Below are 44,767 nucleotides of genomic sequence, written 5' to 3' on the forward strand. Positions count from 1 at the left end.
CCTGCATGTGCTCGCGCATCGACTTGTCGAGTGCGCCGAGCGGTTCATCGAGCAACACCACATCGGGTTCGAACACGAGCGCGCGCGCAAGCGCAACGCGCTGCTGTTGGCCGCCGGAAAGCGCTGCGGGATGACGCGACGCATAGGCGCCAAGCCCTACCATCTCCAGCGCGGCTTTTACGCGACCTTGCTTCTCGGTCTTCGCGACGCCGCGCATGCGCAGCGGAAACGCGACGTTGTCGGCCACGCTCAGATGCGGAAACAGTGCGTAATTCTGGAACACCATGCCGATGTTGCGCGCATACGCAGGCACCTTGTCGATGGCACGTCCGGCGACTCGGATTGCGCCGGTTGTGGTGTGTTCGAAGCCAGCGATCATCATCAGCGTGGTGGTCTTACCCGAGCCCGACGGGCCGAGAAAGGACACGAACTCGCCGGGCTGGACGTCTAGCGATACGCAATCGACGGCACGATGCTGGCCATCGTAGGTCTTGCTGACCTGATCAAGTATGAGGGAGCGGGCTTGCATTGGAACCTCAGCGGAAAGAGGACAAACGGCTTTGAACCGGGTTACGACGATTACTGTCAGGAACGTGCGACGTTTGGCGTCACTGGCGCCGCGGGCAGGCGATGGCGCACCAGACGCACGGCGAGCGGCGCGAAGATCGTGGCGCATACGAGCGCGAGCATCAAAGACGACGCGGCGGAAATTACCGGATCGGCCTCCATGCGAAAGCTATTGAACATTTGACGGGGCAGCGTGCCGGTGTCGGGTCCCGCAAGAAACACGGCGATCACGGCTTCGTCGAAAGACTGGATAAACGAGAACAGCGTTGCGACCAGCACGGCGGGACGCAGCACGGGCAGCGTCACGAGAAAGAATGTGCGCGGCGGTCGAGCGCCGAGATTCATCGCCGCGCGTTCCAGATTGCGGTCGAACGACTTGATAGCGGCGGACAAAATAAGTGTGGCGACCGGCAGCGCCAGACACGCGTGCGCGACGATCAGCGCCGTGAAACTCTCGCTCATACGCAGTCGTCCAAAATAAGTGTAGTAACCGAGCGCCATGACGATCTGCGGCACAATCATGGGCATCATAAGCAACAGGTTAAATGCGCCGCGTCCGAAGAAGGTGTGGCGCACGAGGGCGAACGAGGCGGGAATCGCGAGCGCGAGTGCGATCAGCGCCGCCCACGAAGCGATGAACACGCTATGCCACAGCGAGCTCATCCAGTCAGGCGAGGCGAAGAAGCGCTCATAACTGGCCGCCGACCAGCCGGGCGGCGGAAATTCGAGCGAAGTCGCCGAGCTGAACGACATCAGCACGACAACCGCAAGCGGTGCGACCAGCACGAGCGCGATGAAGCAGGCGAGAATCTGAACGGTCTTTTTCATGAGGCTATTTCCAGAGCCGGTCGAGGCCGACAAAACGGTGATAGAGCGCGAACACGGCAAGCGTGAGCACAAGCAGGACGATCGACATCGCGGACGCCATGCCGAAATCCAGTACCTGTTCGATCTGGTCCCCCACCACGCCCGAAATCATCTGGTCGTGCGGACTGCCGAGCAGCGCGGGCATCACATAGAAACCCAGCGAAGTGATGAACACGAGCGTGCAACCGTTGACGACGCCCGGCGCGCTCAACGGCAACCACACTTGACGAAAGGCGCGCCAAGGCTGTGCACCGAGGCTTTCCGCGGCGCGCATAAGGCGCACATCTATGCGTTTCATGACTGCGTAGAGCGCCATCCCCATGAACGGCACAAGCGCATGCGTCATGGCAAGCGTCGAACTGAACGAGGTGAACAGCACGTGCGGCGCGGGTCGCCAGCCGAAGATTTCGAGCAGAACGGAGAGCGGGCCGCTCACGCCGAGAATCACCATCCACGCGTAGGTTTTGACGAGAAAGCTGGTCCAGAAACTAAGCGCGAGCACCGTAAGCACCAGCCGCGAAACGAATGCCGAACCCGTCGCCGCGACATAGGCAAGCGGATATGCGCAGACGAGCGCACACACCGTTACCAGCGCGGAGGTGAGAAACGTATGCGCGAGCACGCTGCGAAAATGCGCGGAGCGCAGCAGATCGACGAAATTTCCGAAGCTGAAAGTCGGCTCGCTCATGCTCATGTAGATCACGTAGCCGAGCGGCACGACGAAGAACACTGCGAGGAACACCAGCGCGGGCACGTAGAGCAGCCACGGATTGGGGCACCGCTCTGCGTGGTTGCGTTGCGTCTGGGCGAACGCGGCCTGCGCCGCTTCATCGACGATCGGCATGGTCGAAAGGGTCGGGTGAGCCAAGGTTGAACTCCTGGTTTTGAGGTACGCCCGCAACAGATGGCGCATGTGCAAGGAACGTCGAGAATCGATGACGGCGACTCAGAGCGTCATCCAGCGATCGAAACGCGACGCGATCTGATCGAGCTGCGGCAGCAACTTAACGCCATCGAGCATCACCGCCTGCTGCATGTGTTCCGAGGACGTCGGCGTGTTTTGCTTCGTCCCGGCGTCCATGTAGTCGAACGCCCTTGGATTGAGCGGGCCCGATCCATCGGTCGCACTGAAGTGCGCGAGGCCTGCCGGATTATTGGCGATATGCTGCACGAGCCGCCACGCGTTCCTCGCGCGTGGCGTACCCTTCGCCACCACCCAGCAGCCCTTGTCGACCACGGCCTGGTTCCAGACGATTTCGATTGGCGTCTTCGAAGTGTCCTTGACCGCTTTCGCGTATTCGTTCCAGATGGCGATGGCCTTTACCTCGCCGTCGCGCAGGAGTTGCTGCGACTGCGGACCTTCAGTCCACCACACGCGAATGGCTGGCTTGAGGCGGTCGAGCGCAAGAAATGCGCGGTCAAGATCGTAGGGAAAGAGGCGCTCGGGCGGTACACCGTCGGCGAGTAACGCGTAGGCCAGCACGCGCGCGGGATAGCGTTGCAGGCTGCGCGCGCCGGGGTATTGCTCGAGATTCCAGAAGTCGGTCCAGTTGCGGATCGCACCGCCGCCGAACGCATCCTTTCGATACGCGATCTGGTTCGCGAACGCATGCGTCGCGAGGCCGTTTTCGTAGATCGCGCCAGACCACAGCGCCTGCTCGTCAATATGGCCTTGCGCCGGCTCGATTAGATGCGCCGCGTTGGCTCGAGCGGTGTCGGTCACGCCCAGCGTCGTCACGTCGAATTGATACGTTCCGTTCCGCACCTGCGCGGCAAGCTTGGCGAAGGAGATCGGCGAGACTGTGCGGATCTGCACACCGGTATCCCTCGTAAACGGATCAAACAAGTACTTGCGCGCGGCGGCTTCCCAGTTACCGCCCCAAGTATTCACATAGAGCATATTGCCGTCGGCGGCCGCTGCGCGGCGCACCCAAGGAGGCGAGGCCAGCAGCGCCGTGCCTGCGGCGGAGGCGCGCAGAAAGGCGCGCCGTGAAACGGGCGGATCGAACGCATTATCGCCGTCGCTCTTCATGATGAAAGTCCTTACTTTGAAGGTGGGATCGCGACGCTTCAGCCGAACACGGACTGATAAAGACGCAGCCAGTTGCCGGCGGTTAGCTTGTGCACTTCCTCGGCGTTGAAACCGACGCGGCGCAGTCCGTCGTGCACTTTTTCCAGTTCGCCTGCGCTCTTGAGCCAGTCGGGCTTGGGCGTCTTCCCTGGATTCGCCGCCGACCCCGCCCCGTATTGCACCGAACGCGTCCAACGACCCTTGCGCATCCAGTCGAGATCAGGCTGGCCCGTGTTGTGGCTGAAATCGGTGCCGATGCCCACGCTGTCGATAGACGCGAGTTCGACCGTACGCGCTACCATCTGGCACCACGCGTCCACCGTCGTGCAGGCATCCTGAGGCGTGATGTTGCGATATGCGACGCAGCCGATCACCCCGCCGTTCTCCACTAATGCGCGCAACACGGCATCGCTCTTGTTGCGCTTGTGATCGAAAATCGCGCGGGCGTTGGCGTGCGTGATCGCCACCGGTTTTTCCGACCATTCGATAGCGTCGAGCGTAGTGCGATCGCCGACATGCGAACAGTCGATTACGACGCCGACGCGATTCATCTCGCGCACCACTTCGCGGCCGAAACGCGCCAGACCGCTGTCCCGAGCTTCGTAGCAACTGCCGCCCAACTCATTCTGGTTGTTGTAGGTGAGTTGAACGACGCGCACGCCCATATCGGCGAAGAGTTCGATATAAGAGAGGCGGTCCTCGAACAAATTGCTGTTCTGGTATCCGAGCAGCACCGCGAGCTTGCCATCTTCATCGGCACGGCGAATGTCGGCACTGTTGCGCGCAATGACGATAACGTCCCCGCATTCGCGCTCGAAATCTAGCCAGCGCCCGAGCGAGTCCATCGATTCGAGCGTACCTTCCCAAAAGCCGAGCGTCGGTGTGACGCAGGTAAAACCGCTGGTGCGCAGGTTTTCAAAGACTTCGCGCGTGAAGTGGCCACATTGCAGAGCATCGATCAGCATGAGATCTCCTTGTTTCCATGAGTTGGTGTCGCGTCGCTGCCAAGCTGCGTCGCGCCGGTGTAAAGCAACGAGAGATCGGTTTCATCTTCGTCCGTGCGGCCGATCACACGACCCTGGGCATCGACGATAACGGGTCCCGCGTGACGGCGCGATTCGTACGAGTCCCGCGCCAGCGCATCGTTGGCGCGATGAAAGAGCGCCCACCAGTACGCGCGCTCTACACGCAATCCTTCATGCACGATGCGCGCGATCATGTTCTGGCCCTTCGCTGAGGAAGCGTGAAACAGCACGCGATGTGCGTCGTCGCGCGCTTCCACGTTGGCTTCGAGACCGTATGGTTGCGCCAGCGCCACCACCACTCGCAATTCGTCCGCTTCGCTCGCGTCTTCTACGACGAAGCAGGCGTCGCGACCTTCATGGGCGGCGTCGACGGCCAGATCGACGAGCGTGAGCGCGACGATCCAGGCATGCTGGCCGGCGCAACGCATACGTGTCACCCCGTCATCGAGCGTATCGATCAAAACAGACGACGGCCGTTCCTGTGTAAGTTGTCCTAAGTGTTTGGTTAAATGAACAAAGCCGTCCGTGGATAGCGCGGTCGAAAGCAGCGCGCAATCGCGCAGCGCGGGCACAAGCCCTTCGTCGACACGCGCCAACTGCATGAGACGTTCAAGCACCTGACGGCTCTCGCGTAAGCTGACGGTGATGAGATCGGTTTTCTTCGTTTCAATATTCACGAGATCGCTCAAAGAATCGGTTCGGCGGGATAGAACCAGTGCGGATCGGCGCTACCGGATTGGAGGTCGTCGGGCGTCGGCGCCCCATGGAATAGTACGCCGCGCAGGTTGCGGTTAAGGAAATCACGGGTCTTGTCGATGCCGTGCACGCCCACATTCAGCAGACGGGTTATGTGGGCAGGAACGAACCCTTCGCTCATGATGTCGGCATGCGGCGAGTGAAAATGCGTGCCGTGCAGCGCCTGCACGCGCGTGACGATGGCGCGATGCCACGGTTGCCGGGCGAGAAACGCCGCCGTACTGGCCGATGCATCAAATTTTGCGAGTTCCGCGTGCAGATGCACGACCTGGCGCGGCACATCGAGCGCGAGGTTGATTGCATCGCCCGCTTCGTCGCGCAGGCCTCGGCGCGGCTCTTCCGCCGTCACCGACTTGTACCAGACGTAGCGCGCGCTTTCATCGTCGAGATCCATCGCGAAGGCCCAAGCGTAGTCGTGGCGCAGAATCTCGCGCAGGCGGCCCACGCGCATGGCGGGTTCAAGCTTCAGTTCCTCGTCGATTACGAGGGTTTGCGCGAGCGCATCCGCTTCGTCGGGCACAAGCTCGATAAGCAGGGAATGCAGCGTTTCCAATCCTTCCTGGTGCACACGTCCTGCCAGTGAAGCGCAGAGCTTGGCGAAAGGGGCTGCGCCCAGCGGTACGCTGGCGCGTGCGCGATCGAGCAAAGACTGCACGTCCGCGCGTATGATGACGAGTGCATCCGCGACCACGTCGCTCGATGCGACTTGCTCATAGGCGGCGCGATCTTCGCGGCGGAACTGGATTGCCCTATCAAGCAGGCGCAGCAGCGTTTCAGTCTGCGCGACATCCGGTTTGAAAACCCGCGCACGCGCCAGCGCCTCTTCGCGGATCCACAGCCAGCGGTCGATCAGTCGCGGATGGTTATTCACGAATAGCATGAGACCGAGCGCCGAACCATTGCCAACGCCCAAAAAGCGGCGCATCGGCGCGGCCAGTTCGACAGCCTGCGACGACGCGGCACGCGCCAGATGACCGAGCAAATCCTGAGCGAACACCCGCATCATGTAGGCGCACAACATTTGCGCAGATAGCGACGCGCGCAACGGATGGTCGGTCTCCAAGGAGAGGAACGAGCGCGTGCCGAAGGTGCCGTTGCCATCCAGCCCTGTGTTGCGCATGAGATAGCAAGTCTGCGCAAGTTCGGAGACATCGGGCTGACGGCCTGCTGCAAGTGCCTGCAACGCGTGATCGAAAAAGCGTCCACTGCGGTTGGAGCGACACCAAATTAACGTGCCGGGAGTCGCGCGCCCTTCATAGAGCCGGGGCATTTCCCGCTGCGTCTCGGCCAGCGCGGCGTCGCTCATCTCGCCCTCGACCAGCGCGCCCATCATGTCCCACGATCGGCCGATGATGCGGCCCGTGCGCCCTTCCGGCGACGGCTCTTTCGAGAACACCGGAAACGTGAAGCGCCAGCTGCCGATGTCGATGCGATAGCGCGCCACGCCGTTGCCGCGCCCATCGATATCAAAGCGCGTGCAGACGATCGACCAGCGTTCGCGCATCGCGCGGGTCATCAGCGAGCGCGATGCGCTCACGCGCGACGGCTGGATCGCGGCGAGCCGTTCGGGCAGCATCAGCTCGGCGGGTGCCCGCATCTGCCTGACGAGGTCTTGCAGCCCGGTCGGCGCGGGTGGGTTGAGCACGAGGCTCATTTTGCGTCTCCTTTCAAACGTGCATTGATGTTCTGCGCAGCGGCCTTGACGAGCGCGGCGCAGTTGTCCATTTCAAAACCGACGGTCGGGCCCGAAAGCGCTACCGTGGCAACACAATCGCCGCGCTCGTCGAACACGGGCGCCGCCACCGCCGACACGCTGCGCGGTCCGGTCATGCCGTTGATCGCATAGCCGTCGGCGCGGATCTTTTCCATCATCGAGTCGTCGGGCAACACCGTGCCCGCCTCCCGCCAGCGTTCGCGCTGCCCGGGCGACGCATAGGTCGCGAGAATGCGCCCCATCGCCGTCAACTCCAGATTCAAATGCGCGCCCACGCGCAGATCGGCGCGCAGCACGCCGCGGGATTCCACGCGGCGCACTATCACGGCCTCGGGGCCGTCGAGCACTGCGAGGGAGGCGGTCTCGTTGCTGTCGGACACGAGGTCCTGGAGCACATCAGCGACGCGCGCGCCCAGCTTGGCCTGCTCCATTGCTGCATTGGCGTAGCGAACCATCCGCAGCGTGAGGCGGTAACCACCAGCGTCGGTCTGTTCGACAAGGCCGCCCTCCGCGAGCGTGACGAGGCGTTGCAGAGTAGCGCCCCGCGCCTCGCCCAAGGCGCGCGCGATCTCGGATAACGCCATGGGGCTTGAAGCGGATGCAACCGCATCGAGCACGGCCAAAGACTTCAGCACCGACGACAAGGCACGCACTGCCATACTTGCTCCTCCTTTTTGTCTTCTATTAGAAGACGTTGTCTTCTATTAAATATAGCCTATGCTTGAAAAAAAGTCGTGTCAAAGCTTTCCGTTTCCGGGTTTACCTTTTGCGCTGAAACCAGTGAACGCCTGATGAACGAGGCGGGCGACGATCTCGTCGCCGCGCGTTGGGCCTTGCCCAAATGCCATGCTCAAGGGGCAAGCAATCTGACCGGCAATGTTTGTGGACGCTTGCCGATACAGTCGTCGGGACCTCGAACGAATCGTTCGCATCGTCGGCTGGTTGTTGACCTATTAACCTGCGACTTGACACAAAAAAACCGACGCGATTGCGTCGGCAAAGAGGCTCCGGGCGGAGCCTTGAGAGAGCGGTACGTCGTTCAATACTTCAGTACGACCTAAGGATCGCCGCTTTCGGCGTGCATACCGCTGAAGCGTATGCAGTCGCCCGCAAGTAGCGAATCGACCCGGTTATGACAGATTCACCGCATTCGATGGGTGCTGAAAGGCACACGCTAAAATCCGTAAAGCGCGGCTGGATTACTGGCGAGTATCTGCCTGCGAACTGATTCGTCAGGCGCCCAATGCGACAGTAACGCAAGCATCTCGGCATCGTTCGCTCGCGATTTGCGGCCCGGGTGTGGCCAGTTGCTTGCCCATAAACAGCGTTCGGGATTATGTTCTATCAAGGCACGGGCGAGCGTGCTGACATCATCGTATAGCGGCGGTCCAATCTTCGATGTTTCGTATGGCGCCGATACCTTCACCCACGTTCGCCCTGCATCGAGCAGATTCAAAAGGCTCCTGAAGCCTGAATGATCAGTCGCAACGGGCTCGAGAAACTTGCCGATATGATCGATCGTCAGCAAGCACGGCAGCGCACGCAAACGCGCTTCATATTGCGCTAACTCACGGCCATCGAGTTGAAGGTTGACCACCCAGCCAAATTCCGCAATGCGGCCCGCGATTTCTTCGAGGTCGTCCCACGCAAGTATGCCACCACTGCCTGGAATCATCATAAAGCGCACTCCACGCACACCTGCGTCGTGCATGGCTTGCAATTCGGCGGGTGACGTATCAGGCTTGATTACAACGATGCCGCGCGCCACACCGCCCGACATTTGCAATGCTTCGAGCAGGCATCGGTTATCGTAGGCGTAACCCGTCGGCTGCACGAGGATCGCTCGCGTGAGACCCAAGCGCTGAAGCACTTTCTCGTAGTCGCTCCACGACGCCTGCGGTGGTCCGTAAGTCGATGTGCTCGCGAGCTGGTATCGTTCAAGCTCGTAGATATGGACGTGACAGTCACACGCATTGTCGGGCATGTTGGCAAACGCGTCGTTCAAGACTGCTCTCCTTGCAAGACGCCGGAGAAACCCGGCAAACGGCCGAGTCGCGCGGCATACTCTGCGTTGACCGCATGATCGGGCATGACGCCGTTCAGCAGCGAGCGAACCTGACGCACGGTATCCATAGCCTGATGCTCGACTGCCGACGGGGTCAAGCCGCCCACATGCGGACTCGCTACGAGCTTTGGATGAACGGCGAGCGCCGGAGACGGCATCTGATCGGGCGCCCGTCCCACATCCACGGCGGCGCCAGCTATTACATTGGTATCAAGCGCGTGCAGCAATGAGTTGTCGTCAACGAGTTCGCCTCGCGACGCATTGATGAAAAACGCCTCCGGCCGCATACTTGCAAACGCCGCGCTATTAAAAAGGCCAGCGGTGGCCAGCGTGGCTGGAGCAAGACAGACGACATAGTCGCCATGTTTCAACACTTCTTCGAACGAAACCTGCTCTATGCCTTGCTCCTTGATCGTCACCATCGGGTCCGAGACGATCACGCGCATTCCCATCACCACCCCGAGTTCTGCAAGTCGCTTGCCGATAAACCCATATCCCACAATCCCAAGCACCGAACCACGCAATTCGCGTCCCATCGCAATGACAGGTGTATGTTTTTGCCAGTAAGCCGCTGCGGCCGCACTGATGCCGCGGCTCAGATCGATCATCACGCCGATCACCCACTCAGCAACGGAGGTATCGAAGCCCGGCGTTGCCTGGGTGACTAGTACCCCATGACGGCTCGCTGCGTCAACATCGATATTCCGGATATCCACCGCGACGCGGCAAAATGCGAGCACCTCTGGCAACTGATCGAATAACGCAGCGGGCGCTGCTGCATCGCGGCTTGCAATCACGATCTCATGACCCTGTGCTTCGCGAATGAGTTCGTCGAGCGATAAGGGCCGGCCAAGCGAATTAATTGTCACATCGCCAAGCGTCTTCAGTTTAGTCAACGCCCGCTCGCCGTAGTAGTTCTTGAGCGCGTCGGACGAGTGGGTTAGGTAGATTTTTGTCATTTGGGAGGTGCCGCCTTTTTGGCGCGCGCCGGCTTTGCGACCGACTGACGCGCAATTAACGTAGGTTGGAAAAGAAAGTCTGCAGCAGGAAGATCTGGCTGCGTGCAACGAGCGATCGCCCGCTCGACCATCGTGTTCGCCATCTCGGCAAGTGGCATGGCGACGGACGTCAGGCCGGGGTTCACGAACGCCGCCACGGATAAGCCATCCATGCCGACAACGGATACATCGTCGGGCACGCGCAAGCCGAGTTGCTGCAGGCCCGACATAAGGCCGATAGCCAGCATGTCGTTGACGGTGACAATGCCCGTCGGCATGCATCGCGTTGCGGCGACCTGACTCGCCATGGCGAAGCCGAGGTCCGCGAGTTCGGAGTCGCCAAACGCCTCGGATATCTGCCCCTCGATAACCCTCGCCGTACAGCGCTTACCTTCTCGCGACACACGTTCACGGAAGCCGTCAATCTTGTCCCCGCGGCTCATCGTCTTGCCGCCCGGCAACAGGAACGCTAGGCGCTTGTGGCCGTGATCAATCAGATGATCCGCCGCGAGATAACCCGCCTGGTAGTTGTCGGCGGACACATGATCGACTAGCGAGTGGCTGCCGTTGTTCGCGCTGCGGTCGTAACTCACGACCGCCAGTCCGCGTGAGACGGCTTCGTCTAGATGGCGCTCGTCGTCCAGGGAGGAAACAATGATCACCGCCCTTACGCCGAAAGACAGCAGGTCGTCGATCATGCGCGATTCCTGCTGCTTGTCGCGATGCGTATTACCAAGCAGCAGCCGGTAGTTGAATCGTGTCTGTGCCGCAGCTTCCACGTTGAGCGCGAACTGACCGTACATAGGGTTCGCGGTCGAAGGCACGAGCAGGCCGAGCATCGGCGTGTGCCCTGTCTTCAATTGCCGGGCAGCGCGATTTGGACGGAACGCGAGCGTACGGATTGCCTCTTCCACTCGCGAGTAAGTTTCCGCGCTGAGCTTCTCGGTACGCCCGTTGAGCACGTTTGATACAGAACTCGCCGATACCCCTGCAAGCGCTGCGACATCGTGAATCGTAGCCATGGGTTAACCGCTTCAGACCATGTTGAAATGCCGTGGCAGCCATAACGAAATGGACGGCACGAGGACCAGGAGAACGAGCATCACGACCAGCAAGGCAAGATACTTAAACATGCGCCGCGAGACATCCTCAATGCGCGTGCCTGTCATTGCGCACGTGGCGCATAGACCGAGACCGAACGGTGGGGAAAACAGACCGAGTCCCATCGCAGTGACGGCAATGGTCCCGAAATGCAGCGGGTTCACGCCAACGTGCACTGCAATGGGCACGAGCAACGGCCCGAAGATGATCAGCGCGGGCGCGCCTTCCAGGATGGCGCCAAACACGATCATGATCAGCACCGATACCGCTAGGAACGCCACGCTCCCGTAGTTGTGCGCGAGAGCAAGCATTCCGGCCGACAACATCGCCGGAATCTGCAGGATCGTCAGCGCGAACGCTACGCTGGACGCCGCGGCGATGATGAACAGGATGCCCGCGGCCATTGCAGCAGCACGTACGAACAACGCTGCAATGGCACCTGGCGTGAGCTCTCGGAACGTAAAGCCGCCTATTACGAGCGCATAGACCACGGCGAACGAGGACACTTCGGTCGATGTCGCGACGCCTGAGGTCACGCCTTTGCCGATCATGATGACCATCACGAGCGCGACCAGGGCGCCGCCCAGCAGCCTGCATATAGGCCTGCGGCTCTCAAACGCCGTCTTCGGTTCAATCTTCTTGCCGAAGATCACGACGAGCGTTGCGAGCGCGATCGCCATCACGACAGCGGGGACTATGCCCGCAAGAAACAGCCCACCAATCGAGATGTTCGCGACAAAGCCAATGATGATCATGTTGATGCAAGGCGGAATGGTCTCGGCCATCACGCCTGACGCCGCAAGTACCGCGGCGGTCTCGTTCGGGTCCTGCTTCGTGCGTCGTACTGCTGGCACGACAATACCTCCAACTGCCGCGATATCGGCAAGCTTCGATCCGGATACGCCCGAAAAAAAAGCCGTGGCGAGGATGGCGATTAGGTTCATCGATCCCCGTACGCGACCAAAGATGCGCACTAGCAATTCGATCAATCGCGACGACATGCCGTTCACTTCCATCACGAGGCCCGCTAGCACGAAGAACGGAATGGCGAGCAACACGAAGTGATCCATGCCAGCCATCACTTGCTGGGAGTAGACGATCATCGGCAGACTGGGGTCGCTGATGAAGTACAGCAAAGCCGAGAGCGCGAGCACAAACGCGATGGGCACGCCGACCATCAATCCGCCGACAAAGCCAGCCAGCAGCATCGCGCAGGGTGCAACCGCATACTGCTCGAATTCCGTGTTCCAGCCCCACAACGCAGCGGCAGCAATGCAGCAGGCAAGCAGAGTTAACCAGATGGTGCGCGGTGCACCGGCGATCGCGCTCGCGACAGCGACCACGGTCATCAGTAACGCGCCGAGCAATACGGGAAGCACGTTGAGCCACTGTGGCAAGCCCATCGGCGTGGTCACGTTTGCCGAGTCTTGGAGCAGCAGCCACGCGGAGTAAGCGAGGCCGCCCGCAGTTCCTGCGATGACCCAATAGCCAATCTGCAACGCAACTGCGCGCCAGGCGAGGGGCAACAGTGCACGAAAGAAATCGATGTTCACATGCTGCCTCCTCGCAAGCACTGTCGCTCCGCCAAGGAACACCATCATGATCATCAGGCCGCGTGCGACCTCTTCAGCCCAGTCAACCGGCTGGTGCACGAAGTATCGAAGTATGACCGAGACGAACACCACTAGCACATCCATGCCGAGCACCACCGCGCACAGACGTTCGATGAACGTGCACAGCGTGGCGAGCAAATGGCCGCCTGTGGACAGCGTACCGAAACCCCATGCGCTCGACGTAATCACGCGCCCTCCCACTTTAGCCGGCGCTTCCGCAATGTGCAGGTCCTGCGTGGCAATGTTGCTAAATAAATCGTTCATATCAGCTCCCCATCCTTAACACTCCAAGCGTGTGCAAACTCAGGCTCGCGCGGCGTCGATTGCGGCAAGCACGGGTGCTGTCACCGGATTGCTACGCGTGAACGGAACCCACAGCTTCTCGCGCATCAGCTTGCGGATGTTGGCGCGTTCGGCGTCCGCCATCGGATAAAAGGTCATGCCTGCTTTCTTGAGCGAGGCGATGGCGTCGGCGCCCTTGGTGGCCGCAGCCTGCCGCTGATAAAGGCTCGCTTCATGCGCGGCTTCACAGAATTGCGGCTTGATCGCATCGGGGATCTTCGAGAGGCCGCGCTTCCCGATCACCGTAATGCACGGGCTGAACAGGTGGTTCGTCTGCCAGCTGTTCTGCACGACTTCGTTGAGCTTGTTCGATAGCACACTTGCCGCGTCATGTTCGAAGCCTTCGACCACCCCCGTCTGCACCGCGGTGTACACCTCGTTGAAAGCGATCGGCGTCGGGATCGCGCCCATCAACTTGAACGTTTCGATAAAGGCCTGCGTCGGCAGCACGCGGAGCTTCACGTTCTTCAATTGCGCAATGTCTTTGATCGCAGGCTTCGTGTATACGCTGCGCGCGCTGAAGTGCGAACCCCATCCAACGACTGAGCAACCTGTTCGTGCTTGCAGCAGCTTGTCGTAGATATCCGCGACGCCATGGTCGACCGACTTGCCCACATGCGCCCAGTTATCGAAAAGAAATCCGAGATCGAGCAACGCGAATTCGGGGAGCGCCGTGGCCCAGATCGAACTGCCCGTGATCATCATGTCGATGGAACCAAGCCGCACTTGCTGAACGACATCCGCCTCCTTGCCCAGTTGCCCGTTTGGAAAGAAGTCGACGCGGATCTGGTCGCCCACGCTCTTCTTCAAGTTCTCCTGAAGACGTTGGTAGTAGATGTAGTGCGCGGAATTCTCGTCGGGGGTCATCGTCGATGAAAAGCGCAACTGAACCGGTGCCGCAGCTCGGCCGACTTGTGGCACCACCAATGTGGCGGCAGCCGCGCCGGCCGCATGCAAGAAGTGACGACGTGAAGCCTGCATGTCTTTGTCTCCGTCTGACTTGTGGTTGGTAGAACGATTTACTAAACCGTTGCTCCGATCATAGGGACAATTTTTTAAGGCTTCAATATCCAAGGGTTAACACTGTCTATAGGGGAATACCCCGCATGAATCGGGAAAATCTAAGTCGCGCCGCGAACCGATCTCGCCAGCATGATTGTGATGACAAGGCACATGCGTGCTGGCATGGATGACTTTCCACTATGGTTCGTTCGAACGTGCCATGGTTGACCATCGCGAAACCGCGATAAGACCAGAGAGGAAACTCGCACGTCGCCCACAAACGCGGCATCAAACTCCGGGTTGCGGGACCCGAACTTCGATGCGTCGCCGGCGATGATGCTCTGCTCGCCCTGCGGCAATTTCAAAACTTATGGGCAACCCAATCGACTGCTCCTCCGGAGTCGCGAATAGTAGAAATCAAGGCGACTAAGGCCAGAAAATTCGCGACGCTTCAGGTCATCCGAAGGACCTGACATTCCATTTAAGTTGCCCGAACAGGAGTCTGAGCCCTTCTTTCGTGCGTCGGAAATTGAAGGTACCGGTCTCGCGATCGTGAAAGAGAATCTGTGAGTTCATAAAGGTTCAGTTCGCCTGAGTAACCCACCCGACGGCGGCCTGGAAGTCGCGGTGACCTTGCCGCTGCGTGGCAGCGACTAGGTGTTCAGCTCACTGGACACCGGCATTCCGCGCAAAAAGTACCCCGGCGATGGTCCTTGACGCACGTTACTGCGAGGTGGCGCGATTCGGCCCACAACGGACCGAGCATTCACTCCGGCATCAAACGCTTCATGGCACAACCAGCGACGCGGCCATCGAGTAGATATGCTTGATTTGAGGTTGTCAGTATTCGACTGATCGCTGTCATTGCGATGCCTCCGTGCTTCATTGTCTACGATGATTCTGGCGACTCACCGGAGAGCCACCGTTCCCCGGATCGCGCCTCGGTAGCCCCAGCGACAAATGTACATTGGACCCGCCTTACCAGCGCGGGTCCAATGCTGACCGATACCAGGACCGATGCCTTGGCTGTTCTAAAACCGATGGCGGATGCCCGCAGATACGTTAATCTGGGTCTGCGTCGATGAGGTAGCGCTCAGCGTATTCAGATATGCATGAACTTCAGGATTGGAGCTCACATGCTGATACTGCCCGATCAGATAAAGGTCCGTTCGCTTGCTGAGGAGATAGTCCGCAAGGAGGCTGACCTGGTTGTAGTTCGGAGCCAGCCCTCCGCCAAGATTCGAGCGCGTATAGGTGTAAGCTCCAGAAAGCAGAACCGAAGGCGTCACGAAGTAGCGTATGTTCCCTTCGAAGTTCTGAAACCGGGCGCTGTCGCCAGCGAAAGAAATACCGGCGTGCGTTCCCGATTGCCCGGCTGAGACTCCGCCGCCGGCCGCGTTGCTGAGATTTGTCTGGCTGTACACGAAGCCGAGTATTGCTGAACCGAACGAATAGTTAATGCCACTACCAAAGGTCCGTTGCGTGCCCGCCTTGAATCCATATGTGCCCGTTGCTGTGCCAGGGCTGGTCACTGCGACAGCGAAGTTATTCACGTCGTTGTTAAGCTGGAGATAACCGGTTGCGACAGTCAATCCCCCGAATACGTATGACGCGCCGAAGCTGTACGCCCGGTTATTTGCGAACTCAGTCGAGTTCGAGAAACCATACATTCCGCCGAACTTGAAGCCACCGTAGTTAACGCTCGAATATTTGATCGTGTTGTTAAGGCGGATAGCGTTGTCGAGGTTGTCGTTGTCGTACGGGTGAGCGAAGAACGTTCCTCCGGAAGCGGTCCCGGTGAGCGACAACGGCGCAAGATAATCCACGACGCCATCGTACTGCCGGCCCATCGTGACGGAACCATACTGCGAGGATGACAGCCCAACAAATGCCTGCCGGCCAAATAGTCGCCCGTTTTGTCCCAATGTGCCGTTGCTGATGTTGTAACCGTTTTCCAACGTGAAAATGGCTTTGAAACCACTACCTAGTTCTTCCGAGCCGCGCAGGCCCCAACGACTGCCGTTTATATTGCCGCTGGAAATGGACCAGACGCTGTGGCCACCAACGTTGCTCGTGTAGCTGATACCTTCGTCCAACACACCGTACAAAGTCACACTGCTTTGTGCATGGGCAGCAGAGGCTGCGAGTCCAGCGACCGCCAATACGATCGTGTTCGTTCTTTTCATTTTAACTCCTCCAGATAAACACTACAATAATGTAGTAGGTAGAACTAAGTTTCTACCGCATCATTGAACGACTTGAGCAATCGCTCTTTGTCTTCTTTTCACAGCCCGTGATATCCAGATGGCTTTTTCCCAACAGGACGCGGTCGCTAAAGCAACGTCTCCTCCACAAATACCTGTGCGACCGCTCGCCCCGCTTTGTTTCTTATCCGTCTGTCAGGGAAGCATCCGCCTGCTTCCTGAAGTGACATCTTTACTGCTGCTCGATATCAAGTGGTGGTCGCCACTTCGCAAATCGATTTTCAATGACAGTCATGATGAATTCAGCAGTCAACGTGACTATCATTACGAGCACGATTGCGGCATACATACCCGATGCATCAAAGGTTCCCTTCGCGATGGAGATGAGCTGACCGATACCAAAGCGCGCACCAACGAACTCTCCGACGATGGCGCCGATGATGGCGAAACCAAAGCTGACGTGCAAACTGGCAAAGATCCAGCTCATCGCAGATGGAATGATCACGCTGCGGTTTAACTGCCTCTTGCTCGCCCCGAGAATTCTTGCGTTTGCGATGGTATTTTTGTCGGATTCCCTGACACCCTGGAAGGCGTTGGAAAAGACAATGAAGAACACCATCACGAATGCGAGCGCGACCTTGGAGGCAAGGCCCAATCCCATGATCATGATGAATATCGGCGCCAGCACAACCCGTGGAATGGAATTGATGGCCTTGATGTATATGGAGAAAACGTTGGCAAGAAACCGGCTTCTCCCAAGACCGATGCCAACAAAAACGCCAGCGATCGATCCGGTAAAGAAGCCGATAAGGGCCTCCTGCATGGTCACCCATAAGTTGTACCAGAGAGAGCCTTCAGCGGTTCCATCCACAATCCATCCGTACAAGCGTGTAACGATCGCACTCGGGCTCGAGTAAAAGAATGGATCGATCCAATTGAGATTTGAGGAAAGCTCCCAGAGACCGAGCGTGGACAACAGGACCGCTATCTGACAGATTAAGACGAGGTGCTTCTCCCGCTTTATCTTGCGCATGGCAGCCGCTTCGAACTCAAAATCTGTGTTTTTGCTGCGGTAGCGCGGAACAGCGGCAACGATCTTCTCAGTCATATCATCCTCAGGCGGCTTCTGTTGAACCGCGATAACTCGTTTCAACCTCTTGTCTAAGGTCCTCCCAGATCGTCTTGCAATACTTGATGAACTGGGGCTCGTAACGAATATCGGAAACTACACGCGGTCGCGGGATGTCAATGTGATAGACGGACTTGACTGTTGCCGGGCTCGCGGTTAACACGTAAATCTTGTCCGCCAGTGCCACCGCTTCCTCGAGGTCATGTGTGACAAAGATCACAGAAGCCTTGCGCTCCGCCCAGAGCTTAAGCAGTACCTCATGCATGACCGTCCGTGTCTGTACGTCTAGAGCCGAGAACGGCTCATCCATCAGAAGGATCTCCGGTCCGTTGATAAAGGTTTGAGCGAGCTGCACTCGCTTTCGCATGCCGCCGGAGAGTTGATGCTGATAATGGTGCTCATACTTCGAGAGGCCGACCCGGGCGAGCCATTCCCGGGCGAGAGTTGCGGCTTTCGCGTGGTCCATACCGCGGTACAGCGGCCCAGCCATGGTATTGGATAAGACGTTGCGCCAGGGAAATAGCGCGTCAGTCTGAAAGACAAACCCGACCCGCGGATCGATCCCCTTGATCGGTCCACCCATCAGCTTCACCTCCCCCGCACTGGGTTTGGCAAGCCCTGTGACAAGGTTAAGAGTCGTCGACTTTCCACAACCTGTGGGTCCGACTACAGCGACAAACTCGCCACGCTCCACACTCATGTTGAAGTCGCGCAAAACAGTCAGTGACTTTCCGGTTGGCGAAACGAACCGCCGGCTTACATTGATCAGCTCGATTGCGGGAGACTGATTTTTATGCTGTGTGTTCAAGATAGTTCTTCCCATCTCAATACGTTAGTATGACTAGCGGGATTTCTCGCCAGCTAGTCCCGAACAGATACTGTCAACCGGTAACCACTACTTGACCGACTTTACAAATTCAGTGGTGTACGTCTTATAAAGGTCGACGTTCTTGCCTTGAACGTTTTTGGAGAATTGGGACAGCACCGCATAAACCGTCCTAGGTCCGTCTGCCGGCATGACGCCATCCGCAGTGAACATTGCCTTGCTGATGGCTAGCGCCTTAACGTAGTCATCTTTGTCGCCGAGGTAGAAGTCCTTCGGCATCTTGTCGGCAATTTCGGCCGCGCTGTGCGTATCGACATATCGAAGCGTCTTTACGAACGCGTTTGCCAGCTTTTGAGCGACATCCTTGTGACTGTCGACCCAAGACGTCGCCATGTATAACGACGCACCAGGATACGTTCCGCCGAGGGCAGTGCGTGTGGATTCGGGCGTGCGCAAGTCAACGAGTACGCGGGCGCCGCCTTTCAGCACTTGAGAAACGGTCGGCTCTGTGCTGATCCCGGCTTGAATTTGGTCTTGCTGCATGGCCGCCATAAAGGTCGCGCCAGCGCCGACAGGGAGTCTGGACAGTTCGCCAGGCTTCAACCCCGCTTTGGAAGCGAGGTATAGAGTGAGGAAATCGGTCGATGAGCCAAGGCCCGTGACGCCGACCGTCTTGCCCTTGAGGTCCGCAAAGGTCCTGATTTCGGGGTGCTTTCCAGAGGCCATCTCTACGAGCCCTGGCGAAAGGCTAAATTGCACGACGGACTCGACAGATTTTCCCTTCGCCTGAAGATCAACGCAGTGGTCGTAAAAGCCGACCACGCCTTGAACGACGCCCGCTAACAACTGGTTTTCCGCATCCACGCCGGCCGGCTCATTGAGAAGCTCTACGTCCAGGCCTTCGGCCTTGAAGTAGCCAAGCGATTCCGTCAGCTTCGCAGGAAGATATGCCTGCTTTTCGTACCCCCCCACTATCAATGTGATCTTTTCCGCAGCCAGTGTTGTTTGCGTGCTTAGGCAAAAACATACAGCCGCGGCAAGCGCAACGACGCCCAGAAACCTCCGTTTCAATCGCATGTCATCTCCTCCATGTCCCGGTCGGTCACGTTTTGTTTATTACCGACCCGGGTCGCCTCGAACTTGGTCAACGCATAAGGTTTACGCAACTATCAGATGTGCCGCTCCTGCGAACCGGTGTACAACTGTCGCGGGCGCGCGATCTTTCGCTTCGGATCGTCGATCATCTCGTTCCACTGAGCGACCCATCCGACGGTACGAGCCACTGCAAAGAGCACGGTGAACATGTTGGTCGGGAAGCCAAGGGCTCGAAGAGTGATCCCTGAATAAAAGTCGATATTGGGATACAACCGCTTGCTGATGAAATACTCTTCGCTCAGTGCCCTGCGTTCCAGCTCCAGTGCAATCTCGAAAAGTGGATGATTGTGGATGCCTAGGTGATCGAGCACTTCATGACAGGTCTCTCGCATGATGTTGGCGCGCGGGTCATAGTTCTTATAGACGCGATGACCGAATCCCATCACCCTGAAAATGTCGTCCTTTTTCTTCGCACGCTCGATGAACGAGGGGATGTTATCGGGTGTCTCAATTGACTCCAGCATCTTCAGCACTGCCTCGTTCGCGCCACCGTGTGCAGGCCCCCACAAGCAGGCGATGCCTGCAGCAATGCAGGCGAACGGATTGGCGCCCGACGACCCTGCACTTCTCACAACAGATGTCGAGGCGTTTTGCTCGTGGTCGGCATGGAGCATGAATATGCGGTCGATCGCTCTGGCCAGAACAGGGTCCGATGCGTAGTCCTCAGACGGCACTGCGAAGCACATACGAAGGAAATTCGCCGAGTAGTCGAGATCATTTTTTGGAAAAACGAAGGGCTGTCCGACCGAATATTTGTAGGCCATTGCGGCCAAGGTCGGTACTTTTGCGATAAGTCGCATCGACGCAACCTGCCTCTGCTGCGGATCGGTGATGTCTGTCGAGTCGTGATAGAACGCTGAGAGCGCTCCTACCACGCCTGTCATGATCGCCATCGGATGCGCATCTCGCCGAAAGCCCCGGAAGAAATGCGACATCTGCTCGTGTACCAAGGTGTGGTAGGTTATATGGCTCTCGAACTCCTTGCTTTGTTCAAGTTCCGGCAGTTCCCCGTTCAGAAGCAGATAGCAGACATCGGTGTAAGAGCGCTGCTTGACCAACTGGTCGATGTTGTACCCTCTGTACCGAAGGACCCCCTCGTCACCGTCGATGAAGGTGACTGCCGATTCACACGACGCTGTTGATGTGAACCCGGGGTCGTACGCGAACATACCGGTTTTATCGTACAACGATCCAATATCGATGACATCGGGACCCTCACTACCGCTGCGGAGTTCGAAGGTCCAGCTTTTGTCTGCAACAGTGAGCTTGATTGTTTCTGCATCGGTGCGCATTCAACTGCTCCATCAGTCATTGCCAGTTATCAAATGACGTTCGCAGCGCGTAGGACGGCGATTTCTTCAACTGTGAGTCCCAGGCTCTGGTACACCTCTTCATTGCTTGCACCCAAAGCGGGGCCGAGGGACCTCACGAAACCTGGTGTCTCGCTCAATCTGGGCACGACATTCGGGATCGTGATCTCCCCAACCCTGTCATCCTGGACCTTGAGAAGATTGCCGCGCGCGTTGTATTGCGGGTCTTCAAAGATCTCGTCGATAGCGTAGATGGGACCGCACGGAACTTGTGCTTCCTCACAAGCCACGAGAATCTCGTCGCGTGTCCGCGACTTTGTCCAGGACACGGCGAACTCATTAACCGCCGCCTCGTCGGCTCGACGATCCGGGTATTTAGACCACTTGCCATCCGGACCCACTGCTTCTCCACGTCCAGCAGCCTTCGCAAAGCGTTCGAAGATCTTGTCATTCGTACAGGCGATGCTGACCCAGCGATTGTCTTTCGTCGGGAAATTGCTGTGTGGCACGGAGTGGTGCGACGCCGGCCCGCTACGCTCTCGAACTTTGCCATCCGCAGCGTAAGCGGGCGCCATTTCGTCGAGAATACGGAAGACGGACTCGTACAACCCGATGTCGATAAACTGCCCAACGCCGTGCAGATCGCGAGCACGAAGCGCGGTGAGCACGCCGTTTGCCGCGAAAAGCCCGGACAGATAGTCGGCGAGCGTTGCGGTGCCGGGGGACGTTGGCGGGCGATCCGGATATCCGGTGATGTAGCCTAACCCACCGAAAGCCACACCAATGCGGCCAAAGCCTGGGCGATTGCGAGCGGGGCCATCCTGACCAAACCCAGTAACGCGTGCCATCACCAGCTTTGAGTTGTGCTCCCTCAGATCTTCCCAACCAAGTCCCCAGCCCTCAAGGGTTCCCGGTTGAAAGTTTTCGATTACAACATCCACCTCTTTGACGAGACGCTTGACAAGATCGGCACCCTCTTCGCGCCTGAGATCCGCGGTGATTGACCGTTTGTTTCGCCCTTCCGAGAGGAACATGAGTGTTGCGTCTTCCGCCTCCGTTGGGGTGCCGTATCGACGGCAGGGATCCCCGACGTTGGGCATCTCCAGCTTGATTACATCTGCGCCGAATTCCGCAAGGAGTGTTCCGCAAAATGGCCCCGCGATGTACGTCGCCATCTCGAGCACACGGATCCCCGCGAGCGCTTGTTTAGTCGTTGACATAGTCCGAGTTCCAGTTGTAAGGTTGCTCAGCCGTTCTTTGCAGCTCGCCGACGCTCTATCGCGTCACGCTTTGCGAGAATCTTCCGAGCTTTCTCGGCAATGGGATAGTCGACAAAGACCTCGCCGACACGCATGGACGCAAGCCCGCCCTTCTCTGCCTCGGTGAACTCGTTAATGATCCGCTCGGCCCGGGCGATCTCTTCCGGCGAAGGTGAATAGACCTCGTTGACAATCTCAACCTGACTGGGATGGATAATGCGGCGCCCCTGGAATCCGATGCGGCAAGATTCTATGCACGAAGCCCGCAAACCATCGAGATTGTTAAGATCGAGATAGACCGTATCAAGCGGGGCGTCGAGTCCTGCTGCGTTCGAAGCCACGACGAGTTGTGCGCGGTAGGGGCGCGCTTCATTCTGGTCCGGACTCAGAATCAGATTCAGTTCGAGCGCCAGGTCACCAACGCCCAGTCCGGCTCGCTTGACCCGGCGTACACCCTTGAGAGATTCGGGTGCGTTGATGACGCCCAAGCCCGACTCCACGACAGGAAGCAGATCCACTTTATCAACATCAACGCCAAATCTACGTTCAAGTTGACTCATCAGCCAATCAATCGCGAATAGGTCGCGGGCGTTTTCGACCTTCGGCAAGGAGATGCCGTCTGCGCCTGCCGCGATCGCTGCTTCGATATCGTCGAGGCAAAATTCAGTAGCCATCGAATTGACGCGAACATAGGCCAAAGTTGGGCGCGGACCTGACAGCAACTCGCGAAGATTTGCGCGAGCCTCGGGCTTCTTGGAAATCGCCACGGCGTCTTCGAGGTCAAGAATTGCAGCGTCGGCGCCGGAATTCAATGCTTTCTCAACACGCCGGGGATTATCGGCGGGGACATAGAGCAATGAGCGAAGAAGCTGAACGGGCATGATTTACTTCCTTTAAGAGTAATTTGGCGACAACGAGTCCTTGAGGATTGTTGGATATCGCGCATGGATCCGTCGATCTGTGTCCGATATGACTATCAATAATTACGTAGGATAACTATTTATTTATGTGACGAATATTGTGTGATCGGTGACTCCCAAGTAAGCAGCGCCGTATACCGAAGGTCGCGTCGAAGACCGTAGCGGCGCTAATCGCAGCCAGCAAGACTCACACGCAAGAAGGCACGTTGCGACCGCTCACGGCCAACGCCGTGTGAAAACGCATGTCGAACCCGGTGTTCTATAGATTCGGCTCTTCAGATCACGCTGCAATGGTTTGGCGGCAGTTCGGGAAGGGTAAAGCGACGCCCTAAACCGAGTACTTTTATGTTTTCACACGACCTCTGCCGACGACGGCGAAGGATCCGTCCGACACAAGTAATTCACTATTTAGGATTCCAAATTACAAAGGACCGATAATTAGAGCGGTGCTTTGTCCGTGTAGCGTCTCCTAACTCAGAGCCGTCCTCCAGCCAGATAGCCAGCAATAGATATGAGCTTGGTACGCATCCCACACGTGGGGCTGCGTCCGGTAACTGAGTCTGCCGCCAAAGCATCTTGCTGTGAAATCATTATGTCTACAATCTGCCGGATTGTCTACATCAATTTGGGGACAATTTTTGGCGAGTCACGATTCTGCGGCGACTTGCTCTGGATGGCTGAGCGGCTACCCGAAACGGCGTCGGCTCGTGAATGAGACTGTTGTTGCGCCGCCGTTGATGACGCGGCATCGACTTGCTGAGGGTGGGGTTCGAGATGCGCTAGGAGGAATGAAGTCGCCCTGAAACCTCCGTGATCGGCGGCCTAACTCAGCGTGATGACGTACAAACGGGAGGTCCGGCGTGGTTCTTCATTAAACGGTGCAACGGCTTCGGTCCCTGTCACTCTAAAGCTTACGCGGCTGCAACGCGTGCCAAATGGAATGAACGCGCGCTTGCAGCCCACCTGCAGCGAGGGACTCCGTCAGCTTCAACAAGCTGGTCGAGGGATATCTGCCGAACACGAGAGACGGTCCCTTGGCCCAGCGCGGCGCAGCCGAAATTGTGCAGCGCCGCAAAATTGACCAAGCGCTGCAGGACTATGGCTGACTAACGAGCTTTTTCCGGGCTGAAGTGCCGTCGCGGAGCTGCTCGATCAAGGCGTCTCTGCCCAAGGCGATATGCCTACGCATTGCTGCTTCCGCACCTTCAGGATCTCGCTTCTCAATACGGTCTACGATCAGCTCATGTTCGCCGAACACTTCCTGAAAGCCCCGGCCCACGCTCACCGCTTGGAACCTGATTACGCGCAAAAGTGCATACAGATCGCGGCACAGGATGTCCTCAAGCCACTGATTGTGGCTACCCTTGGCAATCTGTACGTGAAAGTCATTGTCGTGGACGCCCTGTCGGAACGCCTGGTTCGAGCTTCCTAGTCGTCTCATTTCCAGCAGGCTGGCCTTCAAGGCATTGAGCTGCGGAAGCGACATATTTTCGGCCGCCTGCCGCGCAGACATGCCCTCTAGAGCCTCGCGAACAGACAGAACCTGTCCAATGTCTTCGACACTTAGATTAGCGACTCTCACCCCAGAATTCGGTGTACGGCGCACCAAGCGACGCCCTTCCAGTGTCCGAATAGCTTCCCTCAGAGGTCCCCGACTCACGCCGAGCTGCTGAGCAATCAAAACCTCCGATAGTTTCTCGCCAGGGAAGATTACCCCCTCCACGATCATTTCCTCGATCTGATCGGCGATTTCGTCAACGCGTGCCATTTATACTGTCCGATAGTTTCGCGGGGCGCGGTAAGAGAGCAGGTACTTTAGCATTATGATGCAACTGGTACCCCCTTGGCCACATCGGCACAGGTTCAGGCACACCATCCAGCCTATCCTGAAGCGACCGAAGCTAATGCACTTGGGCGGGAGGTCAAAGCGATGCCACGATAGACCGCTCGCGCGGTGACATCCATGTAGTTTAGGCCACCGACACGCACTGGCCGCAACGCATGAATCAAAGCAACCTACCTGCATTCGTCATCGAACGCCTTGCTGATCGACGGCCTTCCATTTCGTTTAGCCGTCGGACTTTACCTACCCGAGCTCGACGTCGGCAAGCACGTTTACGAGCCAGCACGCTTCTCGTAAGCATTAGGCCTACACCGTCGCGCGCGACAGGATCTGCCGCTAGCGAACGGGATCGATATGAGAGGCGGCACGCCGCAAAAAAGCGCGAATTTCCAGCGTTCATCTGTTATTGATTGGATCGCTTCCGACGCAAACGCCCGCCAGTGAGAACAAGAGGGTCCCGCAGCCCGCAAGGATGCATAGCAAATCCCCTAGCCGGCCACGACCGAACTCATTCTTAATCGCCTGCGCTATCAGCGGACGCCTTAAGAGTTTTTGCAAGAAGCATTTTGAGGGGCTGGTGTTGAAACGGAAAATCCTCGGCGGACGCGAGCGCGATTCGAACCAACGCAAATCCGACAATAGATCCTGCCAGCAGCATTGCGCGCTCGTTCCGATGGCGTCCGCTCAGAGCGCCTGCAATGGGCGCCACGAAGCGATCGCGCAAATGCCTACTGACAATTGGGCCGGCGGCCGTGCTTCCAATGGAATAAAGCAGCAAACGCAATGGGTCATACCCAGAAAACCAATCATGTTGATCCAGTTCACTTGTCAACATTTCAGCGGCGTCAGATGGCAACCCCTTTATACCGTGTTGCAATACGTCGTCGGTATCAAATGCGGTGGAAATGACCGCTTCAAATAAAGCTTCCTTCGAGCCGAAATAGCGTATAACTAGCGCCGCATCGACCTCTGCTGCCGTCGCAATCTCGCGTACGCCAACTCCGTCATAGGTACCTTGCGAGAACAGAACCTTAGCGGCGTCAAATATTCGTGCCCGAGTGCTCGCGGCGCTGCGCGCACCCGCCCTGCTGCGCTCGGTCATACCGGCGGATTTGTCGACTTTTCCCATGCCCCAATAATATCAACGACTGTTGACACAAGCAACTCTCCGCGCCTAATATCAACACTCGTTGACATTAGGGGTCCGGAAATGAGTTTGGCAGGGATGAGCGCAGTAGTAGTGGGCGGCAGTAGCGGAATTGGTCTTGAAGCAGCGCGGCTTTTTGTCGAGGAAGGCGCGAAGGTAGCGATCGTCGGAAGGCAACAGCATCGATTAGACAAAGCGACGGCAGCATTTACTGGGAACATCATCGCGGTCAGTGCGGATGTATCAAGACCCGACGAAATCAATCTGGCCATGCAGCAAATAGTTGACCGAACCGGCCCGATTGACGTGCTGTTCGTGAGCGCAGGAGTCTCCGACGCACCTCCATTCAGCCAGACGACAGAAGCCGCTTTTGATCACCTCATCGGCATCAACCTTAAAGGGACGTTCTTCGCCGTGTTGCACGCTCTTCCGCATTTGCGCGATGGGGCTTCCGTCATATTGACTGGATCGGTAGCGGGAAGGAAGGGCCGCCCCGGCGACCCTCTTTACGCCGCCAGCAAGGGCGCTGTGCGCAGCTTCGGCAGGACACTCGCGACTTCTGAGGAAATTCTCGCCCGACGCATCCGTGTGAATGTCCTCACACCGGGTCCAATAGTCACCCCGCTGACGGCAGAGGCAACTGAAATACCGGCAGTGCGCGACTTCATTGCTGAAATGGTTCCGCTGGGACGATGGGGCGAAGCACGCGAAGTTGCGCAAGTAGTTAAGTTTCTCGCGTCAGACGCATCAAGCTATATAACCGGTGCAGAGATCACTGTCGACGGCGGGCTAGCACATGTCTGATAATCTTCACCTGCCGCACAACCACCTGCTCCACGGGAAAACCGTAGCAATCGTAGGGGGCGGACCCGCCGGCCTCATGCTCGCACGCATGCTGCAGAAGAACGCCGTCCGCGCTCGCGTGTTTGAGCGCGCCCACTCATTCGATTCGAAGAACCAAGGCGGAAGTCTCGACCTTCACAAAGGCAGTGGCCAACTGGCGCTTAGGCGCGCGGGGCTGTTTTCCCGTTTTGTAACGCTCTCGCGATCCGATGCCCAGACAACGAAAATCCTGAGTTACGACGGTCGTGTCAGGGCCGTACTCGATGCTGATAGCACTACGGGTGCAAGACCTGAGATTGATCGCGGCGTTTTGCGAAAGATACTACTGGATGCCTTGGGCGGAACGACGGTAGAAACAGGGAAGTCACTGCTGGGCGTCGCTTCGACGGAGTCCGGCCGTTATCAATTACAGTTCGACAACGGCGGAAGTGTTGTTGCCGACGTCGTCATTGGGTGTGATGGGGTCCGGTCGAAGGTGCGACCCATCCTCACAACTCAGGTTCCGGAGTACACGGGGGTTACTTTTATTGAAACCCGGCTGCCAGCTGCAGAAAAGACTCACCCGGATATTGCGGCGCTCGTTGGCGAGGGCAACATTCTCTCGCTCGGAGACCAAAAGGGACTGCTTGCGCAACGAAACGGCGACGGAAGCATACGCCTCTATGTGGCTCGACGGATCGATGAGCGCTGGGCGCGTGATGGCACGATTGATTTCAGCAACGTGACCGCCCTGAGGGAGCAACTGCTGTCATGGTTCCCCGACTGGTCACCGGTACTGGTTGATATGCTGCGCCGCTCTGAGGACAGGTTCCACCCTTGGCCACTCTACGCACTTCGCCCCCAGCACGACTGGAAGAGCGTCCCCGGCGTCGCTGTCATCGGCGACGCTGCGCATGTAATGCCGCCGTTTCTGGGGCTAGGTGCGAACATGGCTATGCTTGATGCGGTTGAACTCGCCGATCACCTCCTTGACAGGAAGTTCGCTTCTGTGGAGAGCGCTATTAGCAGCTTCACCGAAGCTATGTTTGATCGCATGAGACCCCTCATCGACGAAGCACTAGCAACGCAAGATCTGATGTTTAGTGACGATGCTCCATCGCAGCTCCTGAACCAGGTGATTGACTAGTTCACGCGACAGCGACTCCAGGTCACTGAATACGGCAGCCCCTCCGTCCCCGCGTTAGGGGAACAGTCGATGCCACAATTCACGTACCGTAGGGGTCATGCACTCCTCCGATGGAACGAAAAGTTCATCAGACCGCGCATAGACTTTTGCGTATAAGGCCTCCGGTACAAATTTGGGTATTCCGAGTTCGACGAGTTCCCTGTCCGATGCGGGAATGATTCCTACGAGCGAAAAGCCCGCTCGCTCAACCAATTTTTGTGCATGAATATTCTTTAACGAGACATGGTTGTATGCCATCGCCATACCCATCGCGCAGGCCTGCTTGTCGATAATGAAGGGACCGAAGCGCGAAAGACCGCTTTCCCTATGGGCGGGTGAGACCACTGCAAGCCTGCCCTGGATGACTTTGCTTTCCTGGAAGCGTTCAAGAGAGTACATTGAAACCACTTCGTGCTCATGCCTGCAAACGTAGACCATCAGATCCGTCTCATCCTCATCAGCAAGGCTCACCTCCTTTTCATAAAATTGAGGGTCGAGAAAACAGCTCGCCGAGCCTACAGAAATGTCGGGATACCATCGACGAACGCATTCACTAACGGCGGCGATATCGTTTCTATGCATTTGCTCGAACCTGTAGCTCGGTAGTGCAAGTTCGTCAACCGATAGTGCCTCTAATCTCGCCCATTTCATAACGACGCTCCCGTTGGTACAGCGAGAATCAAATTTTGGAATAGATTTCGCAAGTGAATCGGCCCGACGCACTCAAGCTGTCAGGAACCGTTCGCTGGACGAAAACCCGGGCGCCAACCCCTCGAGCCTCGCGAACCATCGCGCCGCGACGTCCGTTCGACACTGCCTTAAGGGTTCCACTGACAAGGTCGTCTAGCTGGCAGACGATCGAGTCACGGTAATTGACTGGTCCGCAAAGGGGGAAAAGTGTTTGTACCGATGTAAAAGTCGGTGCCGGACAACGACCAGTACCAAACGCATAATGGATCCGGGAGGAAGACCTTGCGCGCTTCAATCTGGTTTAGCGCCGAAGCGTCGAGACGCCGCTTTGCGCCGAACGAAGCGCTGCTCAACGACAGCCTTCCCCCATTGCGTCCCCCGGGCCGCCTCTGCCAGCCGAAAGCCAAACGCTTCATATAAATGACGCGCGGCATCGAGGCCTTCAAACGTCCACAAATAGGTTTCGTCGAAGCGTTCGTCGACAAACGCCATGGCGCGCGCCATCAGCTCCCTTCCGACGCCTAAGCCACGCAACGAATCATCGACGATAAACCAGCGCAAGTGCGCAACGCGGCCTGTCATGTTTCCGTCGATGGCAATCGACGCGAGCGTTCGGCCGTTGTCGACCACGAGCCACAGTTGTCTGCCGGGATCGGGCAGCAGCCCGGCAAACTCAGAGAGCCCTGTTGCAACGAGCTTTTCGAAGTAGACGCCAAAATCGGATTGCTGCGAATAGTAGCGCGCATGAAGACTCGCAATGTCGCCAATGCAACCGGGCTGATAACCCTCGACGATGCGCAAGCCGTATAACGGAGCCTGCTGCGTTTCTATCGCATCGTTGTCCTGCTCGAGCGCGCCCGCGTAAAGAGAGAGCGCACGCACCACCGACTGCTGATCGGATGGAGCAAGCTTGCGCAACGCACTCGATACCTGATCGGTCGCGAACTTGTCGATCTTCTTACGCAATTGCTGGCCCGTCTTGGTCAGGTAGAGCTCAGACGATCGCGCATCGTCGCTCGATGCCGTGCGCTTGATGAGTCCCGCGCTTTCGAGCTTGGCGACCTGCCGGCTCGCGTTCGACTTATCGAGCCGCAGTAGATGGGCTAGATCGCGCACCTGAATACCCGGTGTCGCACCGACCTCAAGGATGGCGTGGACAGCCGACGGCGCGAGCCCGCTATCCGCAAGCGTGGACCGCATGAAACCCAGTTCGCGCACGAGCTTGCGCGAAAACTCACGCAATTCGAGGATGGTCGAGTCGCGCGATTGGGCGGGAATGTCAATGATATCCATGATCTTTCCGATCGTTGCGTTCCGAATGACTATAGTTGCGAGTCGCAACTAATTCAAGCCAAAATCCGGACCTTGCGCCTGCGCGAATCCATCGCTGAGACGCCGCGGGCGACGCCCCCACGTAAAAGGTGCTGCGATCAAAATGTGAGCGAGGGGTTCCACACTCCGTGGCCGAAGTAAAGATGCGTTCGTAGTTCACCATTGGCCCGGACCGGAACATGATCGCAATAGATCGGGGCAGGCCGCGCTATCAAATAGTGAGTGAGCATAATCCGCCGTCCACCAGCAGATTTTGACCTGTTATAAAGCCAGAGGACGCGCCGCAAAGAAAAGCGCACGCTTCACCGAATTCAGCCGGAGTTCCCGCCCTTCCTGCAGGCACTGTATCAATCAACCGCCGGGCCATATCGCCCAACTGCTTGACGCGCTCTGTCGCAATGGTCCCGGGCAAGAGGTTATTGATCGTCACGTTGCTGCGTGCCACCCTACGGGCGACGCCAGCTACATATCCCGTTAGAGCAAGCCGGGTAGCGGTCGAAAGATCGAGGTCGACAACCGGCACCCGGACAGTCATCGATGTAATGTTCACTACTCGGCCAAACTCACGTTCAATCATCCCGTCGATAGTGCGCCGTATCATTTCAACCGGGTTGATGAAGTTGGCATCAAGCGCTTCGATCCAGTGCTCACGCGACAGCTTGCGAAAGTCTCCACTCGGAGGACCACCAGCATTGGTCACGAGAATATCCGGCGCTTGACACACTTGAAGCACAGCGTCTCGGCCGGCCTCAGTGGACAGATCGGCCCCGATGATTTCAGCCCGCGCCCCCGTGCGAGCGCGTATCCGTTTTGCCGCAGTTCCTAAGTCTGTAATGTCACGCGCCACAAGCGTGACACGGACTCCATTGGCGGCCAAGGCCTCTGCGCAAGCGAACCCCAACCCGCGAGAAGCGCCGCACACCAACGCATGCCGCCCAACAATTTTCAGATCCATGCGAATCCTTCTCTAACGTCAGTCTGAAGTTCGGTCCGCAGGCGAGCGATGTCAACCGCACCTGCTTTGCGTCAAGAGCGTCAAAGGACAGGTCGCATTTTCGGGCAGGCTCCTTGGGCGCCTATCGGCAACGGTCAGTCCGTTGGGTTTTTCAGACCAGTGTCGATGACACGACCCAACCGGAGAGTCGATCTGTCGACCTTCGTACAGCGTCATCATTCAGCCCTCGTCGACGTCCCGAAAAATATCGTTGCCTGCTGATCCTTATCGCCACGCCGAAATCCTGCTCGATCGCGAGGGGGTAACCGTCTACAGCAATCAGCCAGCCTTCGGTGGATTTGCACCACCTCAGTCGTCCATTGCCATACAACTCGGAGAACCAGCGCCAAATGCGCCCGTCTTCCTCGGCTGCGGCGCGGGATTGTGAATCATCTGGGTAATTTTTCGTCATCGATGGCTCCGGCTGATCGCTGCGCGAAGGAACACGCAGCAACCGGTCTTATCCTTGCTCGTCGCGATCGGCCGTGGCCCTATAGCGGCGCAATTCTGGGATGCACACCCACCGCTCATAAGCGCCTGCTACGAGCGTGGGCCCGCAATCCTTTGAAAGCGGAAACGTCAGGTACGGACGTCGACCAACCCGCTGGCCTCCCCAGTGGTCGGGCTAAATCCGACGTCTACATACTGTCCGGACGCAGATTTCCCATGGTCAATAAAGGCCAGCGCCAAAGCGCCGATCAGCCCGGCTGCTCCAATCACCAGAAAGTTATGCTCCAGGGGCAGTTTCAAGGAAACGATCAGCCCGATTAGCATCGGTGCAACGATCGCCCCTAAGCGGCCAATACCCGATGCCATACCGATGCCTGTCGAACGAATCGACGTCGGATAGAACTGCCCGCTATAGGCGTAAGCCACGATCTGCGCGCCGGTCGTGCAGGCGCCGACTGCACCTACAACGAAGTACAGAACCTCAGTCGAAGTCTTGAACGTCATCATGTAAAGGAAGACCGCGCCAAGAGCGTACATACTCACCAGCACCCACTTGATGTGCAGCCGATCAGCAAGCCAGCCGCCTCCCACCGCCCCAACCACAGCTCCAAGATTCAGCGCTATAACGAAACTGAGCGCCGAGCCCAAGCTATAACCCGACATGGCCATCAGCTTTGTCAGCCATGAACTGAGCGCGTACACCATGAATAGGCCCGTGAAGAAAGCAATCCAGAACATGACGGTGCTCGCTCCGCGACCATTCTGGAAGAGCCTGGCCACAGGTGCGCCACCGGTTCTTTGATCTGCCCGCGCGAGAAGGCTAACGCCCATGCCGATCCTCGCGCGCGGGTCAATCTGACTGACTATCATGCTCAATCGACCCTCATCGCCTTGCGCGACGAGATACGACAATGACTCGGGCATGCTCCCGAGAATGAACGGGATCAGAAGCACTGGCACGCCAGCCGCGAGGAATACGATTTGCCAGCCGAAGTCCGCGATGAAGTGTTTGCCAATCACCGCGGCGAGAATGCCGCCAACTGCGTAGCCGGAGAACATCAGTGTTGTCATGAAGCTACGAATGCGGCGAGGCGAGTATTCCGTCATCTGCGCAACGATGTTGGGCATAGCACCCCCAATACCGAGTCCTGCAATAAATCGCATTGCACTGAAGGAGACAGGGTCATGGGTCAGTCCAGCCGCCGTGGTAAAGACGCTGAACAGGAAGACGCTAATGGAGATCGTCCACCGTCGCCCGATTCTGTCCGACAGAGCCCCGAGAACGATCGCGCCAAACATCATGCCAAACAGCGCCGAACTCGCCATAAACCCCGCCGTCGAAGCGGTCACTCCCATTTCTTTCATGATGGCCGGAAGGGCGGCGCCAGCGACCGAAATGTCGTACCCATCGATGATGATGACCAGTAGGCACCAAGCGAGAACCTTGGCGTGGAACCTGTTGAGCCTGGCGCCGTCGACCAGCTTATTGACGTCTATCTGTTGCATGGATTGTCTCCTCCACCTAGATTGCACGGGAATGTTCACGGCAGGCTGTTTGCACCTGTCCGAGTACTGCAGGCACTGCTGATACTGCCGTGACGTTTGACGCGATAAACGGACTTGCGGGCTAAGGGACTGCGGCGCGGCTCGTCAATCAGGCGGTAAATGGCCCGATCTGAGTACGCGGCCTTTGTAAAGGAATACTGAATATTATTACTGGACAGCCGCCTGAGATATTCGAGCGGCAATACCTTTCCGCGATTGTCCCTTGCGGCCTGTCCAGGGCCCGCGTGCGCTATTGGCCGATTATCCCGTTGTGGTCGGGGATACTTTGCTATTTCGAATGATTTCCCGCAGAACGTTCTTCTGGATCTTGCCGGTCGCTGTCTTGGGAATCGGGTGGAAAATGACTCGCTTGGGACATTTGAAATGTGCGAGTTGCTCACGACAGTGAGCAATCAATGCATCTTCGGACGCGTGCGATCCTTCACGCAATTCGACGATGGCGACCGGAACTTCGCCCCACTTCTCATCGGGCATTGCGACCACTGCGGCGGCTGCCACGGTCTCGTGCCGGTAGAGAACATCCTCGACTTCGACCGACGAGATGTTCTCGCCCCCCGAAATAATGATGTCTTTCGAACGATCCTTGATGCGCACATACCCGTCCGGCTCAAGCACAGCGAGATCACCTGAACGGAACCAGCCGCCATCAAACGCACGATCGGTTGACTCCGAGTCTTTCAGGTAGCCCATCATTGTCATGTTGCCCCGGAACACGATTTCACCCATCATCGCACCGTCCGCGGAAACCTCGTCGCTGGAGTTGCAGTTCATCACGGTCATACCGGCCTGCAATGCGTAGTTCACCCCTTGCCGTGCTTTGCGATCAGCGCGCTCGGCTTCGCCGAGTTCCGCCCATGCTGGTTGCTGTTCGCAAATTGCAGCCGGCCCGTAGGTTTCCGTCAGCCCGTAAATGTGAGTGAGCTGTACGCCGATGGCATCCATTGCGGCAATCAAGCTTGCGGGCGGCGGCGCACCGCCTATGAGAGCGGAGACTGCAGGATTGAAAACGAGATCCTGCTGTTGTGCCCTGTCACGTATCAGCGCGTGGACGATCGGTGCGCCGCAGTAATGCGTTACCCGCTCATCGTTAATCAGCTGGACGATCTTGTCACCGTCCACCCGCCGGAGGCAGACGCTCTTGCCACCTTGCAGGGCAAGCACCCACGGCATGCACCAGCCGTTGCAGTGGAAAAGCGGAAGCGTCCAGAGATAAGAAGCAGCCTTGGGCACGCCCCAGCTGATGATCGACGACACTGCGGACAGGTAGGCACCCCGGTGTGAATACACAACACCTTTTGGACGCCCGGTGGTGCCCGAGGTGTAGTTGACGGCAATCGGCGTCCACTCTTCTTCTACTTTGCAAAACGAAGCGTTTTCATCGCCCGACGCGAGGAACGACACATAATCCTCGACGTCAGAAGAGGCAGCAAACGCGGCCTGCTCGTCGGCGAAGCAGACGAGGCGCGGTGGATGCTGCAACCGAGCGACGGCAGTCCGCGCCAGTTCAAGAAATTCCGCATCGACAATTATCAGTCGAGCTTCGCTATGCCCAAGGATGTAAGAAACGTTCTCTGCGTCGAGGCGTGTATTGATGGTATTGAGCACCGCCCCCGCCATCGGAACGGCGAAATGCGCGGCGAGCATTGGAGGCGTGTTGGTCATCAACAGCGCCACGACGTCCCCGTACTCGATCCCTGCTCGCGCAAGCGCCGAGGCGAACCGGCGACATGTTGCAGCATGTTCGCGCCATGTCTCCCGATGACTGCCGTAGACGACTGCGGTCCGATCGGGAAATACCTTCTCGGCACGCTGCAGAAATGTCACAGGTGTCAACGCATCGAAGTTTGCTGCCCTGGGTCGCAGCCCTGGATCGTTCCACCGGCTCGTTTGCATGACTGTCTCCTTCATGGTGCCTCTTTGATGTGCGGATGCGCCTACGGCTGTCGGTCAGCAGCGCTCGAAGATAGCCGCGATACCCTGACCGCCACCGATACACATCGTCACCAGGGCATAGCGACCGCCCGTGCGGCGTAGTTCGTAAAGCGCCTTGATGGTGATGATTGCCCCTGTTGCCCCGATTGGATGTCCAAGTGAAATGCCGGAGCCGTTGGGGTTGACCTTATGCGGATCAAGTTCGAGTTCGCGCGAGACAGCGCATGCCTGGGCCGCAAACGCCTCGTTTGCCTCGATAACATCCATATCGCCAATCGTGAGGCCTGCTCTTGCTAGTGCCGCCTTGGTGGCCGGCACCGGGCCGATCCCCATGATCTTGGGGTCGACACCGGCATGTGCATAAGCGACGAGCCTTCCGAGCGGTTGCACGCCCCGTCGACTGACCTGTTCGCGCTCCATCAGCACCACGGCGGCCGCCGCGTCATTAATGCCCGACGAATTCCCCGCGGTTACCGTACCATTTTCCTTCGCGAACACCGGTTTGAGCTTACTGAAGTCTGCCTCGGTTGCATCGGTGCGGACATGTTCGTCTGTGTCGAACACCGTCACACCTTTTTTCGCCTTTACCTCGACGGGCAGGATCTGCTCGTTGAAATATCCCGCCTCAACGGCATGCGCGGCCCGACGATGCGACTCGAGGGCGAGTGCGTCCTGCTGCGCTCGCGAGATATCGAACTTCTGCGCGACGTTCTCTGCGGTCACACCCATATGAATGCGGTGAAAAGGGTCGTTCAATGCGCCGACCATCATGTCGACCATCGATGCATCGCCCATGCGGGCGCCGAATCGCGCTGCCGGCATTGCGTAGGGCGAGCGGCTCATGCTCTCCGCGCCTCCGCCGATTGCAATGTCTGCGTCCCCGAGCATCACGGATTGAGCGGCAGAGATAATCGCCTGCAACCCGGATCCGCACAGACGGTTGACCGTCAGAGCCGGCGCACTCTCCGACACACCTCCATCAAGCGCCGCAACACGCGCCAGGTACATATCCTTTGGCTCGGTGTGGATGACGTTTCCGAAGACTACATGGCCGACGTCATTTCCGTCGACCGATGCGCGCTGAAGTGCCTCCCTTACTACCTGCGCACCGAGATCCGTCGGGGCAACATCTTTCAGACTTCCGCCGAATGCACCGATTGCGGTACGCACGCCGCTCACGACAAATACTTCACGAGACATCTCGATACTCCTGTGTTGGCGAAGGCCGTAGAAGCCGCCCAACAAAGTCTTCCAACGGCACGCTTAATTGCGGGTCGATCTTTCGGCCTCGCTGTCAGGGGCTAAGCGCGGCGAGGTCGAGGAAGGCACACTATGCAGTGAACCGCGCGCGCTCCACGATGCGGGTGGCCTGCAATTTTGTAACTTCGGCTCCCATCGAACCAAACATCACCCCCCAACTTCCTGACGGCCCCGTCAGACGCGTCTTCATAAACGCGTCAACGACTTCGCTGGTGGAATGACGCAACAGCTCCGCGCCCTGCACCGCCCGTGCGATCGCTTCGGTAGCCGGGCGTGCGAGGAATTCGTCTTTCACGACCCGGTCAAGCAGCGGTCCCATGGAATCGATAAAACTGTCGAATCCGGCATGCTGGCCGCGCACGTCCTGGAGCTCCGCGATCAGTGCCTCGCGACAACTGGCCTGCTTGAGCATGGCGCGGCGCACGTCCATGCACATCATGTTGGCCGTGCCTTCCCACACGCTGTTCAGCGGTGCTTCCCGGTACAGGCGAGCCATCGGGTTCTCCTCGATGAAGCCGTTGCCGCCATGACACTGAAGTGCCTCGTAGGCAACCGCTGGCGCCCGCGAGCAATTGAAAAACTTCGCCATCGGCGTTGCCACCCTCGCGAACGCCTTCTGCTGCTCGTCGGTATCGATGTGGTCGGTAGCCTTCGCAATGCGCAGTGCGAGCAAAGTTGCCGCTTCGACTTCGACGGCCATGTCGGCCAAGACGTTGGTCATCATTGGACGGTCAGCGAGACTGGAGCCGAACCCGTTGCGCGTGCTGGCATGATTCAGCGCAAGGCCGAGCGCCTGACGCATGAGGCCGGCAGAACCGACGGCGAAATCGAGACGCGTAAGGTGCGCGTGCGAAAGAATCTCGCGAATGCCACGACCCTCCTCGCCGACCCGGATCGCCATCGTGCCGCTGTACTCGACCTCGCTGGACGCGTTCGACTTGTTGCCGCACTTGTCCTTGAGCCGTTGCACGAAGAAGCGGTTATAGCTGCCGTCTGGCAACGTGCGTGGCAGGAAGAAGCACGTCACTTCGCCGGCCACTTTCGCCAATGTAAAGAAGCCGTCCGATTGCGGCACCGAACAGAACCACTTGTGACCCGTCAGTTCGTACCAGTGTGCGGTCTCGCCGTGGTAGCCAGCAGAATGCGAGTACACCGCCGTGGTCTGCGTCTCGCGTAGGTCAGAGCCACCCTGCTTCTCCGTCATCGCGTAGCCGATGACCACTGACGGCTTCAGTGATACTTCGCGACGGCTGAATTCATAGACCGTGCCGCAGGCCTTCTCTGCCCAGATTTTCAAAGCCGGCTCAGCCATGAACCCAGCGTGCGATGCGTACGCCATGCCAGTCGGGCAGCCGGTTCCCTGCTCCACCTGGTTCCACAGATAGGACAGCACCGCTCGGGCAAAATGCGGCTGTTGTTCCTTCGCAGTCCACGCAAGGGAAGGTACTTCATGGCGCCATGCGAGTGACATCAATTCATGCCAGGACGGATGGAACTCTACCCAGTCGATCCGGTTGCCATAACGGTCATGGGTCTTCAGTTCGGGCAAGTTGCGGTTTGCAAGTCGGGCGAGCTCCTGGACGGCCTCGTCGCCCGCGAGCTTCCCCAGAGCCGAACACCGCGAGGCTGCCCACGGCGCTTCGCGCTCCACGGCAGATTTCAAGATCACATCGCCGTCAAAGGCATTAAAGCCGGAAGCCGACGCCGCCTGATTTTTCACCACGTGGGTAGAGTAGCGATCAGCAGCTCGTGCAGGGGCCACGGATTCCGCGATGAGTGGGGCATTCATTACTTGTCTCCTTGCGACGAATAGGTTTGAGAGGCACCGTTGCGGGGCGAACCCTGAACAGGGAGGACGTTCAACGGCGCCGATCAAGAAGTGAATCTAAATTCATTGAGTGAACTGTAATTCACTCTTTGAGTCCATGCAAGTCTCTCCCGCACTAAGGCGACGCTCGTTAACCCTGGAATTTGCGGCAGGGGTGGAAACCGAATACGATTCCATCAAAGAAATGAACTGGAGTTCAATTTGGTTTATCGCCAGACCAAAGCAGTGGAAGCCCGTCTTCTGGATAACCGGACTCGAATCCTGAAAGCGGCCCGGGAACTGGTCAGCGAAGGAGGCTGGAGCGCCGCCCAGATCGCGAGTGTTGCAGCCGCAGCGGGAATGGCGACGGGCAACGTCTATCGCTATTTCGCCTCGAAGGCAGACCTGTATTCAGAAGTTCTGAGCAACGTCTCGCAACGGGAAGTGGATGTTCTGCAGGCGATCGCCTCGTCCCCGGAGTCGCCGGTCGACCGGTTGCGAACCGCGGTTTCGACCTTCGTACAGCGGGCGATGCACAATCCGCGACTGGCGTATGCGCTCATTGCTGAGCCATGCGAGCGTGCTATTGACGAGGTCAGGCTGAAATATCGTGCGGCCATCAGCGAGGTCATCCTCTCGATGATCGCGGAGGGACAGGATCTCGGCATGATGCGCAGGGACATTCCCTCAGAAGTTGCTGCTACGTTCATCGTTGGCGGATTCATGGAAGGCCTGATTGGTCCTCTATCGCCCCTAAACGCGGACACGCCGGATAGCGTTGAAGATCGCAAACGTGCCACCGCCGATCTGGCGACATCGATCGCGACGCTCGCCTGCAGTTCACTGGTTGCTTCACACTGTGCGGCTCAGGCCGTGAAGGACTCCATGGCCTGAACCGCCAGCGCGCGCTTCAGAAGTGCTGCTGCCTATAGCTCTTCCTGTTTGGCGGCCGGTATCAGGCGACTGGCGAGCTCTGTCCAACGCCGTGATGCAATGTCCATCGCCTGAATCTTCACGTGACCAAACCCTCGGACCTCCGCCGGCAGCCTTGCCATTTCACGCACCACAGAAGCGTCGAATCTTGAGGACGACGCGGAGCCAAGGGACTCGACGAAACTCATGTAGAGATCACGCCAGTCGCGTTCCCTTCGCCGCTCATCATTACGGCCGAACGGATCAAGCGGCGTCTCCCGAAGCCATTGCATCTTGCCAAGAATAGTCATCGGCCACTGGACCCACTGACCGTACTTGCGTTTCTTGACGTCCTTTCCGGTACCCAGCGTCGGCGGAGCAAGGTGATAGGTAAGCCTGACTCCCGCCCCGAAGGTGTCGTCGATTGATCTCCGGAAGTCCGCCGATACAAGCATACGCGCCACCTCATACTCATCCTTGTAGGCCATCACCCGGTACAGTTGCGTCGCCACGGTGATCATTAGATCCTCGGGCATTTTGCGCCGGGCCGGCTCCAGCAATCTGCGGTACTGGTTCGCATAGCTTGACTTCCAGTACTTTTTGAGACGCGCGGCACGATCTTCAATCAGATCGTCTAGGGTCTGAGACACCGGTTCGTTCGATTGATGCCCGAGGATCGAACGGACAAGCGCCGGCTCCGTGACCAGATGACAGCCTACCCGGAATGCCTCGAGGTTCTTTGCGACAGCGGTGCCGTTCAGTTCGATCGCGCGTTCGAGACTTGCGCGCGCCAGCGGAATTCGGCCTGCCTGCCACGCCATTCCAAGCAGCATCAGATTCGCAAAAATTGCATCACCGAGTATGCGTGTGGCTACTTGCGCCGCAGGCAAAGCAATGACGCGACCCGTATTGACCCTTGCACGAAGCCGTTCGAGCAGGTCGCTGACCGGCGCCGTCCAGTCGCGCGACCGAATGAACTCTGACGTCGGTGACCCGTCTTCATTGACAATGGCGAGCGCGTCGGAACGCATGCGCGAGAGCGTTGTGCCATTTCCCGCCACCACCGCGTCAGCCCCGATCAGCAGATCGCATTGGCCTGCCGCGACTCGGGTCGCCGATATCGCGTCGTCCTTCAACGCTAGCTGGACGTACGAGTAGACGGTTCCTCCCTTCTGCGCCATGCCCGCCATGTCCATGACACGGATTGCCTTTCCTTCCAAATGTGCCGCAGTGCCCAACAAGGCGCCTATCGTCACCACGCCGGTGCCACCCACACCACCAACAACGATACGCAATGGCAAGTCAAGCGCAGGCATCCGCGGTGCGACCGGCCAGCCGTCCGGCAAACCGGCGAATCCGGCGGGACGCTTGACGTCACGCGCGTGCACGGTCACGAAGCTTGGGCAAAACCCGTCCGTGCATGAGAAGTCCTTGTTGCAGCTGCTCTGGTTGATTTGACGCTTGGTACCGAGCGCGGTTTCAAGCGGCTCGACAGAAAGGCAATTTGACTTCTTCGAGCAGTCTCCGCACCCTTCACAAATCTCACTGTTAATGAAGACCCGCTGATCAGGGTCCGGATACTCGTTCCGTTTGCGCCGGCGGCGCTTTTCGCTCGCGCACGTCTGCGCATAAATCAGGGCGGTGACACCAGTAACCGTGCGCAGATAACGTTGCACCGCGTCCAGTTCACTTCGATGGCGAACCGTAACACCAGGGGCAAGCCCTGCTTCCCCTATGAGGCCGGGTTCATCGCTGACAACGATTTGCTGTCCCACTCCCTCCGCCGCGAGTTGCCGGGTCAATTGCCCGACACTGAGCTGGCCATCCACGTGCTGGCCACCCGTCATCCCGACGGCGTCGTTGTAGAGGATCTTGTAGGTGATGTTGACGTTTGCGGCCACAGCCTGCCGGATAGCCATATATCCGGAATGGAAGTAAGTGCCGTCGCCCAGGTTCGTGAAGACGTGCGACTCTTTCGTGAACGGCGCGGTGCCCACCCAGTTAGCGCCTTCTCCGCCCATCTGCGTGAAGGTCTCCGTTCCGCGGTCCATCGTCAGCGTCAGGAAGTGGCAACCAATCCCACCCAGAGAACGACTGCCCGTCGGTACGACTGTCGAAGTATTGTGCGGGCAGCCGCTGCAGAAGTACGCCTTACGTTCAGCGATGTCGATGACCTTCCGGGATTCGCGCTCTGCATGTTCAATCGCCTGAACGCGCTGTTCGATTTGTTGCCGGATGTCTTCTGGCAACTCGAACCGGAGCAGCCTGGAAGCCAGCATTTTTGCGATAGGCTCCGGCTGCAATTCGTAATGACTGATCAGCGGGGCGTCACTGCGAGGCGTACTCCATTCGCCGTGCCCGTCCGTTGCCTTTCCGATAACGCGGGGCCGGAGGTCGTCGGGAAGCGCGTACAGTTCATCCTTGATCTGTGCCTCCAGGATTGGCCGTTTTTCCTCGACCACGATGAGTTCCTGCAAGCCCGCGGCGAACACTCGCAAACCTGCGGGTTCAAGCGGCCAGATCATGCCTACGCGGAAAAGTCGAAGGCCGATGCGGCGGGCGGCCTCGCCTTCAACTCCGAGAATCCTGAGCGCTTCAACCGTATCAAGGTACCCTTTCCCGCTCGCGGCGATACCGATACGAGCATTTGCGCATGGCCAGGCGACCTGATTGATTGCATTAGCGCGGGCATAAGCGAGCGCGGCCGGCAACTTGTACTGGTAAAGGCGCTCCTCCTGCGCCAGTGACCGGTCAGGCCATCGGATATTCAGCCCGCCCGAAGGAACTGGTGAATCGAACGTGACATTGGGTGAAACGCGTCTTGCGTCCACGTCCACGGACGCCGAAGTCTCAACGATCTCGCTCACGAGCTTCATGGACGTCCACAGCCCCGTGGCGCGCGACATCGCAACCGCGTGCACACCAAAATCGAGTACTTCCTGCACGGATGTCGGATAGAAAATTGGTAACCCGCAACCTATCATCACATGCTCGGACTGATGTGGAATGCTGGAGGACTTGCACGAATGATCGTCGCCATAAAGTGCGACCGCTCCACCGTGTGCGGCAGTCCCTGCCAGATTGGCATGGCGCAAAACGTCCCCCGACCGGTCAACGCCGGGGCCCTTGCCGTACCACCAGCCTACGACCCCGTCAAACTTTCCTTGACCAGCCAGTTGCGATTGCTGGCTTCCCCAAACAGCGGTCGCAGCAAGGTCTTCGTTTACTCCGGGCTGAAAAACCACATCGTGCGCCGTCAGATGTTTGCCGGCCTGCCACAGGGCCGTGTCCAGATTGCCCAGTGGCGAACCGCGGTATCCAGATATGAAAGCCGCGGTCTTTAGTCCCGCAGTTGCGTCGCGTCGATGCTGTGCCAGTGCAAGGCGAACAATAGCCTGAATTCCAGTCATGTAGCCGGACCCGGCATCCAGCACGTACTTGTCATCAAGCGTCAATCCTTTCTGGGAGCCAGCTTCGAGCACCCTGTCGTCCTCACCGATCCTCATGGATCCATCTCCTTGATATGTAGCACACCTATTTATTTTCCGGCGACGCAATGTCGTTTCCATACGTCACCGCCTGTCTGGTTTCCGTCGCGTTTGCTCAGGCAGGACAAGCCCATCAGCATTTTCCAGAGGAACGTGACCCGAAGTCGTGTCGATATTCCCTCGTTGACAGACGGGAGGAAAACGGCCCGTCAGACGATCAGGGTTTGACCTTGAGCGACATCGACCCACTCTGCCCCGACCAGTTCTACAAGGCGCTGGGGCGCGATGCGGAGTGCGGCGTTAGTTGCGCCCGCTGCAGGCAACACGACATCGAACTTCTTCAACGTCAAATCCGCAAAGACCTTCAGTTCGCGCGGCAAACCGAACGGACAAACCCCGCCCACCGGGTGGCTGGTCCATTCAACCACCTCTTCGGCATTGAGCATCTTGGCCTTGCCTTTGAACTGGTCCTTGAACTTGCGGTTGTCAATCTTCGCGTCACCCCCAAGCACCAGCAGGATGACCTCGTCCTTCAGCCACAAAGACAGCGTCTTCGCGATCTGCCCCGGGGACACGCCGTGGGCATCGGCGGCTTCCGCGACAGTGGCGGTGCTCGTCGGCTTTTCCACGATTTCGAGGTCGGGAGCATGCTGTGAAAGAAATGCACGGACGGAATACAGACTCATGTTCGGACTCGCTGGTATGACATTATGAAGTTGATGTGGGCCTGGATCGGCTTACGCGTTAAGACGATTCATCAAGCTGCCAAGGCGTTCGATTGCTTCAGCCAGGTCGCTTGTGGACGCGGCATACGACAGACGGACAAAGGTTTCAGCGCCGCACGAGCCGAAGTCTTTCCCGGGCGTAAGCGCCACATGTGCCTCTTCCAAAGCACGTTCACAGAACTCCCACGAGGTGAGACCCGTGTGCCCTACATCGAAATATACGTAAAACGCCCCGTCCGGCGGAACAGGCACCGGCAGACCGATGCGCTCAAGGCCTGCGAGCACCAATGCGCGGCGTTCCGCGAATTGTTGCCGGCGCGCCTCGCAAAGCGCCAGCGACTCTCGCGTGAAACAGGCCAACGCAGCATGCTGGGATATGGTCGATGGGCAGATGTAGTAGTTTTGTGCGAGGCGCTCCATGGTCGGGACGAGCGCGTCAGGCACAACGCACCATCCAAGACGCCACCCCGTCATGCCGAAATACTTCGAAAAACTGTTGATAACGATGGCGTCCGGATCGAACGAAAGGACAGTCTGGGGGGCGCGCCCGTGGGCATCATGATCGCCGAGGTTCAGGTAAATCTCATCCACAATGCGCCAGGCGTTGTGCTGGTGCGCCCACGAACAGATCGCTTCCAACTCGTGAGGCGGGATGGACGTGCCTGTGGGATTGGAGGGCGTGGCAATCATCAGGCCGCGCGTCTTCTCTGTCCAGTTTGCCCGAACTGCCGCTGCATCGAGCTGGAACCTGGTGTTCGCGTCAGTGGGCACGAGTTTGACCTGCGCGCCGAAACTGGCCAGAAACTGCCGGTTACACGGATACGACGGGTCCCCGACAATCACCTCGTCGCCCGGGTCGACCAGAGCGGCTGTCACGAGCAGTAAGGCGGCGGATGCGCCAGCAGTGACAACGATCCTTGACGAGTGAACTTCGACGTCGTGCACTTCACGATAGAAGCCGGCGATGGCTTCACGCAGGGCCGGTATGCCAAGCGCCGATGTATAGGCAAGCGATCTGCCATCCATCGCCTCGCGTGCCGCCAAACTCACGGCGGGAGGAGCCCCGAAGTCGGGCTCGCCAATGCTGAGCTTGATGATGTGATGCCCCTGCGCTTCCAGGGCCGCTGCCCGTTTGCCAAACTCCATCGCGAAAAATGGCGAGATGGACTTTGCGCGTTCAGAAATTTTCATCGTGTCTCCCACGCTTTGACTACCTTATCGATTGCGCTCGCCGGCATCACCCGCCGTCAGTGCGCCTCATCCAACCGTTTGTACCCGACGACGCTTGCTATAGCGATCGCCGTCGTTCTCATCGGCAGACCGGGATACCGGTCTGTCTTTGCTACGTGAGCAGGCCAGACCAACGACGATCGCGGCCATGCCGATCGCGTGATAAACGTGCAGCGTCTCGCCCAGAAACACGATTGACATCGACGCGCCGTAGAGCGGAATCAGGTGAATGAAGAGCCCCGCCCGAGCTGGGCCTACGCGCGCAATGCCAAACATATACAGGAGGTTGGCGATCAGGGATGGTGCGAGCCCTACGTACATGAGTTCCCCAAGAGACGCGATGTTCCAGGTTGCACGTTCCCCCGCGATGTACTCCCACATGAACAGCGGAAAGAGCACCACTACCGCGATGACGAGTTGCGCGCCAAGTAGCCCGAGACGGTCCATGTCCGCCGGAAA

Annotated in this window: 37 protein-coding genes (1 of these 37 only partly in view); 3 read left to right on the forward strand and 34 right to left on the reverse strand. The window is 58.2% G+C overall.

What is annotated here, in order from left to right:
- From H281_RS0128435 to H281_RS34990, 22 genes are all read right to left on the reverse strand, one after another.
- Positions 1-529 carry the 5' end (the start) of an ABC transporter ATP-binding protein gene (locus H281_RS0128435; RefSeq protein WP_020070544.1) on the reverse strand. Its footprint begins 536 nt before the window's first position, so the window shows 529 of its 1,065 coding nt (coding positions 1-529); the start codon lies at positions 527-529; its stop codon lies off the left edge, out of view.
- Positions 530-585: 56 nt separating this feature from the next.
- Positions 586-1,395, reverse strand: a complete 810-nt coding sequence (locus tag H281_RS0128440) for an ABC transporter permease (RefSeq protein WP_020070545.1) — start codon at positions 1,393-1,395, stop codon at positions 586-588.
- Between the two features lie 4 nt (positions 1,396-1,399).
- Positions 1,400-2,302 carry an ABC transporter permease gene (locus H281_RS0128445; RefSeq protein WP_206362278.1) on the reverse strand — a complete coding sequence of 301 codons (903 nt, stop codon included), beginning with the start codon at positions 2,300-2,302 and terminating at the stop codon, positions 1,400-1,402.
- A 78-nt stretch (positions 2,303-2,380) separates the two neighbouring features.
- Entirely contained in the window at positions 2,381-3,466 is a 1,086-nt protein-coding gene (locus H281_RS0128450) for an extracellular solute-binding protein (RefSeq protein ID WP_020070547.1), read from the reverse strand.
- Positions 3,467-3,504: 38 nt separating this feature from the next.
- Positions 3,505-4,470, reverse strand: coding sequence for a membrane dipeptidase (locus H281_RS0128455; RefSeq protein ID WP_020070548.1), 966 nt, complete (start codon positions 4,468-4,470; stop codon positions 3,505-3,507).
- Positions 4,464-5,207: a hypothetical protein gene (locus H281_RS34980; RefSeq protein ID WP_063828305.1), complete on the reverse strand. Its 744-nt coding sequence runs from the start codon at positions 5,205-5,207 to the stop codon at positions 4,464-4,466. Before H281_RS34980 ends, H281_RS0128455 begins: the two co-directional genes overlap by 7 nt.
- Positions 5,208-5,215: 8 nt before the next feature.
- A complete protein-coding gene (locus H281_RS0128465; RefSeq protein WP_020070550.1) occupies positions 5,216-6,940 on the reverse strand; it encodes a hypothetical protein in 1,725 nt (574 codons plus the stop codon).
- Positions 6,937-7,659: an IclR family transcriptional regulator gene (locus H281_RS0128470; RefSeq protein WP_020070551.1), complete on the reverse strand. Its 723-nt coding sequence runs from the start codon at positions 7,657-7,659 to the stop codon at positions 6,937-6,939. The genes H281_RS0128465 and H281_RS0128470 overlap by 4 nt, the downstream gene beginning before the upstream one ends.
- A gap of 515 nt (positions 7,660-8,174) precedes the next feature.
- Positions 8,175-9,005: an amidohydrolase family protein gene (locus tag H281_RS0128475; protein WP_020070552.1), complete on the reverse strand. Its 831-nt coding sequence runs from the start codon at positions 9,003-9,005 to the stop codon at positions 8,175-8,177.
- Positions 9,002-10,024: an NAD(P)-dependent oxidoreductase gene (locus tag H281_RS0128480; protein ID WP_020070553.1), complete on the reverse strand. Its 1,023-nt coding sequence runs from the start codon at positions 10,022-10,024 to the stop codon at positions 9,002-9,004. The genes H281_RS0128475 and H281_RS0128480 overlap by 4 nt, the downstream gene beginning before the upstream one ends.
- Positions 10,021-11,085, reverse strand: a complete 1,065-nt coding sequence (locus H281_RS0128485; RefSeq protein WP_020070554.1) for a LacI family DNA-binding transcriptional regulator — start codon at positions 11,083-11,085, stop codon at positions 10,021-10,023. The genes H281_RS0128480 and H281_RS0128485 overlap by 4 nt, the downstream gene beginning before the upstream one ends.
- A gap of 12 nt (positions 11,086-11,097) precedes the next feature.
- Positions 11,098-13,041 (reverse strand): TRAP transporter large permease, encoded by a 1,944-nt coding sequence (locus H281_RS0128490; protein ID WP_020070555.1) that lies wholly within the window; start codon positions 13,039-13,041, stop codon positions 11,098-11,100.
- Positions 13,042-13,080: 39 nt separating this feature from the next.
- Positions 13,081-14,100 (reverse strand): TRAP transporter substrate-binding protein, encoded by a 1,020-nt coding sequence (locus H281_RS0128495; RefSeq protein ID WP_020070556.1) that lies wholly within the window; start codon positions 14,098-14,100, stop codon positions 13,081-13,083.
- A 1,052-nt stretch (positions 14,101-15,152) separates the two neighbouring features.
- Complete coding sequence (locus H281_RS0128500) at positions 15,153-16,307, reverse strand: porin (RefSeq protein WP_020070557.1); 1,155 nt, start codon at positions 16,305-16,307, stop codon at positions 15,153-15,155.
- A gap of 250 nt (positions 16,308-16,557) precedes the next feature.
- Entirely contained in the window at positions 16,558-17,433 is an 876-nt protein-coding gene (locus tag H281_RS0128505) for an ABC transporter permease (RefSeq protein WP_020070558.1), read from the reverse strand.
- A 7-nt stretch (positions 17,434-17,440) separates the two neighbouring features.
- Positions 17,441-18,277, reverse strand: a complete 837-nt coding sequence (locus tag H281_RS0128510) for an ABC transporter ATP-binding protein (protein ID WP_020070559.1) — start codon at positions 18,275-18,277, stop codon at positions 17,441-17,443.
- Between the two features lie 72 nt (positions 18,278-18,349).
- Positions 18,350-19,357 (reverse strand): ABC transporter substrate-binding protein, encoded by a 1,008-nt coding sequence (locus H281_RS0128515; RefSeq protein WP_020070560.1) that lies wholly within the window; start codon positions 19,355-19,357, stop codon positions 18,350-18,352.
- Positions 19,358-19,449: 92 nt separating this feature from the next.
- Entirely contained in the window at positions 19,450-20,727 is a 1,278-nt protein-coding gene (gene gltA / locus H281_RS0128520) for a citrate synthase (protein WP_020070561.1), read from the reverse strand.
- A gap of 29 nt (positions 20,728-20,756) precedes the next feature.
- Positions 20,757-21,965, reverse strand: a complete 1,209-nt coding sequence (locus tag H281_RS0128525) for a CaiB/BaiF CoA transferase family protein (RefSeq protein WP_020070562.1) — start codon at positions 21,963-21,965, stop codon at positions 20,757-20,759.
- A 26-nt stretch (positions 21,966-21,991) separates the two neighbouring features.
- Positions 21,992-22,885, reverse strand: coding sequence for an HpcH/HpaI aldolase/citrate lyase family protein (locus H281_RS0128530; protein ID WP_033379707.1), 894 nt, complete (start codon positions 22,883-22,885; stop codon positions 21,992-21,994).
- A gap of 1,135 nt (positions 22,886-24,020) precedes the next feature.
- Positions 24,021-24,692 carry a GntR family transcriptional regulator gene (locus tag H281_RS34985; protein WP_020070564.1) on the reverse strand — a complete coding sequence of 224 codons (672 nt, stop codon included), beginning with the start codon at positions 24,690-24,692 and terminating at the stop codon, positions 24,021-24,023.
- Between the two features lie 589 nt (positions 24,693-25,281).
- Complete coding sequence (locus H281_RS34990; protein ID WP_020070565.1) at positions 25,282-25,896, reverse strand: TetR/AcrR family transcriptional regulator; 615 nt, start codon at positions 25,894-25,896, stop codon at positions 25,282-25,284.
- Positions 25,897-25,992: 96 nt separating this feature from the next.
- On the opposite strand from H281_RS34990, the gene H281_RS0128545 reads away from it, so the two are divergent.
- Positions 25,993-26,718 carry an SDR family NAD(P)-dependent oxidoreductase gene (locus H281_RS0128545; RefSeq protein WP_020070566.1) on the forward strand — a complete coding sequence of 242 codons (726 nt, stop codon included), beginning with the start codon at positions 25,993-25,995 and terminating at the stop codon, positions 26,716-26,718.
- Entirely contained in the window at positions 26,711-27,883 is a 1,173-nt protein-coding gene (locus H281_RS34995; protein WP_020070567.1) for an FAD-dependent oxidoreductase, read from the forward strand. The genes H281_RS0128545 and H281_RS34995 overlap by 8 nt, the downstream gene beginning before the upstream one ends.
- Positions 27,884-27,937: 54 nt before the next feature.
- Here the strand turns inward: H281_RS34995 and H281_RS0128555 are convergent, their stop codons facing one another.
- The 8 genes from H281_RS0128555 to H281_RS0128585 form a co-directional block, all read right to left on the reverse strand.
- A complete protein-coding gene (locus H281_RS0128555; RefSeq protein WP_020070568.1) occupies positions 27,938-28,573 on the reverse strand; it encodes a hypothetical protein in 636 nt (211 codons plus the stop codon).
- Positions 28,574-28,903: 330 nt separating this feature from the next.
- Positions 28,904-29,905 (reverse strand): bifunctional helix-turn-helix transcriptional regulator/GNAT family N-acetyltransferase, encoded by a 1,002-nt coding sequence (locus H281_RS0128560; RefSeq protein WP_020070569.1) that lies wholly within the window; start codon positions 29,903-29,905, stop codon positions 28,904-28,906.
- A 250-nt stretch (positions 29,906-30,155) separates the two neighbouring features.
- On the reverse strand, positions 30,156-30,899 hold the full coding sequence (locus H281_RS0128565) for an SDR family oxidoreductase (RefSeq protein WP_020070570.1): 744 nt from the start codon (positions 30,897-30,899) through the stop codon (positions 30,156-30,158).
- A gap of 151 nt (positions 30,900-31,050) precedes the next feature.
- On the reverse strand, positions 31,051-31,350 hold the full coding sequence (locus tag H281_RS37125) for a hypothetical protein (RefSeq protein WP_206362279.1): 300 nt from the start codon (positions 31,348-31,350) through the stop codon (positions 31,051-31,053).
- A gap of 167 nt (positions 31,351-31,517) precedes the next feature.
- Entirely contained in the window at positions 31,518-32,894 is a 1,377-nt protein-coding gene (locus H281_RS0128570) for an MFS transporter (protein ID WP_020070571.1), read from the reverse strand.
- Positions 32,895-33,194: 300 nt separating this feature from the next.
- Positions 33,195-34,862 carry an AMP-binding protein gene (locus H281_RS0128575; RefSeq protein ID WP_241077924.1) on the reverse strand — a complete coding sequence of 556 codons (1,668 nt, stop codon included), beginning with the start codon at positions 34,860-34,862 and terminating at the stop codon, positions 33,195-33,197.
- Between the two features lie 39 nt (positions 34,863-34,901).
- Complete coding sequence (gene bktB, locus H281_RS0128580; protein ID WP_020070573.1) at positions 34,902-36,086, reverse strand: beta-ketothiolase BktB; 1,185 nt, start codon at positions 36,084-36,086, stop codon at positions 34,902-34,904.
- 130 nt (positions 36,087-36,216) lie between these two features.
- Positions 36,217-37,935, reverse strand: a complete 1,719-nt coding sequence (locus H281_RS0128585) for an acyl-CoA dehydrogenase family protein (RefSeq protein WP_027805032.1) — start codon at positions 37,933-37,935, stop codon at positions 36,217-36,219.
- A gap of 240 nt (positions 37,936-38,175) precedes the next feature.
- Here H281_RS0128585 and H281_RS35000 point away from each other — a divergent pair, with 240 nt between their 5' ends.
- Positions 38,176-38,847, forward strand: coding sequence for a TetR/AcrR family transcriptional regulator (locus tag H281_RS35000; protein ID WP_033379708.1), 672 nt, complete (start codon positions 38,176-38,178; stop codon positions 38,845-38,847).
- Positions 38,848-38,879: 32 nt separating this feature from the next.
- On the opposite strand, the gene H281_RS0128595 is transcribed toward H281_RS35000, so the two are convergent.
- From H281_RS0128595 to H281_RS35005, 4 genes are all read right to left on the reverse strand, one after another.
- A complete protein-coding gene (locus tag H281_RS0128595; protein WP_020070576.1) occupies positions 38,880-42,371 on the reverse strand; it encodes an indolepyruvate ferredoxin oxidoreductase family protein in 3,492 nt (1,163 codons plus the stop codon).
- 191 nt (positions 42,372-42,562) lie between these two features.
- Positions 42,563-43,039, reverse strand: a complete 477-nt coding sequence (locus H281_RS0128600) for a YbaK/EbsC family protein (protein ID WP_020070577.1) — start codon at positions 43,037-43,039, stop codon at positions 42,563-42,565.
- A 51-nt stretch (positions 43,040-43,090) separates the two neighbouring features.
- Positions 43,091-44,269, reverse strand: a complete 1,179-nt coding sequence (locus tag H281_RS0128605; RefSeq protein WP_020070578.1) for a pyridoxal phosphate-dependent aminotransferase — start codon at positions 44,267-44,269, stop codon at positions 43,091-43,093.
- Between the two features lie 66 nt (positions 44,270-44,335).
- Positions 44,336-44,767 (reverse strand): DMT family transporter (locus H281_RS35005; protein WP_020070579.1); only part of this gene is annotated, 432 nt, incomplete at its 5' end.

The organism is Paraburkholderia caledonica (assembly GCF_000383275.1).
GTDB lineage: Bacteria > Pseudomonadota > Gammaproteobacteria > Burkholderiales > Burkholderiaceae > Paraburkholderia > Paraburkholderia caledonica.

What these genes read in the sequence shown, in the direction of transcription:
- H281_RS0128505 (WP_020070558.1), bottom strand. Translation starts at nt 17,433, where the DNA reads ATGACTGAGAAGATCGTTGCCGCTGTTCCGCGCTACCGCAGCAAAAAC.
- H281_RS0128545 (WP_020070566.1), top strand. Translation starts at nt 25,993, where the DNA reads ATGAGCGCAGTAGTAGTGGGCGGCAGTAGCGGAATTGGTCTTGAAGCA.
- H281_RS0128455 (WP_020070548.1), bottom strand. Translation starts at nt 4,470, where the DNA reads ATGCTGATCGATGCTCTGCAATGTGGCCACTTCACGCGCGAAGTCTTT.
- H281_RS0128555 (WP_020070568.1), bottom strand. Translation starts at nt 28,573, where the DNA reads ATGAAATGGGCGAGATTAGAGGCACTATCGGTTGACGAACTTGCACTA.
- H281_RS0128470 (WP_020070551.1), bottom strand. Translation starts at nt 7,659, where the DNA reads ATGGCAGTGCGTGCCTTGTCGTCGGTGCTGAAGTCTTTGGCCGTGCTC.
- H281_RS34990 (WP_020070565.1), bottom strand. Translation starts at nt 25,896, where the DNA reads ATGGGAAAAGTCGACAAATCCGCCGGTATGACCGAGCGCAGCAGGGCG.
- H281_RS34995 (WP_020070567.1), top strand. Translation starts at nt 26,711, where the DNA reads ATGTCTGATAATCTTCACCTGCCGCACAACCACCTGCTCCACGGGAAA.
- H281_RS0128515 (WP_020070560.1), bottom strand. Translation starts at nt 19,357, where the DNA reads ATGCGATTGAAACGGAGGTTTCTGGGCGTCGTTGCGCTTGCCGCGGCT.
- H281_RS0128465 (WP_020070550.1), bottom strand. Translation starts at nt 6,940, where the DNA reads ATGAGCCTCGTGCTCAACCCACCCGCGCCGACCGGGCTGCAAGACCTC.
- bktB (WP_020070573.1), bottom strand. Translation starts at nt 36,086, where the DNA reads ATGTCTCGTGAAGTATTTGTCGTGAGCGGCGTGCGTACCGCAATCGGT.
- H281_RS37125 (WP_206362279.1), bottom strand. Translation starts at nt 31,350, where the DNA reads ATGACGAAAAATTACCCAGATGATTCACAATCCCGCGCCGCAGCCGAG.
- H281_RS0128450 (WP_020070547.1), bottom strand. Translation starts at nt 3,466, where the DNA reads ATGAAGAGCGACGGCGATAATGCGTTCGATCCGCCCGTTTCACGGCGC.
- H281_RS0128560 (WP_020070569.1), bottom strand. Translation starts at nt 29,905, where the DNA reads ATGGATATCATTGACATTCCCGCCCAATCGCGCGACTCGACCATCCTC.
- H281_RS0128530 (WP_033379707.1), bottom strand. Translation starts at nt 22,885, where the DNA reads ATGCCCGTTCAGCTTCTTCGCTCATTGCTCTATGTCCCCGCCGATAAT.
- H281_RS0128575 (WP_241077924.1), bottom strand. Translation starts at nt 34,862, where the DNA reads ATGAAGGAGACAGTCATGCAAACGAGCCGGTGGAACGATCCAGGGCTG.
- H281_RS0128510 (WP_020070559.1), bottom strand. Translation starts at nt 18,277, where the DNA reads ATGGGAAGAACTATCTTGAACACACAGCATAAAAATCAGTCTCCCGCA.
- H281_RS34985 (WP_020070564.1), bottom strand. Translation starts at nt 24,692, where the DNA reads ATGGCACGCGTTGACGAAATCGCCGATCAGATCGAGGAAATGATCGTG.
- H281_RS0128485 (WP_020070554.1), bottom strand. Translation starts at nt 11,085, where the DNA reads ATGGCTACGATTCACGATGTCGCAGCGCTTGCAGGGGTATCGGCGAGT.
- gltA (WP_020070561.1), bottom strand. Translation starts at nt 20,727, where the DNA reads ATGCGCACCGATGCAGAAACAATCAAGCTCACTGTTGCAGACAAAAGC.
- H281_RS0128525 (WP_020070562.1), bottom strand. Translation starts at nt 21,965, where the DNA reads ATGTCAACGACTAAACAAGCGCTCGCGGGGATCCGTGTGCTCGAGATG.
- H281_RS0128595 (WP_020070576.1), bottom strand. Translation starts at nt 42,371, where the DNA reads ATGAGGATCGGTGAGGACGACAGGGTGCTCGAAGCTGGCTCCCAGAAA.
- H281_RS0128500 (WP_020070557.1), bottom strand. Translation starts at nt 16,307, where the DNA reads ATGAAAAGAACGAACACGATCGTATTGGCGGTCGCTGGACTCGCAGCC.
- H281_RS0128480 (WP_020070553.1), bottom strand. Translation starts at nt 10,024, where the DNA reads ATGACAAAAATCTACCTAACCCACTCGTCCGACGCGCTCAAGAACTAC.
- H281_RS0128600 (WP_020070577.1), bottom strand. Translation starts at nt 43,039, where the DNA reads ATGAGTCTGTATTCCGTCCGTGCATTTCTTTCACAGCATGCTCCCGAC.
- H281_RS0128570 (WP_020070571.1), bottom strand. Translation starts at nt 32,894, where the DNA reads ATGCAACAGATAGACGTCAATAAGCTGGTCGACGGCGCCAGGCTCAAC.
- H281_RS0128495 (WP_020070556.1), bottom strand. Translation starts at nt 14,100, where the DNA reads ATGCAGGCTTCACGTCGTCACTTCTTGCATGCGGCCGGCGCGGCTGCC.
- H281_RS0128565 (WP_020070570.1), bottom strand. Translation starts at nt 30,899, where the DNA reads ATGGATCTGAAAATTGTTGGGCGGCATGCGTTGGTGTGCGGCGCTTCT.
- H281_RS0128605 (WP_020070578.1), bottom strand. Translation starts at nt 44,269, where the DNA reads ATGAAAATTTCTGAACGCGCAAAGTCCATCTCGCCATTTTTCGCGATG.
- H281_RS0128440 (WP_020070545.1), bottom strand. Translation starts at nt 1,395, where the DNA reads ATGAAAAAGACCGTTCAGATTCTCGCCTGCTTCATCGCGCTCGTGCTG.
- H281_RS0128490 (WP_020070555.1), bottom strand. Translation starts at nt 13,041, where the DNA reads ATGAACGATTTATTTAGCAACATTGCCACGCAGGACCTGCACATTGCG.
- H281_RS0128585 (WP_027805032.1), bottom strand. Translation starts at nt 37,935, where the DNA reads ATGAATGCCCCACTCATCGCGGAATCCGTGGCCCCTGCACGAGCTGCT.